General features: G+C 47.8%; 39 protein-coding genes and 1 other RNA gene (1 of these 40 running past the window's edge). 19 read left to right on the forward strand and 21 right to left on the reverse strand.

What is annotated here, in order from left to right; all coding sequences use genetic code 11:
- Nucleotides 1–72: the 3' portion of a UDP-3-O-acyl-N-acetylglucosamine deacetylase gene (gene lpxC / locus NA59_RS01275; RefSeq protein ID WP_044406781.1), read on the forward strand. Its footprint begins 840 nt before the window's first position; 72 of the gene's 912 nt are visible here — the last part of the coding sequence; its start codon lies off the left edge, out of view; it ends in the stop codon at nt 70–72.
- On the opposite strand, the gene NA59_RS01280 is transcribed toward lpxC, so the two are convergent.
- Nucleotides 64–495 (reverse strand): DciA family protein, encoded by a 432-nt coding sequence (locus NA59_RS01280; RefSeq protein ID WP_083944830.1) that lies wholly within the window; start codon nt 493–495, stop codon nt 64–66. The two genes, lpxC and NA59_RS01280, sit on opposite strands and share 9 nt — an antisense overlap.
- A 79-nt stretch (nt 496–574) precedes the next feature.
- Here NA59_RS01280 and secA point away from each other — a divergent pair, with 79 nt between their 5' ends.
- The 3 genes from secA to NA59_RS01295 all read left to right on the forward strand — a co-directional run bounded on the left by secA (nt 575) and on the right by NA59_RS01295 (nt 5646).
- A complete protein-coding gene (gene secA / locus NA59_RS01285) occupies nt 575–3307 on the forward strand; it encodes a preprotein translocase subunit SecA (protein WP_044406787.1) in 2733 nt (910 codons plus the stop codon).
- Between the two features lie 50 nt (nt 3308–3357).
- The gene (gene argJ / locus NA59_RS01290; protein ID WP_044406789.1) at nt 3358–4581 is read left to right on the forward strand and encodes a bifunctional glutamate N-acetyltransferase/amino-acid acetyltransferase ArgJ; all 1224 of its coding nucleotides are present in this window, start codon (nt 3358–3360) and stop codon (nt 4579–4581) included.
- Nucleotides 4582–4680: 99 nt separating this feature from the next.
- Nucleotides 4681–5646, forward strand: a complete 966-nt coding sequence (locus NA59_RS01295; RefSeq protein WP_096777567.1) for a Nudix family hydrolase — start codon at nt 4681–4683, stop codon at nt 5644–5646.
- A 99-nt stretch (nt 5647–5745) separates the two neighbouring features.
- Here NA59_RS01295 and NA59_RS01300 read toward each other — a convergent pair whose 3' ends face one another.
- From NA59_RS01300 to NA59_RS01315, 4 genes are read right to left on the reverse strand one after another with little or no spacing between them, the layout of a single operon-like run.
- Entirely contained in the window at nt 5746–5934 is a 189-nt protein-coding gene (locus NA59_RS01300) for a DUF6722 family protein (protein WP_044406795.1), read from the reverse strand.
- Between the two features lie 4 nt (nt 5935–5938).
- Nucleotides 5939–6583: a dephospho-CoA kinase gene (coaE, locus tag NA59_RS01305; RefSeq protein WP_232504006.1), complete on the reverse strand. Its 645-nt coding sequence runs from the start codon at nt 6581–6583 to the stop codon at nt 5939–5941.
- Nucleotides 6584–6591: 8 nt separating this feature from the next.
- A complete protein-coding gene (locus tag NA59_RS01310; RefSeq protein WP_044406799.1) occupies nt 6592–8043 on the reverse strand; it encodes a GGDEF domain-containing protein in 1452 nt (483 codons plus the stop codon).
- Nucleotides 8040–8927, reverse strand: a complete 888-nt coding sequence (locus NA59_RS01315; protein WP_157792524.1) for an alpha/beta hydrolase — start codon at nt 8925–8927, stop codon at nt 8040–8042. The genes NA59_RS01310 and NA59_RS01315 overlap by 4 nt, the downstream gene beginning before the upstream one ends.
- Before the next feature lie 477 nt (nt 8928–9404).
- Here NA59_RS01315 and NA59_RS01320 point away from each other — a divergent pair, with 477 nt between their 5' ends.
- From NA59_RS01320 to coaD, 3 genes are all read left to right on the forward strand, one after another.
- Nucleotides 9405–10352, forward strand: a complete 948-nt coding sequence (locus tag NA59_RS01320) for an Rpn family recombination-promoting nuclease/putative transposase (protein WP_044406806.1) — start codon at nt 9405–9407, stop codon at nt 10350–10352.
- Nucleotides 10353–10464: 112 nt separating this feature from the next.
- On the forward strand, nt 10465–11100 hold the full coding sequence (gene rsmD / locus NA59_RS01325) for a 16S rRNA (guanine(966)-N(2))-methyltransferase RsmD (RefSeq protein ID WP_044406809.1): 636 nt from the start codon (nt 10465–10467) through the stop codon (nt 11098–11100).
- Between the two features lie 2 nt (nt 11101–11102).
- On the forward strand, nt 11103–11582 hold the full coding sequence (coaD, locus tag NA59_RS01330) for a pantetheine-phosphate adenylyltransferase (protein ID WP_044406811.1): 480 nt from the start codon (nt 11103–11105) through the stop codon (nt 11580–11582).
- Nucleotides 11583–11605: 23 nt separating this feature from the next.
- Here the strand turns inward: coaD and NA59_RS01335 are convergent, their stop codons facing one another.
- From NA59_RS01335 to NA59_RS01350, 4 genes are all read right to left on the reverse strand, one after another.
- Nucleotides 11606–14344, reverse strand: a complete 2739-nt coding sequence (locus tag NA59_RS01335) for a cation-translocating P-type ATPase (RefSeq protein WP_044406814.1) — start codon at nt 14342–14344, stop codon at nt 11606–11608.
- A gap of 8 nt (nt 14345–14352) precedes the next feature.
- Nucleotides 14353–14799, reverse strand: coding sequence for a hypothetical protein (locus tag NA59_RS01340; RefSeq protein ID WP_044406817.1), 447 nt, complete (start codon nt 14797–14799; stop codon nt 14353–14355).
- An 88-nt stretch (nt 14800–14887) separates the two neighbouring features.
- Nucleotides 14888–15706: a bifunctional DNA-formamidopyrimidine glycosylase/DNA-(apurinic or apyrimidinic site) lyase gene (gene mutM, locus NA59_RS01345; RefSeq protein ID WP_044406819.1), complete on the reverse strand. Its 819-nt coding sequence runs from the start codon at nt 15704–15706 to the stop codon at nt 14888–14890.
- A gap of 27 nt (nt 15707–15733) precedes the next feature.
- Nucleotides 15734–16588 (reverse strand): TIGR01777 family oxidoreductase, encoded by an 855-nt coding sequence (locus NA59_RS01350; RefSeq protein WP_044406821.1) that lies wholly within the window; start codon nt 16586–16588, stop codon nt 15734–15736.
- A gap of 74 nt (nt 16589–16662) precedes the next feature.
- Here NA59_RS01350 and folM point away from each other — a divergent pair, with 74 nt between their 5' ends.
- The 8 genes from folM to NA59_RS01385 all read left to right on the forward strand — a co-directional run bounded on the left by folM (nt 16663) and on the right by NA59_RS01385 (nt 22437).
- A complete protein-coding gene (gene folM, locus NA59_RS01355) occupies nt 16663–17364 on the forward strand; it encodes a dihydromonapterin reductase (protein WP_044406823.1) in 702 nt (233 codons plus the stop codon).
- A 472-nt stretch (nt 17365–17836) separates the two neighbouring features.
- Nucleotides 17837–18196, forward strand: a complete 360-nt coding sequence (locus tag NA59_RS01360) for a response regulator (protein WP_044406826.1) — start codon at nt 17837–17839, stop codon at nt 18194–18196.
- Between the two features lie 171 nt (nt 18197–18367).
- Nucleotides 18368–18464, forward strand: an RNA gene (ffs, locus tag NA59_RS14675) — signal recognition particle sRNA small type.
- Between the two features lie 110 nt (nt 18465–18574).
- Entirely contained in the window at nt 18575–20707 is a 2133-nt protein-coding gene (dnaX, locus tag NA59_RS01365) for a DNA polymerase III subunit gamma/tau (protein WP_044406828.1), read from the forward strand.
- A 53-nt stretch (nt 20708–20760) separates the two neighbouring features.
- Nucleotides 20761–21090, forward strand: a complete 330-nt coding sequence (locus NA59_RS01370) for a YbaB/EbfC family nucleoid-associated protein (protein ID WP_044406830.1) — start codon at nt 20761–20763, stop codon at nt 21088–21090.
- Between the two features lie 3 nt (nt 21091–21093).
- Nucleotides 21094–21690 (forward strand): recombination mediator RecR, encoded by a 597-nt coding sequence (gene recR / locus NA59_RS01375; protein ID WP_044406833.1) that lies wholly within the window; start codon nt 21094–21096, stop codon nt 21688–21690.
- Nucleotides 21691–21715: 25 nt separating this feature from the next.
- On the forward strand, nt 21716–22147 hold the full coding sequence (locus NA59_RS01380; RefSeq protein ID WP_044406835.1) for a hypothetical protein: 432 nt from the start codon (nt 21716–21718) through the stop codon (nt 22145–22147).
- Entirely contained in the window at nt 22144–22437 is a 294-nt protein-coding gene (locus NA59_RS01385) for a DUF1840 family protein (protein ID WP_044406838.1), read from the forward strand. The genes NA59_RS01380 and NA59_RS01385 overlap by 4 nt, the downstream gene beginning before the upstream one ends.
- A 150-nt stretch (nt 22438–22587) precedes the next feature.
- On the opposite strand, the gene amt is transcribed toward NA59_RS01385, so the two are convergent.
- The 6 genes from amt to NA59_RS01415 form a co-directional block, all read right to left on the reverse strand.
- Nucleotides 22588–25233, reverse strand: coding sequence for an ammonium transporter (gene amt, locus NA59_RS14115; protein WP_052501372.1), 2646 nt, complete (start codon nt 25231–25233; stop codon nt 22588–22590).
- 351 nt (nt 25234–25584) lie between these two features.
- A complete protein-coding gene (locus tag NA59_RS01395) occupies nt 25585–26331 on the reverse strand; it encodes a c-type cytochrome (RefSeq protein ID WP_052501373.1) in 747 nt (248 codons plus the stop codon).
- 16 nt (nt 26332–26347) lie between these two features.
- On the reverse strand, nt 26348–27655 hold the full coding sequence (locus tag NA59_RS01400) for an NAD(P)/FAD-dependent oxidoreductase (RefSeq protein WP_044406841.1): 1308 nt from the start codon (nt 27653–27655) through the stop codon (nt 26348–26350).
- Nucleotides 27652–28095, reverse strand: coding sequence for a c-type cytochrome (locus NA59_RS14120; RefSeq protein ID WP_052501374.1), 444 nt, complete (start codon nt 28093–28095; stop codon nt 27652–27654). Before NA59_RS14120 ends, NA59_RS01400 begins: the two co-directional genes overlap by 4 nt.
- Nucleotides 28096–28105: 10 nt before the next feature.
- Nucleotides 28106–29344: a hypothetical protein gene (locus tag NA59_RS01410; protein WP_044406845.1), complete on the reverse strand. Its 1239-nt coding sequence runs from the start codon at nt 29342–29344 to the stop codon at nt 28106–28108.
- Nucleotides 29344–30807 carry a c-type cytochrome gene (locus NA59_RS01415; RefSeq protein ID WP_044407110.1) on the reverse strand — a complete coding sequence of 488 codons (1464 nt, stop codon included), beginning with the start codon at nt 30805–30807 and terminating at the stop codon, nt 29344–29346. The genes NA59_RS01410 and NA59_RS01415 overlap by 1 nt, the downstream gene beginning before the upstream one ends.
- Nucleotides 30808–31335: 528 nt before the next feature.
- Between NA59_RS01415 and NA59_RS01420 the strand changes: the two genes are divergently transcribed.
- Nucleotides 31336–31734, forward strand: coding sequence for a DUF4168 domain-containing protein (locus tag NA59_RS01420; protein ID WP_044406848.1), 399 nt, complete (start codon nt 31336–31338; stop codon nt 31732–31734).
- A gap of 79 nt (nt 31735–31813) precedes the next feature.
- A complete protein-coding gene (mpl, locus tag NA59_RS01425; RefSeq protein WP_044406850.1) occupies nt 31814–33223 on the forward strand; it encodes a UDP-N-acetylmuramate:L-alanyl-gamma-D-glutamyl-meso-diaminopimelate ligase in 1410 nt (469 codons plus the stop codon).
- Between the two features lie 373 nt (nt 33224–33596).
- On the opposite strand, the gene NA59_RS01430 is transcribed toward mpl, so the two are convergent.
- Nucleotides 33597–34805: an EAL and HDOD domain-containing protein gene (locus NA59_RS01430; protein ID WP_052501375.1), complete on the reverse strand. Its 1209-nt coding sequence runs from the start codon at nt 34803–34805 to the stop codon at nt 33597–33599.
- 91 nt (nt 34806–34896) lie between these two features.
- The gene (locus tag NA59_RS01435; RefSeq protein WP_052501376.1) at nt 34897–36015 is read right to left on the reverse strand and encodes an HprK-related kinase B; all 1119 of its coding nucleotides are present in this window, start codon (nt 36013–36015) and stop codon (nt 34897–34899) included.
- Between the two features lie 223 nt (nt 36016–36238).
- Between NA59_RS01435 and NA59_RS14990 the strand changes: the two genes are divergently transcribed.
- Nucleotides 36239–36412: a hypothetical protein gene (locus tag NA59_RS14990; protein WP_157792525.1), complete on the forward strand. Its 174-nt coding sequence runs from the start codon at nt 36239–36241 to the stop codon at nt 36410–36412.
- Nucleotides 36413–36579: 167 nt separating this feature from the next.
- On the opposite strand, the gene NA59_RS01440 is transcribed toward NA59_RS14990, so the two are convergent.
- Genes NA59_RS01440 through NA59_RS01455 form a run of 4 tightly spaced genes read right to left on the reverse strand, consistent with a single transcriptional unit; the run spans nt 36580 to nt 40647 of the window.
- Nucleotides 36580–37485, reverse strand: a complete 906-nt coding sequence (locus NA59_RS01440; protein WP_044406852.1) for a GAK system ATP-grasp enzyme — start codon at nt 37483–37485, stop codon at nt 36580–36582.
- A complete protein-coding gene (locus NA59_RS01445) occupies nt 37478–39088 on the reverse strand; it encodes a phosphotransferase (protein ID WP_044406855.1) in 1611 nt (536 codons plus the stop codon). The genes NA59_RS01440 and NA59_RS01445 overlap by 8 nt, the downstream gene beginning before the upstream one ends.
- A gap of 22 nt (nt 39089–39110) precedes the next feature.
- Nucleotides 39111–39434, reverse strand: coding sequence for an amphi-Trp domain-containing protein (locus tag NA59_RS01450; protein ID WP_044406858.1), 324 nt, complete (start codon nt 39432–39434; stop codon nt 39111–39113).
- The gene (locus NA59_RS01455; RefSeq protein WP_157792526.1) at nt 39403–40647 is read right to left on the reverse strand and encodes a metallophosphoesterase family protein; all 1245 of its coding nucleotides are present in this window, start codon (nt 40645–40647) and stop codon (nt 39403–39405) included. The genes NA59_RS01450 and NA59_RS01455 overlap by 32 nt, the downstream gene beginning before the upstream one ends.
- Before the next feature lie 2 nt (nt 40648–40649).
- On the opposite strand from NA59_RS01455, the gene NA59_RS15315 reads away from it, so the two are divergent.
- The coding region (locus NA59_RS15315) for an ATP-binding protein (RefSeq protein ID WP_232504007.1) at nt 40650–41095 on the forward strand (446 nt) is incomplete at its 3' end.

Here is a 41095-nt window from a genome sequence, read left to right on the forward strand (position 1 = left end):
TATGAAGTCGTTACGCTTGATCCCGATCAAACGCCGCCCATCGACTTTAGCAGTAGTAAAGTACTAATCTGAATGATCAAGTGCGCGCCGGCTGAGTTTGGTGAGTGCTTGTGCGAGTTTGTCGGGAAGGTGTTTACTCATCGCTTGCATTTCTTGCGCGCTCTGTAAATCGGGTCGATTGGCTTTTTTCTTGATTTTTTGTTGCTGCTCTTCAAAATCTAACAGCAGTTTAAACTTGACTTGATTGAGATGAAGGTGAGGTAAGTTTTGTTGAAAACAGCCGAGTAGGTTTTGTTCAAAGAACCGCAGTTTACTTGCCCAGGCCTGGTTGTTCACCAAGCAAATTAACGTTTGTTTATCAATACTCACACCCACTAGATGTTGCGCAAGCGGAGGCGGCAATTGCGCTAAAGCTAAATCATGTAAGGCTTGGTAAAGCTCGGCCTGCTGGAAAAGTTTGCCCAGGCCTGGTTGTGCAAGGCTATGTTTCATCATTTGTAGAAGTCGAATCTCGTTTTACTGTGATAGAATAAGCCCAATTTTAACTCAGAAATCCGTTGGATATTGAAAACCTATGTTTAAAACTCTCATTCAAAAAGTGTTTGGTAGCCGCAATCAGCGCATCCTAAAACAATACCATAAACGCATCCCGGCCATTAATAGCTTCGAGTCCAGTTTTGAAGCACTCACCGATGAGCAACTTAAAGCGAAAACCGATGAATTTAAGCAAGCGCTAGCCGCTGGAAAAAAGCTCGATGATATTCTGCCAGAAGCCTTTGCGGTGGTGCGTGAAGCCAGTAAGCGTGTCTTTGGCATGCGCCATTATGATGTGCAGATGATTGGTGGCATGGCGCTAAACGATGGCCGTATTGCTGAAATGCGTACCGGTGAGGGTAAAACCCTTGTGGCGACCTTGGGCGCTTATCTGAATGCGCTGACAGGAAATGGGGTGCATGTCATTACGGTTAACGATTATCTAGCCAAGCGTGATGCCGAGTGGATGGGCAAGTTGTATGGCTTTTTGGGCTTGACGACAGGCGTGATTGTCAGCGGCCAAAGCCATCAAGAAAAACAGTTGGCGTATGCAATGGATATTACTTACGGCACCAACAATGAATTTGGCTTTGATTATCTGCGCGATAATATGGCGATTTACAAAGAAGAAAAAGTCATGCGCGGTCAAGCCTTTGCGATTATTGATGAGGTGGACTCGATCTTGATTGATGAGGCCCGCACGCCGTTAATTATCTCCGGCCCGAATGAAAGCAAAGCGGAAATCTATCAAAAAATAAACCCGATGATTGCGCATTTGGAGCGCGGTGAAGAAGATACAACCGAAAAAACCACCACGGGTGATTACACGGTGGATGAAAAAGCGCGTCAGACCTATTTAACCGAAGAGGGGCATGAGAAAGTTGAAAACATGCTCACTGAAGCGGGCTTGTTAAACGAGGGTGAAAGCCTTTACGATGCGACAAATATTGGTTTGATGATTCACGTTAACGCCGCTTTGCGTGCGAATGTGCTGTTCGAGAAAAACCGCGACTATATCGTTGAAAATGGCGAAGTCGTGATTATCGATGAGCATACCGGCCGTAAGATGCAAGGTCGTCGGTGGGGCGAAGGTTTACATCAGGCGGTTGAGGCGAAAGAAGGTGTGAATATTCAGCACGAAAGCCAAACCTTTGCGTCGATCACCTTCCAAAACTATTTCCGCCAGTACGGCAAGCTATCGGGTATGACCGGTACCGCTGACACCGAAGCCGGTGAATTTATATCGACCTATGGCTTGGAAGTGGTGGTGATTCCACCCAATAAAGTGCCAGCGCGTCAGGATTTAACCGATTTGGTATTCTTGGACTTACAAAGTAAGTTCAATGCAATCGTTGAAGACGTTAAGCAGACGCACGCAACCGGTCAGCCTATTTTGATTGGTACCGCATCGATTGAGATGTCGGAGTTGTTGTCGAATGCATTTACGCAGGGTAAGGTGACCCACGAAGTATTGAACGCTAAACAACACGAGCGTGAAGCCCATATCATTGCCAACGCCGGTATGCCAGGCGCGGTTACGATTGCGACTAACATGGCGGGGCGCGGTACGGATATTGTATTGGGCGGTAATCTTGAAGCTCAAATCGAAGAACTGGGTGAGAATCCAACAGCTGAACAGGTTGAGAAGGTGAAGGCTGATTGGCAAATTCGCCATGACAAGGTATTGGCGTTGGGCGGTCTAAAAGTAATTGGCTCTGAGCGCCATGAGTCGCGTCGTATCGACAATCAGTTGCGTGGTCGTTCCGGTCGTCAAGGTGATCCGGGTATGACGCGTTTTTACCTGTCGTTGGACGACAATTTGATGCGCCGTTTTGCGTCTGAGAAAGTCAAAAACATGATGCGCCGTTTAGGTATGGAAGAAGGCGAAGCGATTGAGCACCCCATGGTCAGCAAGTCGATTGAACGTGCGCAGAAACAAGTAGAACGTTTACATCAAGATGAGCGCGCGAACCTGTTGAAGTTTGATGACATTGCCAACGAGCAGCGTAAAGTGGTGTATCAGCAGCGTAATGAGTTGATGGAAAGTGAAGAAGTGCGTGAAACCATTGAGTTGATGCGTGAAGACGTGGTCAATAGCGTGATTGACAACTATATTATGCCGGGCAGTTTGGACGAGCAATGGCGTATTCCTGAATTGGAAACCGCGTTGCATGAAGAGTTTGGCGTCGAATTGCCGATTCAGCAATGGTTGGAACAAGACAAGTCCTTGTATGAAGAAACCCTGCGCGCGAAGATTTTGCAGGCGGTGATTGATCATTACAATGAAAAAATGAAGGTAGTGGACGAAAAAACCCTCGGACATTTTGAAAAAGAAGTGTTATTGCGTAATATCGATAAGCTTTGGCGTGAGCATTTGGCGGAGATGGATTATCTGCGACGTGGTATACATTTGCGCGGCTTTGCGCAGAAAGACCCTTTTCAAGAATATCGTCGCGAGTCGGCGTTATTGTTCCAAGGCTTTTTGGGCGAAGTGAAGCGCGAAACCGTGAAAATGCTATCCTTAGTGCAGTTACATAGTCAGCAGGATGTAGCGGCGTTTGAGGAACAGCAGAAGCAAGAGGCTCAGCTGGAGCTTCAAGCGATCCATCCTGATGCGGATAAGCCTGCGGCTGAAGAGGGCTCTAGCAGCCAGGCTGATGAGGATTTAAAAGCACAAACCTTCCGTCGTGACGTGCCAAAAGTAGGGCGCAATGATCCTTGTCCTTGTGGCTCAGGTAAAAAGTATAAACAGTGTTGTGGTAAATTAAATTAATCCATTCAGACCTTTGCTTGCAAAGGTCTTTTACATTTTTGAGGTGTGAAATGCCTGTAGGTTTATCAAGCGAGTTGCCTGTTATTCATCCTGTTGCCGGTGCCTATTTAGGTGCGACAGCGGCTAAAATCAAAAAAAACGGTAAAACCGATCTGGTGGTGATTGAGCTTGCGGAAGGCACGGTCACTGCCGCCACCTTTACCACTAATGCCTGTTGCGCGGCGCCGGTGACCTTGGCTAAAGCGCATTTAGCCAAGGCGCAGCCGCGTGCTTTATTGATTAATAGTGGTAATGCGAATGCCGCCACGGGTGAACCAGGCCTGGTGAATGCCACGCAAACCTGTCAGTGGTTGGCGGATGAGCTAGGTTGTCAGTTGGAAGAAGTCTTGCCTTTTTCAACCGGTGTTATTGGTGAGCCGTTGCCGATGGAAAAAATCCAGCGCGGTTTGCCTGATGCCTTGGCTAACCGCAAAATTGATGGCTGGGCACAGGCGATGGCGGGGATTATGACCACGGATATCGTGCCTAAAATGGTGAGTCGCGTGATCTCGATTGACGGCCATGATGTGGTGATTACGGGTATGGCAAAAGGCTCCGGCATGATTCATCCGAATATGGCGACGATGCTGGGTTTTGTGGTCACCGATGCCAAAATCAGTGCGACGCTGTTAGAGGGCTGTTTAAAGCAAGCGGTCAAAAAATCCTTTAACCGTATTACGGTGGACGGCGATACCTCAACCAATGATGCCTGCACCTTAAGCGCGACACAACAGGCGGATATGCCCTTGATAACGGATGCGCAATCGAGTGCCTATCAGCAGTTTGCGCAGGAAATAGAATCGTTGATGACGGAGCTAGCGCATATGATTGTGCGCGATGGTGAGGGCGCGACTAAGTTTATCGCGATTGAAGTCAACGGCGGACAGGATGAAGCGGAGTGTTTAAAAGTCGCGCAAGCGGTGGCGCTTTCGCCCTTAGTCAAAACCGCGATGTTTGCCTCAGATCCTAACTGGGGTCGTATTCTGGCAGCGGTCGGGCGTGCGGGTGTTGATAACTTGGATATCACCAAACTGCAGATTTTCTTGGGCGGTGTGTGCATCGTGCGCAATGGCGGTCGAGCCGCCGATTACACTGAAGACCAAGGGCAGGCGGTGATGAAGTCGGATGAAATTTCAGTACGCATCGAGCTGAATCGCGGCGAGGCCTCAGAAACGGTTTGGACCTGTGATTTTTCGTATGATTATGTCAAGATAAATGCAGAATATCGTTCGTAATCCGTTAATGGAAAAGTGATCAGCAAGGCACGAAATTATGTCGATTTCGTGCCTTTTTCGTTTAGAGAATTTGTTTAGAAAATGTATTTGGAGACATCAATGATTCAGGTTGCCGTAGGCTGTTTGTTGCAGGATAACAAGGTGTTAATTGGGCAGCGATTAGCGCGCCAGTCGTTTGCGGGCCAATGGGAGTTTCCGGGCGGTAAACTTGAAGCGGGTGAAAGCCCTGAGCAGGCATTAATCCGCGAGTTCAGCGAGGAAACCGGATTGCAAACAGCCGATTGGCAGCCTTTGATAAGTTATCCCTGGGTTCATCGCAGTCAAGCCATTCATCGCGGCCAGCGTGATGTAGAGGTGCAGTTACATGTATTTGTTACCACAAGCGCACAGGGCGAACTTCAGGCGCTTGAAGGCCATGCGTTTGAATGGTGCCCATTGAATGCGCTTGATCAACGTCAGATGTTGGTGGCGAATAAGGGGATTGTGCGTGCGTTGCAATTGCCGGATCGTTATTTGATTACCGGTGAATTCCATGACCAACAGGATGCGCTCTCGCGTTTAAAAGCAGCGTTAGCCGAGGGCATAAAGTTGGTGCAGCTTCGCGCTAAGGGTCTGGATAAAGCGGCGTTTATTGAACTAGCGCAGGCGGCCTTACCCCTGTGTCATGGTCATGGAGCAAAATTAATGTTGAATGCGAAAGTAGAATGGTTGGATGCACTGCCGCAAGCGGATGGGTTGCAACTGGCCTCTACGGAAATTATGGGCTTAGTGCAACGTCCGATTGCCAATGACAAGTGGCTGGCGGTATCTTGTCATAATGAATTGGAACTGGCGAAAGCCCTAGAGCTGCAAGCCGATTTTGTGTTGCTGTCGCCCGTCAAGCCCACTCGTTCACATCCGGGGGTGGCGGGAATAGGGTGGCAGGCGTTTAGTACCATGACGCAAGCGATGCCGATACCGGTTTATGCATTAGGCGGTCTTAACGACACAGACCGAGCAGAGGCCAAACAACAGGGCGCACAAGGCATTGCCGCCATTTCAGGCTACTGGCCACAACCGATTTAGCGATTAGACTTTTTGTCTTGGTGTTGTTTCCAAAGCAAAACAACCACAGCAATAGTTGAAACTATTGCTAGCCCGCTAAATAAAACCAATGCTTCCATGTTATTTTTTCTCCAATAATAAGAAACCAAAAAGCGCAATCATGCCACTAGCATAAAAACCAATGGTAATGATTGTCCATTTTGATGCCATGTCAAATTCCAATATAGTCGTTAAAACCACACCCGCAAAAACCAGTTTTGAAATGTCGAGTAGGTAGTCGGCGAGTTTGTTTTTAAAGTTTTGATTCATGATGTTATCTTAGCGTAAGCTGAGTAGAAAGCCAAGCGAGGGCTTTTTGTTCTAGGGCTTCGAGGCTGGTGTTGTTGGTGAGGATCGAGTCGGCGCATTGCTGGCGTTCTTGGCGTGGCGCTTGTTGTTTGATGATCTGTTGGATTTGCGTTAGGCTGCGTTGATCGCGTTGTTGGACGCGCTGGATTTGTTGTTGTTCATCACATTCAATCAGCAGTAGATGGTCAATCTGGTACTCAGGTTGATTAATTTGATTCAACACTGGAATGGCGACAAAAATTAACCGATGATGGGGCTTGAGTTGCTCAATCTGTTGGCGCACGGTTTGGCGCACCAGTGGATGCAATATCGCTTCAATTTGCTGTTTAAGCTCGGGCTGGCTGAAAAAGGCATCGGCGAGTTTTTTGCGATTCAGTGTGCCTTCAGGGGTTAAATATGCCTCGCCTAAAAGTGCTATCATCGCCACCAGGCCTGGTTGCTGTGGTTCGACTAATTGTTTTGCCACTTGGTCGGTATCGATAATCGGATAACCTTGCTTTTCAAATACCTTGCACACGGCAGACTTTCCACAGCCTATACCGCCAGTGATGCCGATAATCATCGGTTTATTCAAGAGTTCACTCATCGGTTCACTCATCGGTTCACTCATGTGTTTATTCATTGATTCTCGCTAAAAATATAAACACGACTGGTTTCTGAGTGCATCGCGCGATAAAGCGCAAAATCGGCTTGTTTAGGCAGTCTTTTCATTGCAAGACTGTCTTGTTTGCCATTCACGTAGCTAATCCCAAGACGAAATAAAACCGCATGTTGTATGCCAATATCACTATATGTTGTCCCTAGCTGTTCAATGATTGTATGCGCTTGTTGTTCTAGTGTTTGCGGGTCAAAGTCGACTAAAATCATGACAAGGGTGTCTGGGCTGATGCGAAATAACGGGGTTGAGCTGTTGTGTTCTTTAAGGCGAGCAACCCACTGCTTAACTAACGCTTCAGTGACTTGAAAGCCATATTGATAAACCATGTCTCGAAAGTTTTCGCAGCTAAGCATGAGGTAGGCAACCGGCTTAGGGGATAAGCTTTGCATTTCAAGGGAGGTTTGCCAATATTGATCTAGTGCACGCTGGTTGCCTATCTTTGTAGTTGGGTCGCTGAGTGAGAGGTGTTCAAGCTGCTGGTTAGATTTTTTAAGTTGATTTTGACTCGCTAACAATGCGTTGTGGTACTCGCCTAATTGGCCTTTGAGTTCTTGGCATTCTTTTAACAGAATCGGCGCTGAGGTATCACTAATCTGTTGGTTAGGGTTTAGCCTGAGATGTTGAAGATATTGCCCTACTTTACTGAGCGGCCTGAGAAAAAAAGTTTGAATGAAACCAAAAACGATGAGTGCGGCCGTGAGGCTGATTAGAGTGAAAATGATGACAAATTGCTCGATTAATTCCCAAAGCTGGTCGCTCACAGGATTGGAGACAGGGCGATAAACCAAGGCTTCACTTATCTCATCAAACCCAATAATGCCGCTACGGTTAAGATAAAGGTTTTTAAAGTCTAAATAGAAGAACTGATTGTGCTGTGCAAGAAGTTGATGGAAGTTAACCGCTAGCGCGACATAGCCAATTATTTCTTCTGGGTTGACGCGTGAGTAAATGGCTTGGTGGCTGACATAGTATTCTTGATTGATAAACGGGGCCAAAATATAGTGGTTAGCCTCTGTTATCTGATCGGGAAGCACGTTGGGGCGAACATGGTTGATGGCAACCAGCTTGGTGCCTTGGCTGTCATATAGCTCTAGCTGGTAGTAGTGGGGTTTAAAGTAGCCGCTTTGTTTAAGGCGCTGTTGGTGCCAATAATAATAGTAACTTGGTTGGTGGAGTTGTTGGTGAATATCATCCCATTTTGTCAGTTGATCCAGCTCAAGGCGGTTTTGTCTAAAGCTGGTTTCTAAGGCTTGTTGTAGTTCATTTTTAGCTTTGATGGTTACTTGCTTTTCGACTTGTTGCTGGATATTTAGCCCTTGATAGTAAAGGCTGGCGTTGGTGATTAACACCAGTGCTAGTCCAACCGAGATAAAGCTGATCAATAGTGTTTTGGCGGCGAAGGATGGTTTCATCGAGCGGCCTCCATCGTTTGCAGAATACGCAGCAGATTATCTTGAAAGGCAGGTTCTTGTTCGCCGGTAAAAAAGTGGTTTGCGCCCTCTATAATGGTTAGTTTTGTACCCGTTTCTTGTAGCTCATCTAGCCATTTTTTGCCTACTTGGCCATAGCGTGTGTCATTCCCTGCCATCAGGGTATGATTAGGCCGATCGAGTTGTTTGAGGGTTTGAATAACGCGTTCGCGGGTGATTTTAAGATAGGATAAATAGCTCTCAGCTGTAGCGAAATAGTCATCCTGACAAAATAGAAAACTATAGTGTTCAGGGCGGATAATCCCTTCGCGGATAAGTTGCTCGGCACGAAGGCGGTCGCTAGTTTTATTGCCTAGCTCCTGTCCAGCGAGATAAAACAAACTGGTAAAGATAAGCCCTTTGATTGATGAGGGCACAGGGTTTGCCGCCAGTGCTTCTAAAATAGTTTGGCTGCCGCTGGAGTGGCCAATTAACACAATCTCTTTATGCCCTTGCTGTTCCAGCCAGCTGATCCAAGCCATCAGTTCCGCGATGTCCTGCTCTAGGGTATGGGTGTGTAAGCTGTTACAACTCAGCGGTTGACTGCGCATTGGAATGTTCATTGTAAGTGTCGGTGATAAGGTGCTATACCCCTCAATATTCAAAAAGTCTTGAAGCGTGGCGACGGTTGGATAGTTGTGGGTGGCGGAAAAGCCATGCAAAATTAACACAACGGGCTTGTTTGCGTTATCACTGGGAACACTGGTGTAGAGTGCTTGACCTATTACCGACGCACCAGGGGCTTGCAATTCAATCGTTTGCGCGTTGCTGAGCGTAAACCACATCGAGAATATAAAAGCAGACAGGATTTGATAGGTTGATTTCATCTCTTTCCCTAAACTTGTTTGAGTTTTGACATCCAATCTTAGCATGAAATAAGCACCTTGGTAGAATAGAGCGTCGATTAGCTCAGGGCAAACGCATCTAAATAATTAAAAAATCATAACAATAGTCATGATTAACCTCGTTCCCACGCTGCTAACGTATGCACACTTCTTTTCTCGTTCCCACGTCGTGCATCACGGCCATTAAGTTAAGGAATAAATGGCTCTGTCACCCTGCGCGAAGTCGCAGGGTCTATAGCCGCCAGCGGCTGGATCCTGCGACTTCGCGCAGGATGAAGGCTCTGGGTAAAAGAAATGGGTCATTGCGAGGCCGAAGGCCGTGGCAATCTCCAGCCGACCGTGCACTGACTCAAGAGATTGCTTCGCTTCGCTCGCCATGATACGGGTTTTCGCAATACCATTAAACCTATCCACTCTGCTATACTAGCAACCTGTAAAAACACTCAGCAGGGCCAGCGCATGAAAGAAAAATACCTCAACCTATTCACCGACTACGGCTTCAAACGCCTGTTTGGCGAAGAAGACTCCAAGGACAACCTGATTGCGTTCCTCAACACCCTGTTACCGCAAAAACACCAAATTCAAGCGCTCAACTTCACCCATAACGAAAAACTCGGCGCCACCCAGCTGGATCGCCGTGCCGTGTTTGATCTCAACTGTACCAGCCCATCCGGTGAACACTTCATCGTTGAAATCCAAAAAGCCAAACAAAAGTTCTTTAAAGACCGCAGTGTTTATTACGCCAGCTTCCCGATTCAACAACAAGCCGAGCGCGGTAACGACTGGGATTTTGAACTCGATGCCGTTTACACCATCGGCATTCTCGATTTTGAATTCGACGAAGACAAATCCGCTGGCAACAAAGATGTGGTGCATACCGTACAGCTCAAAAACCAACACAACCAAGTTTTCTACGACAAATGCATGTTCATTTACCTCACCATGCCCAACTTTACCAAAACCGAAGACGAACTCGAAACCGACCAAGACAAATGGCTATTCCTATTCAAAAACCTGCACAAACTGCACGACGTACCGCGTCGATTGCAACAACAAATCTTCTTACGCATCTTCGAAAAAGCCAGCATCGCCAAATTCACCCCAACTGAGCGCCAAACCTATGAAGCCAGCCTAAAATACTACCGCGACATGAAAAACGTGATTGATACCCATGTTGAAGAAGCCAAAGAAAAAGGGCGAGAGGAAGGGCGTGAAGAAGGGATTGTTATTGGCATCGAAAAAGGTCGTGAAGAAGGTCGTGAAGAAGGCGAAATTAAAAAAGCACTTGAAATCGCCAAAACAATGATAGAACAAGGTTTTGATGATGCAAATATAACCTTGCTAACCAAATTGTCGGCAGAGCAAATCCAGTCTCTACGGCAAAAAAGGGGTGTCGGTGATGAGTAAACAATTACTTGAAGAAGTGCAAGAAGTGATATGAGGTTAAGCATGCCTATTGCTATGACTTTTTTATTATTTAGATGCGTTTACCCAGGTCGATTAGCAAAGCGAAAAATGGATGAATAGAAATACAAAGCAACAGACCAAAACCCAGCAGACTAAAACTCACCAGAAAGCCACCGTCGGTCAAGTGCGGATTATCGGCGGCGACTGGCGTGGACGTAAACTGCCCGTGCGGGTTCAAGCAGGTTTGCGCCCTACATCCGACCGAATACGCGAAACCCTGTTTAACTGGTTGCAGTTTGAGATCGCCGGCGCGCGCTGTTTGGATGCGTTTGCGGGTAGCGGGGCTTTGGGGTTTGAGGCCTTATCGCGCGGTGCGCGTCATGTTGTGTTTGTTGAAAAAAGTAAAGATGTCGCGTGTCAGTTGATTGATAATGGCCAGTGGCTTAAGACTGAAAAGGCGCAGGTTTTTAATGCCGATACCCAGGCCTGGTTAGCGCAAGCGGTTAATGAACTAAATGAACCATTTGATATTGTGTTTATGGATCCGCCGTTTAATCAGGGTTTAGTCGAACCGACACTGGCCAAGTTGCTTGAAAATGATTGGCTCAGCAACCAGGCCTGGTTGGTTATTGAACAGGAAAAAAGTTTGGCATGGAGCTCCTTGCTAACTGAATTTGAATTATATCGCGAAAAAACCACGGCGCAAACGCGAATAGGTTTATGGCGCAGACAAGCTAAAGAAGAGTGAATATGAGTATAACCGCGATTTACCCTGGCACCTTTGATCCCATTACCTGTGGGCATGCGGATTTAATCAAGCGTGCGGCCCAGTTTTATGACCGTTTGATTATTGCCGTTGCGAACAATCGCAATAAAACGCCGTTGTTTAGTTTAGAGGAGCGCATATCGCTAGCGCAAACCGCCTGCATCGATTATCCGAATGTCGAGGTGATTGGTTTTGATTGTCTATTAGTTGAGTTTGTTAAACAGCAGCAGGGGCAAGTAATTTTACGCGGTTTGCGTGCGGTATCGGATTTTGAATATGAGTTTCAATTAGCTTCGATGAATCGTAAATTGGCGCCGAATGTCGAAACCATGTTTATGACACCCGCCGAGCAGTTTAGCTATATTTCATCCAGTCTCGTGCGAGAAATCGCCGCCTTGCACGGCGATATCTCTGAGTTTGTCCATCCTGAAGTGGCCAAAGCATTGCAAGCAAAATTTGCTTGAAATGCTTGGCGTACTTGATGGCATTATAGCCAGCGTAGATTGCTGGCTTTTTTAATGCCTGACAAAATCAGTGTTGGCAGTGCAGAGAGCGCAATCACCATAATTAAATGGTCAAAACCTACTGACGTGGTGCCTAAGACTAACTGACCGTAAGGCCAATAGACCATCGCTATCGACAGTGCACCTGAGCCAGCCACCGCCCATAGTAGGTAGACGTTGCTAAATGGGTTGCGGTCGTATAGGGTGGTGAAGGTTCTAGCATCAAAAATATGGAACAGCTGACCAAAAATCAACGTCATAAAGGCTAGGGTCTGGGCATACTCTAAGCTGAATCCTTGCTCTATCGCATAGTTAAACACCGCATAGGTCAGCGCCCCTAATACCAAACCACGAATAATAATACGGTGGCTTAGATAATTGGCAAAAAAGCTTTCATTGGAGGGGCGCGGCTTGCGCTTCATCACATCACTTTCAGCCCCATCAATACCGAGCGCGAGTGCCGGAATACCGTCACTGACTAGGTTAACCCACAGAATCATCAACGGCGCTAGGGTCAATAACACAACCAGATTTCCGGCTTCATCGAAGGTTGATGAGATCAAGATAAAGGCAAACAATAACGCCGATACTTCACTGACGTTGGCGGTAAGGGCTTGGCGAATAAATTTGCGGATATTGTCGTAAATCCGTCGACCTTCGCGAACAGCCGTCACAATGGTGGCAAAGTTATCGTCTAGCAAAATCAGGTCGGCGGATTCCTTGGCCACGCCTGTGCCACTTAACCCCATGGCGACACCTATATCGGCGGTACGCAGAGCGGGGGCATCGTTTACGCCATCGCCGGTCATCGCCACCACTTCGCCGTGTGCTTGTAAGGCGCGGACAATGCGTAGTTTATGCTCAGGGGTGACGCGGGCGAAAATCCGCACGTCTTTCACTTGGTCAAACAGTTGCTGCTCATCCATGGCATTGAGCGCAGCACCCGTAATAACTGGGGCATCGGCTTGTTTAACAATCCCCATTTGGTAAGCAATCGCCCGTGCGGTTTCAGCGTGGTCGCCGGTAATCATCACCACACTAATGCCCGCGCTGTGGCAATCTTTAACGGCAATGGTCGCCTCCGGGCGGGGCGGGTCAATGATGCCATAGATTCCCATTAGGGTGAGTTCAGTTTCTAGGGCCGTGTCTGGGTTTTCTAAGTCGGCTTCGGTTAGCGGGCGGCAGGCGACAGCGAGGGTACGCAACGCCTGTTGGGCAAAGTTGGCCACGGCGTCATGTGCTTGCTGTTGATGTTTGTCAAACGATTGTTTTTCACCCTGCATCATAATATGGTCGCAGCGGCTCATCACCACATCGGGTGCGCCTTTTACATACAACCAGGCCTGGTTGTGCTGGTCATAGACAATCACACTCATCATTTTGCGCGAGGAGTCAAATGGAAAGCTGTGGGCTATGTCCATGTCATTGAGCAATTTTTCTTTGGTAATGCCCGCTTTTGCGGCGGCAACTACAATCGCTCCTTCGGTGGGTAGTCCATGAATGGTGTAATGGCCGTCTTTTTCAACCAAGCGCGTATCACTGCAGAGTGCGGACATGTTAAGTGTGTCGATCAATTGTGCGTGATTATGGGGGTCGATTTCTTGTTTATCTTGGTTGAAGAAAGGGCCTTTAGGCTCGTAGCCTATGCCATCGACAAAGAAATGATCACCACCGACCCACATCTGTTTAACTTGCATTTTATTTTGCGTTAAGGTGCCGGTTTTGTCCGAGCAAATGACCGAGGTCGAGCCGAGGGTTTCTACCGAGGTTAAATGTTTGGCGAGCGCATTGGAGCGCATCATTTGGTACGCACCCAAGGTAAGTACAATCGTGACGACAGTCGGCAGACCTTCTGGAATCGCGGCGACCGCGAGTGAAATCCCGGTGCTGCTCATGTCAATGAAGGTCATGCCTTGGAAAAAGCCTAAACCAAGAATAAAGGCGACAATCACCAGGGCGGCCCAAATCAAGATATGCGACATGTTTTTGATGCGAAGTTGGAGCGGGGTTAGGCGTTGTTCGGTGCTGGCCATCAGCGCGGCAATATGGCCGACTTCGGTTTTCATGCCGGTACCGGTTACTATCGCGGTACCGTAGCCGTGGGTGACGGCGGTGCTCATAAACGCCATATTGACTTGATCGGCAAGAATGAGGTTTTCATCATCTAGCCTATCGACTTTTTTGCGTACAGGATCGGACTCGCCCGTGAGTGCAGATTCATCGATTTGAAGCTGTACGCTTTCGACCAATCGCGCATCCGCCGGTGTAATGGTGCCGGTTTCAAGTTTAATTAAATCGCCGGGAACCAGTTCTGATGCGGCGATGTTTTGCCATTCGCCATCGCGTTTAACCCAGCATTTCGGGGCCGCCATATCACGCAACGCGTCCATCGAACGTTGCGCTTTGAATTCTTGCACAAAGCTGATGGAGGCGTTGATTATTATAATCGCCATAATCGCAATGGCATCAACGTAATGCTCAATGTAAAACGATAATAGCGCGCCAAAAAACAGAACAATCAATAAGGGGTTTTTAAGTTGTTTTAAAAACAGCAAAATCGGTGAAACGTTTTTTGCTTGGCTAAGTTGGTTGGGGCCGACTTCTAGCAGCCGTTGTTGGGCATCGGGTTGTTTTAAACCATGCTCGGCATCGGTGTTGAGTTGTTGAGCAATCTGCTTGACGTCTTGGGTAAAGACGGGTTTTTGGGTGTCTTGAGTGGACATAATAAGCCTCAGCGGTTACGGGTTTCAAGTTTAAAGGGAATTTGGCTGACTTGGCCATCGGCCTGATGAACGAGTAAGGTCAGTTGCCAATGCATCACTTCATTGGTACAGAAAGCGAGCATGGTTTGACCTTGGTATCGATCCGGGTTGTCTGTGTCGGGCTTTAAGGTCACGCGGTTATAGCCCATATACATATTGATGCCCGAAATATCTAACTCCAGTTTTTCTGCCTCAAGCTGTTCGAGTAACACGTTCACTTGGATGGGTTTAGCAATCGGAATCGGTTGTGGGCTTAGGGTTAAACTGGCGCGCGCATCCGCTTGTTGTGAGCGGCAAGTCTGCTGGTGAAGGTCGCAATCTTCAACTAAAGGCCACACATCCCCCTCTAGTTTTGAATCGCAACCCACCAAGCCAAGCGTTAAAAATAACCCTGCCAATGCCACAAAAAAACGCATACTTAACCCCTAGAAAAATCAATGCTAAAAGCATAAGCCACAACGCCCAAGCCTGCAAGGTTTTTAGTGAAAGTTTTATGTATCTGAGTTAAGCCGGTTGGCAGTGGGGGCAGATGTAGCTGGCGCGTTGGAGGTGGACTTCGCGTTGAATTGGGGTTTGGCAGACTAAGCAGGCCTGGTTGGCGCGATCATAGACATACAGTTTTTGTACAAAATAGCCTGGTTTGCCGCTGGGTGACATAAAATCTTTGAGTGTGGTGCCGCCTTGGTCAATTGCGGCGCTTAAAACCTGTTTGATGATCCTCACTAATCGGTCGCAGTCAGCCTGTGTTAAACGTTTGGCGGGTCGCAACGGATGAATACCCGCCAAAAACAAGGATTCGTTGGCATAAATATTTCCAACACCCACCACATACTGATTATTCATAATGAGGGCTTTAATCGCGGTAGGGCGATGTTTTATCGCCTCGAATAGATTTTCGCCATTAAAGGCATCAGTTAGCGGTTCGGGGGCGAGTTTGGCGAGCAGTGGGTGTTGATGGGGGTCGGTGTTTGTCCATAGCCATGCGCCGAATCGGCGTGGGTCATGATAACGTAGGCACACGCCATTGTTAAACACCAAATCAATATGGTCATGCTTTTCGAGTGGTGTATCCTTGCTTAAAATGCGTAGATGTCCAGACATGCCAAGATGGATAATGATGTGTCCGGCTTGGGTTTCAATTAACAGGTATTTCGCCCGCCGAGACACGGATTTTACCACCAGGCCAGGTGGTAAATGACAGAGTTCAGCGGCGACAGGCCAGCGCAGTTTTGGGTTGCGCACAACACAGGCTTCAATCGTTTGCCCGCAAATGTGGTGTTCAATGCCGCGCTTGGTGGTTTCGACTTCTGGTAGTTCAGGCATGGCTTGTAAAACCTTCGTATCTCGTGCTCAAGAAAAAATATGGGTTAACGCCGATTCCGCATCCGGATATTGAAACACAAAGCCGCTGTCTTGCAAGCGTTTTGGCAGCACACAACTGCTATGGGTCAACACCTGCGCGCCTTCGCCAAACAGTAGCTTAAGCATAAATTCGGGCATCGGCAAGCCATACGGACGATGTAGCGTTTTCGCCAGCACACGAGCAAAGTCTTTTTGTTTTAACGGTTGGGGTGCGCTGACATTGAGCGCCCCGGTTGTTTCTGGATGCGTGAGTGCCCATTTAAATACCGCGATTAAATCATCGATATGCACCCAGCTAAAGCACTGCTCACCACTAGCGACAGGGCCACCAAGTCCCAGTTTAAAGGCAGGCAACATTTTAGCTAATGCGCCGCCGTCCTTGCCAAGCACCACGCCAAAGCGCAAAATTAACGGCGCAGGGGTGAGTTGTTGGCTGGCTTGTTCCCAAGCTTGACCCAATTGGCCTAAAAACCCCGGATCAATCTTGGTGCAGCTTTCATCCACTGGCTCACCGCAGGGGGTTTGTGGGTAAATACCAATCGCCGATACCGCAATTACTTGCTGGGGTGGCGTGTCGAGTTGCGCTAAGGCTTGTGCGAGCAGTGCAGTGGTGTCGATGCGGCTGGTGTAGAGTTGTTTTTTATAGGCTTGATTCCAGCGTTGACCAATGTTCGCCCCACTCATTTGCACCACGACCTGTTGGTTATGGAGCAGTTTGGTTAAGCTATCAAGGCTGTTAAAGGCGCGGCGCCCTGCTTGGGTCACCTGATGGCCGTCTTGGCGTAACGCGTTGGCAAGGTGTTTACCGACAAACCCTGTGCCGCCTAAGAGTAGAATGTTCATGTTGCGCTCCTGTTTTGTGTTACATTAATCACAAAATATTTCTACAACTATTGTACAAGATTTAATGGTGTGTCATGCAATTAAAAAATGCGATCTTAATTAGCGGCGCGGGACAGCGCATAGGCTATTATTTAGCCAAGCAATTTTTGACCCAAACCGATTACCCTGTGATTTTTAGCTACCGCACCGAGCGTGCCGGTGTGGCGGAGCTGGTTCGCTTGGGCGGTGTGGCGATTCAAGCCGATTTTAATCAACCTGATGCCATTGATAGCTTTATCACCGAAGTGAAAGCAAGGGTCGGCCGTTTACGTGCGCTGATTCACAATGCGTCGGTTTGGTTGGATGACAGCGCGCCGGCCAGTTTTGAACAGCAAATGCGCTTGCATGTTGAATTGCCCTATCGGCTCAACCAGGCCTTGTGTGAGCTGTTGCAGGCGAACGAATCAGCCGATATTATCTCTATTAGCGATGCGAAAGTGGCGCGTGGTAGCGCGCACCAAATTGCCTACCTCGCCTCCAAAGCCGCGCTGCAAAACATGACAAAATCTTTTGCGCTAGCCTATGCACCTAGGGTAAAGGTCAATGATATCGCGCCCGCCCTGATTATGTTTAATGAGGGCGACACTGAAAGTTATCGCCAGCAACGCTTGCAACAAAACCTGATACCGATTGAACCCGGCCCAGAGGTTATCTGGCAAACCATAAACTATATTATGCAAAACACTTATTTAACCGGGCAGGTAATAAGGCTAGACGGTGGGCAGAGCTTGGTATGATGTAACCCGGCTTTTGTCGCTTCGACCGGTTGAGTCCGGCAGGCTCCTCGTCTTCACGCTGGGCAGTGATAGCCATTTCTGTAAAAAAATACTTGCTAAATCATTTGCACAAAGTCTTATTATTTCTTTACAATACGTATTTCGTGTTTAATTATCCATTCAAAAATGAATGAAAATTTTAAGTTATTGCTTTAAAAAAATAATATTTGACCAGGGTTTTTTGACTAAGACTTAAAGGTCGTAAAGTTTTTTTGGCGATAAAAGGTATTTGGATGGGTTGGCCTAGGAGCCTGTCGGACTAAACCGGTCGAAGCGAAAAAAAGTCTGGTTTGAGTCAGTTTTTGTTCAATTTCGAGGAGAATAGCGAGCTATTTGACGAGAAAGTGGGCAAAAAATGGCCAAATCCAGTTTTTTTGCAGCCGATTGGCTTTAGTCCGACAGGCTCCTAGTGAAGGCAAAGGGGTAGGTTCTGGTGAAAAAGATTTTGAGTGTCGATGATTCGATGGTAGTGAGGAAAATGGTCAAAATTTCGCTTGCAGAGCAATATGAGTTGCACGAGGCTAAAGACGGTGCAGAAGGCTTTGAGTTGGCTAAGCAGCATCAGTTTGACTTGGTGATTACTGATATTAATATGCCTGTGATGGATGGTATTGAAATGATTGGGCATTTGCGTCAGATGCCGAATTATCAAAAAACGCCTATTTTGTGTATTACCACCGAATCATCAGCGGCTACCAAAGAGCGCGGTAAAGCGGTTGGCGCAAATGGTTGGATTGTTAAACCCTTCACGCCTGAGACCTTAAGAAATATTGTTTTACGATTTACGGCATAGCACGCAGCGCAAGCATTTGGAGCGTCCGTTTGTTGGCAAAACCAATACAAATCAAATTGTGGCGGGTTTGCGTTGCTACATGATAATATAGAGCGAATAACCCATCAGCGAAAGCTAGACAAAAGCTGGTGTTCTGTTACAATGCGCATCTGTTTTATATTATGGTAGCGTTATTCGTCCCCTCGCGACGCTAAGTTAGGAACCCCGCCAGGTCCGGAAGGAAGCAACGGTACTTTCTGATGCGTGCGCCGAGGTAAGGCGGGTTGCGCTGCCACCCTCTAATTTCTGCTTTAATTTCCTGTTATATTTTCTATTCATCGCAATCTAAGTTAAAATCTCAGCTTTAATTTGTCTGTGTTCAAGATTAGGGAAACGCCTGTGAGTTATACCGTTCTGGCCCGTAAGTGGCGACCGAAAAATTTCAGCGAGCTAGTAGGGCAAACCCATGTCATGCAAGCCCTATCCAATGCGTTGGATTCACAGCGTTTACATCATGCCTATTTGTTTACCGGTACCCGCGGTGTCGGCAAAACCACGATTGCGCGTATTTTCGCCAAGGCGCTTAATTGTGAGCAGGGCATTAGCGCGACACCTTGCGGCGTCTGTTCGGTGTGTCAGTCGATTAACGAGGGGCGCTTTGTTGATTTGATTGAGATTGACGCCGCCTCGCGCACCAAAGTTGAAGATACCCGTGAAATTTTGGACAATGTGCAATACGCGCCGACCCAAGGGCGCTACAAGGTGTATTTGATTGACGAAGTGCACATGCTGTCTAAAAGTAGTTTTAACGCCTTGCTCAAAACGCTTGAAGAACCACCTGAACACGTCAAATTTTTATTAGCCACTACCGACCCGCATAAACTGCCGATAACGGTTTTGTCGCGTTGTTTACAGTTTAATCTGTTGCGTCTTACGACGGTGCAAATCCAACAGCATCTTGCTCATATTTTAGGGCAAGAGCAAATCGAGTCTGAACCCGCCGCACTCGCCTTGATTGCGAAAAGCGCCGATGGTTCTGCACGCGACGCGCTGAGTTTGATGGATCAGGCGATTGCCTATTGCGGTGGCGCGGTCAAGTTTGAGGCGGTGCAGTCAATGTTAGGCTTGGTCGATCAAGGTATCGTACAGGCGATTTTATTGGCCTTGGTGGACGATTCCGCTGATCAAATCAAGCAGATTTTGCAAACCCTTTCCAGTCTGGGTGTTGATTACAGTGCCTTGTTAAATCAGTTATTAGAAACCCTGCATCAGATTACCCAAAGCCAGATTTTGGGCGAGGTATTGGATGAAGGCGGTTTGCCTGCCGAGGTGTTGGGCGACTTAGCTGAACGCCTAAGCGCCGATCAAGTGCAGCTCTATTATCAAATTGGTTTATTAGCCCGTCAGGATATCAGTTTAGCCCCCGATATTCGTATCGGGTTTGAAATGACCCTATTGCGTATGTTGGCGTTTAAACCTGTTGAGTTTAACGGCACAAAATCGGCAAATAGCCAACCAGGCCTGGTTGAAAAACAGCCTGAAAACAGCGGCTCACCATCCGTGGCGGCGTTGTTAAAGCAGGCGCAATCCAAGTTGGCAACACCGCCCATGCCAGCAAGGGTGTCCTCGCCACAGCCGCAACCGCACCTACAGGCACCGTCAAACCATGCGCCAGTCAACCAACCGCCTGCAAACCCGCTGCCTGAGAATCAACAGTCCATTAATCAGCCGTCCATTAGTCAACCTTCGCCCGCTGCGACCAAGCCGATGGCGGATTTGAGTTTGTTTCCTGAGCTTGAAGCCCGTGTTGCTGGGGCGCAGACAACCAAAGCCGAATCAGGACTCGCGCCAGTACCCGCACCTGCTCAAATCCACGCACCTGCTCAAACCCTGGCACCTGCTCGAGTCCACGCACCGATAGAAGATTCCACTCAGACAGTCAACGCACCGGCCGCAGTGCCAGAGAAAATTGCCGCTCCCTCAGCGGCGTGGGTGTCTCCACCGAGTCAGCCTGCTGATATGACACCTCCATGGCAAGTAGAGGCACTGCCAGAACAAACGCAACAGCAAATAGCCGCCATGATGCCGCCAGAGGCGTCAGTACAGTCAGCTGAGCCAGCTCAGTCTGAACAACTAACAGGTCAGCCGCAACCGATTGAAACTTGGTGTCAAATTATTGACAAGGTTAAGCCAGAGGGCATGGCATTAGAATTGGCGCGTCGCTCGATTTTAATGGCTTATAATAACCAGGCCTGGTGGCTGAGTGTATCACCCGCGCATCAGATGGCAAAAAGCGAGATTGCGATGACACGCTTGTTAGAGGCCGCGCAAGCCCAGTGGGGTGCTGGCTTTCAGATACATTATGTTGATGATTATCAAGGTGCGTTTTATACCCCAGATGACTTTGAAAAAGATCAACAACATCAGCATCAGCAGCAGGCGGTGGAGGCTATTAAGCAAGACCCCAATACCGCGCATATCGAAACTATTTTGAATATGCAGTTACTCGAAAAAACGATACAACCGATTTAAGAGTTTATTACTTAACAATTTATTTTAATCTTTAGAAAACAAAGGAAAGCACTATGTTTGGTGGCAAAGCAGGAATTGGTAATTTAATGAAGCAAGCGCAAGAAATGCAAAAAAACATGGAACGCGCGCAGGCCGAGATTGCACAAATGGAAGTCGAAGGTGAAGCTGGTGGGGGCATGGTGAAGGTGCAGATGACCGGCAAGCACGAACTCGTGCGTGTGACGATTGATGACAGCCTGATGGACGATAAAGAAATGCTAGAAGACTTGTTTGCGGCGGCGGTGAACAGCGCAGTACGTAAAGTGGAAAATACGACTCAAGAAAAAATGGGCGGCTTAACCCAGGGAATGAACTTGCCTGGTGGAATGAAGTTTCCGTTTTAATTTATGTCATCGCCTTTAATAGCCCAGTTGATCGATGCCTTACGCATCCTGCCTGGCGTTGGGCCTAAATCGGCGCAGCGCATGGCCTATGCGATTTTAGAGCGTCAGCGTGAAGGCGGCAAGCATTTAGCTTGGGCCTTGTCGGAGGCCATTGAGAAGGTTGGGCATTGTCAGTCTTGTCGAACACTCAGCGAAGCACCCATTTGTAAAATCTGTGCATCGCCAAAGCGAGATGCCGGCCTACTGTGTGTCGTTGAAACGCCAGCGGATGTCTTGTCGATTGAGCAGGCCGGTATTTATCAAGGTACCTACTTTGTGTTGATGGGGCATTTGTCGCCGATTGATGGTATTGGGCCGGCACAATTAGGTCTAGATTTGCTGAACACCAAGTTACAACAGCCGGATTTGAGCGAGCTCATATTAGCCACCAATCAAACGGTTGAAGGTGAAGCCACCGCGCATTACATTCAGCAGATGGCTTTAAAGCAGGGTGTTAAAGTCACGCGTTTAGCGCAAGGCTTGCCGATGGGCGGTGAACTGGAGTACACCGACAGTGCGACACTTTCTCATGCGTTCAAAGGGCGTCGTCAAGTCGATTAGGCTAACCCAATAGAAGGAATATACGATGATTAAACAACGCTGGTTTTGGTTAATGTTGCTGATTTTACCGCTAACAGGCTGTTTTGAAAGCAAGCCTTCGGATTTGGCGGTCGAGGTGATGGCTAAGCGTTATTGGCAAGACCAATTGCAAATGCAATCCTTGTTTCCACTGCAGGATGCCAAAATGATGAGCGCACACAAGGAAGGGCCTGATGTGTATATTGCACAGGTACGTTTTCGGGTCAAAGCGGGATTGAGTGAGGCGGATTTATTAGAGCGCTTAAAGCAGGCCGATGCGCAGGGACAAAAAACCTTGCTTGATCAGCCGGCCGTGCTGGAGGTGGTAAAAAATATTCCGTCCAATTTTTATCAAGGTCAAGACATTGAATTTATCAAACGCTTAGCGTTTCGTAATGGTGATCGAGGCTGGTTATTAGAAAGGGAAATAGCGTTATGATCCGTTTTAAAACGCCACACCATGCCGATGTCGTGATGCATGATGCGATAGCCGAAAAGCTGATTAAACAAATGGGCGCCTCGGGCGCGATACCCAGCGCGTTAGATCCCGATATGATTGTTGAGGCGATGGAAAAGCTAAATCAAGTGTTGAGCCAACCTTCGGCTCAGTCCACGCCACAAGAACAGGCGGTAAGTCTATCGCACCGCGCGGCGCCACTGATGGCGCTATTGAAGAGCGCATTAGACACCAACGAAACCGTGATGTGGCAAAAAACCAATAGTGTCTAGGTTATTAGCCTGGGCAAATGCATCTAAGAGGCCAAGAAATCACATGTCATTGCGAGGCCGAAGGCGGTGGCAATCTCTGGCAGGCTATGCGCGACCTTGAGAGATTGCCGCGTCGTGTCGCTCCTCGCAATGACCGTTTTTTTTCTTATCCTAATGGCAGTGACGCACGCCGAGTTGCTTTTGTTTGTCGAAGAAGCCCATCAAACTATAGAGCTGGCTCACTTGATGGTGCATCGACTCGGTAGCGGTTTTGGCGGTTTCAGCGACCTGCGCGGTTTTTTGTGTCATGTCATCAATCACGCCTAGGTTGCTGACCACTTCGCCCACGTTATGCGTTTGGGTTTTCGCCGCCTGCGCCACCTGTTTAATCAACTGGGCGACTTGGCCAATGGACAGTGTCATGCTGTTGAGCTTATCGCCCGTTTGACTGACTTGGTTTACGCCTTCGCTAATCTGGGCAACAGTGTGCTCAATTAAATGGCGAATATTTTTTGCCGCCTCTGCCGAGCGCTGCGCCAGCGTCCGCACTTCACCGGCAACCACCGCAAAACCGCGCCCCATTTCGCCTGCACGGGCGGCTTCAACCGCGGCATTGAGCGCTAGCAAGTTGGTTTGAAACGCAATGCCTTCAATCGTGCCAATAATGTCTTGAATATCGTGGCTGGAGGCTTGGATCTGGTTAATCGTCTGAATAGTGGCTTGCATACTCGTTTGGCTGGTCGCACTAAGTTGATTAACGTCTGAAACCAGTGCATCGGCGTTCGCGGCGTGCTCGGTGGTGAGTTGCACTTCATTAGCGATATAGTTCATCGACGAGCGAGTTTGTTGCAAGCTCGCGGCCTGGTGCGCTGACATATCACTCAGCGTTTGACTGCCTTCTGATACCTCGCTGGATGCCACGCTGACCTCATTCGCAATTTGTAGCAAGCCCTGAATCACTTGCATGAGGTGTGAAGAGCTGTGCTCTAAAGCGGTTTGCAGTGAAGCCAATTGTCCCGCATATTCGCCTTGTAGTTTTTGGCTAAAGTCACCCTTAGCCTGGGCTTGCATCACATGATTTAACTCACTGACCGCCATGCTAATATGATCCATTGATTGATTGACATGCTGTTGTACATCAAACAACTCGCCTTCTAGTTCGGCTTGAATGCGTTGACTGAAGTCGCCTTGTGCCATTGCTTTCATTACCTGATTTATATCGGCCATCGTTGCGCTCAGACGCGACATGGCTAGATCAACCGTATCACGTAACTGGCCTTGCACCTGGTCATTCATCCTCACGGAGAAATCGCCTTGGTAAAGCCCTTGCATCACTTTTTCCAGTGATTGGCTGGTGACATCAATACTGCCTACCGATTGATTAACGGCATGTTTAATCGTGGCGAGATCACCGCGCAGATCAATCTCAATGCGCTGGCTAAAATCGCCCCTAGCCACTTGAGACAACACGCGATTAACCTCGCCAATCGATTGGTCAACGGCGCTAGTGAGTTCATTAAAGGCTTGCGCTAACTCGCCTTCATCGGAACCGAGTTCAACCTCTAATCGCTTATCGAATTTGCCGGACTTGGCCATGTCTTTCATCGCAACCATCACATCATAGACACCCGATGACGCGCCATGTTCATAGCGGTTTAAGCCCATCCTTTCGCCTTCAGGGGGAACCCGTAACCAATTAAGCTGTTTGAGTATCCAGAACATCACCAAGCCTAAACCAAAGCCCCAGATGAATACCGTGATGATGCCGGTCAATTGAATCCATAACTGTGCCATCATGCTGCCTGCAGGTAGGGCCTCAACAGGCGCAAAAAAGACCAGCGCCAGCGTACCCCAAGCCCCCGCGACACCATGACTCGCGACCACGTTAATCGGATCGTCGAGCTTCCATTTGAGCATCAGGTGCTCAAATCCATAAGCAATCAGACCGGCGCTAATACCAATCATAATCGCACCACCAGGGTTCATAATGTCAGCGCTAGCGGTGATGCCAACCAAGCCTGCAATCACCCCCGTCAGTAGCTTTTCAACCATGAGGTGTCCGTTGATGATTAGTGTAGCGAGTAACACCGCCCCGGCCGCAAAAGAGGCCGACAGCAGGGTGTTGATAATGACCTTGGGCAGGTCACTACTCACTTCGAGCAACGAGCCGCCGTTAAAACCAAACCAGCCAAACCATAAAATCATCACACCCAGCACCGCCAGCACCAGATTGTGGCCTTGTAAGTGATTGGCGGTGCCGTCCTTGTTGAATTTGCCGATACGCGCACCGAGAATAATAATCCCAGCCAGACCCACCCATGCACCTAAAGAGTGCACAACCGTCGAGCCTGCAAAGTCTAGCATGCCCATGTTGGCGAGCCAGCCATCATCATTCCAGATCCAGTGACCTGAAATCGGGTAAATCAGCATTACCGTGACCAAGGACACCACCGCATAAGCCATAAACTTCATACGCTCAGCGACGGCACCCGAGATAATGGTGGCGGCGGTGGCGGCGAAGGTGGCTTGGAACACAAACATCGCATAGTCCATCGGCGTGAGTTCACCCAGCAAAAAGAAGCCGCTGCTGCCAAACCAGCCCATCGAGCTAGCGCCAAACATTAAACCAAACCCCAGCGCCCAAAAGGCGATGACGGAAACAACAAAGTCCATCATGTTTTTTAACGCGACATTAATCGTGTTTTTAGCGCGGGTTTTCCCAGATTCTATCGCTGTAAAACCCGCCTGCATAAACAGCACCATGCCAGCGGCAATTATAATCCAGAGTAAATTAATACTGTTTTGTAGTTCGTCCATTTTGATATCCTCGAAAATAAATCATTAATGAAGAGAAAAACAAGATTAGCGCCCTATTAATTTTCTTGAATTAAAACAATGGGTAAGAAGTTTTTAAATAGGTTAAGTTCGCTTTAATCTATTTATTTCTAATTGGTTGCACTGTATTGGTGCAAATTGTGCGCTTTGCTAACTGAGACGGGTTGGGATGAGTGCAAATAAAGTAAACCCCGCCGAAGCGGGGACCTGAGGAGCAGGATTTGGAGTGTTGTTTTGGTTAAACCGACACAACCGTGAGCATGCTGAGTAGCCAAATTAAGGCAATTGAGCCGAAGGTGAGGATAATGCCCCAGATAATCGCTTTGATTCCGTTCATTTGGCACCTCCTTGATAACCCAGTCCAGCGTAATAGTCGGCGAGCGCTTGAATTTCCGCGTCGGTCAATTCATAGGCAAATTGCGCCATGCCTTCGTGAATATCATTGTCACGTTTTTTATCGCGATATGCCTTCATGGTGCGCACAAAATACTCGCTGGTTTGGCCGGCTAATGCCGGCGTAATCTTATTGCCTTCGCCATGTGCACCATGGCAGGAGGCGCAGGCAATAATCATGCGGTCCACTTCACCCCGACGCACCATGCGATCAATCTTTAGCTCAAGGGTTGGCGCTTGCACGCGAATCGGCAGGGTTTGCTCGGCGTAATATACCGCTAAGTCGGCCATATCTTGGTTTGACATCGGTAGAGTGGCGGCTTGCATCAGTTTGGCTTTGCCATCGCCTTCGTGACGTAACCCCGATTGATAGTCGAGCAGGGTTTTGTAGGTGTATTCTTGCGTTTGACCTGCTAGGCTTGGCGCATTGCGAGAAGGGGCGATGCCCGCTTCGCCATGACAGGTCATACACAAGCCATCGCGGTGTAATTGCGCGCCGCGAATCGCATCGCCTTCTGGCATGGTCTTGACGGTTTGATTCCAGGTTATTTGCGTCCAGGCTTCGGCTGGCGTGGCGTAATCAGCCGCCACAGTCACACTGCTAACACTGGCCAAGCCGATTACGCAGCCGGTCACCAGGCCTGGTAATAGGCTTTTCAAACGAAAGTTTTTATTCATAAGTTTCATTACGTTCTCCTTGGCCTTAGTGAAAGATTTCTTTACGGAAAGTACGTTGCCAGTTCATCGCCAAGTTGGCGCGAATCTTACGCTCGTAAGGATTATCCGTCACCGCAGAGGTACGTTGTTGCACCAGGTAGGTGTCGCCAGCAAAGCGGTGGGTATCGGCAATTGTCATGCCATAGTCTTCCGAAATAATCGCCACACAGTTATTGGCGATAAACGGCGTGCCCGGTTCACGGCCTTCGATATCGGCGATTATTGACTCGACCACCACCTTGGCTTGGTTGCTGGCAATCATGCCGGTTTTTGACATGGGCGCGTTGACCATATCGCCAATCACATAAACATTCGGATCCACCAAGGATTTAAAGGTTTTGGCTTCAAAATCCACCCAGCGTTGACCTTGCGCCAGACCTGAGTCGATTGCAAACTTTGATGCTTTGTGGGGCGGAATAATATTGATTACATCCGCTTTGACTTTTTCACCGCTGGCCGTAATCAGGGTTTTATTCGCCGCATCCAGTTTAACGACTCGCCCGCCATCACGTTCGGCCACCCAGCTAATGGTTTCATTGTCGCCGCCAAAACCATAGCGTTCCGTCCAATAATGCTCATAATGGTCTTGGAAGGTATAGCTATTTTTAGAATCCAAGATTAGCATTTTAGCCGTCGGATTGACCTTGGCTAAATGATCAGCAATCATTGACATACGCTCATAGGGCGCCGGTGGGCAGCGATAGGCGCCATCGGGTGATGACATGACTAACAGCCCGCCTTGTGGCATGGCATTGATCTGGTCTTTAAGCTTGGCGGTTTGGGCACCGGCTTTCCAAGCATGGGGTAAATCACCTGCCGCATGCGCCGCGCTATAGCCCTCAATCGCGTCATAGATAAAGTCCGGTCCGGTGGACACCACTAGCTTGTCATAGCCGACTTTTTCACCTGAAGCTAAACGCAATTGGCGTTTGTCATAATCAATCATGACCGCTTTATCTTGAATCACATTCACGCCATAACGTGTTTTCATGGTGTCGTAATTGAATGTTAGGTTTTCTAGGGTTTCGTGACCGCTAAATACCTCATTACTGCCAGGGCAGAAGGTGTATTCAGGATTCGGTTCAACCAAAGTAATACGCACATCCTTGTTGGCGATGCGTAAATACTTCGCAGTGGCTGCGCCACCAATGCCGCCGCCAACGATCACGATATGCGCTGATTGTTTTGACCAGGCCTGGTGGCTAAAACCAAACAAACCGGTGCTAGCCACCGCAGCCGCGCCAAAGCGTTTAATTAAATCTCTGCGAGAGAGTTGTGCATTTAACTGACTCATTGTGCACCTCCGATTTGTTTGATGGTTCCATCCGAGTTTAAAAAGACCGAGTTGCTTGTGTCTGCATCTGGCCATTGTTCAGCCGGTAGGGCGGCAAAGTAATCCGCCATCGCCTCGATTTCGGCATCGGTATAGACATAGGCGACATCGTGCATCACGATGGTTGGAAAGTCGCCTTGACGAAAGGCTTTCATTAAGTCAATAAAATGCTGACGATCCATGCCCGCAAGCGGCGGCATGCCTTCGTTGAACTCAGCCCCTAGTGTGCCGTGGCAGGCGGCACAGCTATCGCCGAGCATCTTGCCGCTTGGCATGGGGAACTGGGCATTGATTTCATTGACTTGTGCATCGGTCAGCTTGGCGTCAGCCGCGATGACCAGGCCTGGTAGTGTCAGGCAGGCGACCAGCGCGCTTTGTAATAGTTGATTTTTAATCTTCATCTTCGACTCCTTATTGCATCCAAACCCAGAAACCCAGCACAAAGAAATGCAGCATCCAGAGTGAAATAATCCAAATCGCAATCGTACCAGCACGATCCACTGCGGCGCTCGGCACATACACGCCTTTGCTTTGCCCCACTTTCCAAGCGATGGTTAAGAAATAGCCTAATACCGCACCGCCAACGACCGCAAAGGTACCAAAGAACAGCAGGGTGGAATACCAGTCAATGATTACTTTATAGTCGAAAAAGTTATAACCAAAGAAGCCATTGAGGATGTCATAACGCAGTACCTCACGACCAATTGATGGCAATAACACCGCGATAAACGCCATCGCCAAAACCATATAGTTGCAAATGGATTTAGGATCATTTAGGCGCAGGTGTGACCATACCGCTAAACCAATAAAGCCAAGCGCAGGCAAAATGCTCCAAATCGAACCCGCAAAGTTTTCTGCGGTTTCGGGTAAGGTTAACATCCAACCTAGATACGGAATCAACACCAATAATGAACCGACTTTAAGCCACTTCTTACCTAGCTCTGCCGCCCAGTCTAAATAGGCATGGTCTGCATCTTCACGCACGGCTTTAAAGCGACGGTAAGCCACCAGCATCGCCCCAGCGACCGGAATTGCGGTCAGAATAAAGAAAGCAAAACGCCAAGGGCTATTTGCATGTAACTGTGAACCGCTCGTATCGATCATGCCATTAGGGGAATACCAGCTCTGCCATAACTCAGGGTGCAACATTTGCGATGTGAGGCTGTGCATAATCCAACCGGCCACTAAGAAAATCGCCAGGCTCGCAATAATCGACCAGCGCGCTTTCGGCTTATCCGCACCCTGACCAAACTTGCCATTGCGGAAGTAGTAGTAATACATCAACCAGTAGGCCATGATCATAATCACAATAAAGGCTATTACCCAGCGCGCAGAAAGCACGTTTGCCGTGTACCACTGCGGGTCATAGACCACCTGCACAAATAGCAGCGGTGCGACGCCGATAACAATCGCCACCGATACCGACACCTTGGCGATTTCGAGCATAGAACTGGCGAGACGCTGCCAGTAAGGATTGTTGCTAAAGGCACCGTAAGCGGTAATCGCGCCGGTACCTAACATCAATTGCACAAAGAAAATATGCATCGCAAAGGTCAGCACACCCAGTGCGATAAATACAATCGGGTAGAAGGGCACGCCTGCGGGATTGCGCAGCGCGTACATCATTTCAGTTAATTGCACGGTTTCCATTATTGAATCTCCTCTGCAGATGATTTCATGCTGATCACCAGGCCTGGTTGTTTGACCAATTGCACTTTTTCAGCCTCACGGTTAGCGATTTCTTCGCTGATTGCGAGGTTAGTGGCGTCCAAACCGTCATTATTGATTTTGGTCAAATAAGCCGCAATCGCTTGCACTTCCGATTCCAACATCGGCATTTTCGGCATATAGGCGATATTGCCCGGTACCAGTGCGCCACGGATATAACGCGCCATCACCTCTTGCGTGACTTGATCTGGGAAATAGCGGTGTAACGGACGGATACCGCTTTCGCTGACCGAGTGACAGTTGGCACAATAGGTCATGGTGATAAATTCACCCGCCTGAATTTGATTGCCGTTATGGGCTTCACGCAAATGCTCAGGGGTGAAGGGATGGGCTTTTAAAATCCCAACCTTTTCAATCAACGGCAGTTGCGATTGGATATCCATCCCCGGTACATCACGACCAATAATCTGGTTGGAATAGACATACTGTCCCGCTACCCAAGGTTTACGCATTGACTCACGCGCGGTTTCTTCCGGCCAAAGTCCGGCGACCAAAATGACGATCGCCATGGTGCCCGCAAAGCCACTGACCAGGAACTTAGGCTGCACCATAGTCAAAATGAAGTAACCTATGGTTAAACCTAAGACAATCGCGATACTCGGGCCAAAATAATCCGGTAAACGGTTTTCCATTACCAATAGGGCATAATCCGGCACTGAGTTTAGATAAAGCTGGAACATCGCCGCGCCTAGCAGGGTGGCGATAATCCCTAACCAGCCGAGTTTGCGGGTCATTTCTTTTTTAAACGCGGCATCTTTAATACCCGCGACAATAATGCCCCCGACCACAGCGGTCATGGTCAACATAAACATCGCACGCATCGCGAGCTGGATAAAGGTATTGTCACCATAGAAACCAAGCAGATAACCGCCTTCGTCAAACCAAGCTTCTTTACCCGGCACCATCATAAACGACAGAATACCGACGATAATCACCATGGTCGCAAAAGAGGCGATACCAAAAATCACCGAGATTTTCATATGGGTTTTCTTATCGACCTTGCCGACCAGATAAACAATCATATAAATCCCGATCACCTCGATCACAAAGAAAACCCACTCGGTCGCCCATTTCCAAACGAAGGAGTGGATTAATGCCCCAATCCCGTTCGGGCTGGCAACGGTGGTGGAATACCAAATTCCCACGCCCGTTAGCGAGCCGGCGACATAGGTAAACACCAAAAGAAAAAGACCGTACTTTTTAACAAAGTCGAGATAATCATCACGATCATCCTTCCAAGCACGGTAAGACAGATAAGCAAATAACAGCGCCGCACCCACCGAGGTGTGGGAAGCAAGCACGTGGAAGGTGGCGATAAAGCCAACCACCCAGCCAGAACCCACCGCGGGTTCGTACCAGGTCGGAAACAGACTAATCAGTTCCATAGTAAAGTCCTCATTGAAGAGTGGATTAAAATATTCAATACCCATATTAATAAAATTTCGCCTTAACCCGGATATTTCATAAATTCGCGTGATGATCGCGCAGGATATTGGTTTTCCAGTGCTTTTTTCGAAGGAGCGCTGTAGTTATTCATACAGCCGACTGAGAAAAAAGTGCTGGGGAATCAATAGACCAGCGAGGGCGCGTGAACTTTATGAAATATCCGGGTTAAGACTATGACGAAAGTCTTGAGATTTTTAATAGGGGGTTTCGCTGGGTGTCATTGTATATAAAATAAAATGATAGGGGTATTTGAATAATTAATGACACTGAGAAGGGAAATTTAATCACCCATAGAGAATCAATGGTCATTAACTAAATATGTGAACTTTGTGTAGTTTAGTTAGGTTGTTTGACTCAAAGAAGTTATTTATGTTTGAATGTAGTTAAGCCTTAACGTGTTGAATTGGTAATGAGCCAATCTTGAGCCGTTTATCGCTTATTATTTTTTATGATCATCAAGGAGCATTATGTTTTCTAAAATACTTCCAATTATTGCGTTCAGTTCACTTGTTTTTTCTGGCGCGGTGTCTGCACAACCCAGCTCAAATCTAAACGCCCCCATTTCTTCTCAAACGCAAGTGAATACCCCGACAGATCTGCAAGTTGAACAATTTGTGTCTTCGGTTTTAAAAATCGAAGAAATTAAGGTCGGATTGCAGGCTTTTTTGGCGGAAAAACCTCAAGAGGAGGTAACGAATGCGCTGATTGAACAAGTTAATCAAGAATTTATGGTGCAAGCAACGGAAACGATTGAGAAAAGTGGATTATCAGTTGATCAATATAGCTCTATGATCGCGTTATTAGAACAAGATCAGCATTTTTTAGCACGTGTTGAACAAAAGGTTGAAGAACTGAGTGCAAACTAGTTAACCCTATTGCTCGACCAGGCTTGGTTGGGTACAGTATTTGCTTTAAAATCCCTAAGATTAACTTAGGGATTTTTTTATGCATATTCATATTCTAGGTATCGCCGGCACTTTTATGGGGGGGGTCGCGCAACTCGCTAAAGCGAAAGGCCATCAGGTTAGCGGCTCCGATAAGGCGATTTATCCGCCCATGAGCACCCAGCTTGAGCAGGCCGGCATTGCGGTGATGGCCGATGACGACTTGAGTTTTCTGCAAAATCCACCCGATCAAGTGGTCATTGGTAATGCGATGCGTCGTGGTCAGGTTTGCGTCGAAGCGACCTTAAATGCACAGCAGGTTTATACCTCCGGGCCCCAGTGGTTGGCTGAAAATGTGTTGCATGATCGCTGGGTGATTGCGGTGGCGGGCACCCATGGCAAAACCACAACAAGCTCAATGGTGGCGTGGATTTTAGACTACGCTGGATTGAACCCAGGGTTTTTGATTGGTGGGGTACCGGAAAACTTTGGCGTTTCAGCACGATTAGGCGATACGCCGTTTTTTGTAGTGGAAGCGGATGAATACGACACGGCGTTTTTTGATAAGCGCTCTAAGTTTGTTCATTATCACCCGCGTACGCTGGTGATGAATAACCTCGAGTTTGATCATGCCGATATTTTCCCTGATCTTGCTGCGATTCAAACGCAATTTCATCACCTGGTGCGCACGGTTCCCGGCAATGGCTTAATTATTTATCCTCCACGGGAACAGGCGCTTGATGAGGTGTTAGCACGCGGTTGTTGGACGCCGACCCAAACAGGCGGGCTTGAGCAGGCCGACTGGCAAGCGATGCTGCATAGCGACGATGGTTCGGCGTTTAGTGTGTCGTTTCAGGGGCAGGTGATTGGGCAAGTGGCTTGGACGATGACGGGCTTGCATAATGTGCAAAATGCCTTGAGTGCGATAGCCGCTTCGGTACACGCCGGTGTGCCGCCAGTGGAAGCGGTGAGTGCACTGAATGGGTTTAAAGGCGTGCGTCGTCGTATGAGCAAGGTGGGCGAAGCAAAAGGCGTGACGGTTTATGATGATTTTGCACATCATCCTACCGCGATAGGTTTAACCTTACAGGGATTAAAAAATCAGTTAAAAAATAAGCTGCAAAACCAGCAAAACACCACCAGGCCTGGTGGTCAAACAGCGCGTTTAATCGCTGTGTTTGAGCCGCGTTCGAACACGATGCGTTTGGGGGTGCATAAAGCCAGTTTACCCGCCGCATTTGTCGATGCCGATGCGGTCTATGCCTATATTGATCCTGCATGGAACTGGGTGTTGCCGACTGACGCCTTTAGCCAAACACTAACGGTCGCAAACAGTTACGAGACTTTATTAGATACGCTAATAGATCAACTTCGTGCGGGTGATCACGTCGTGATGATGTCCAACGGCAGCTTTGGTGGCTTGCACCAGCGCTTGCTTAGGGCGCTAAGCGAATCTGTCACGCTGGTTTAGTTTTCAATGAGGTAAAATACCCGCCGTCATTGCGAGGAGCGTAGCGACGCGGCAATCTCTTGCAGACTGCGCACGCCCTTGGGAGATTGCCACGGCCTTCGGCCTCGCAATGACGCGTGGTTTTTGGTGTATCAATTCGCAAATATTAGGCCGTCATAGCGAGGAGCGTAGCGACGCGGCAATCTCTTGCAGACTGCGCACGCCCTTGAGAGATTGCCACGGCCTTCGGCCTCGCAATGACGCGTGGTTTTTGGTGTATCAATTCGCAAATATTAGGCCGTCATTGCGAGGAGCGTAGCGACGCGGCAATCTCTTGCAGACTGCGCACGCCCTTGAGAGATTGCCACGGCCTGTGGCCTCGGAATGACGCGTGTTAACTTTTGAATACTTCTTGCGCAAATTGCATGGCTTCGAGGTAGCTGTGCGATAGCTCGGTAGGACATAGGCTGTCGGGTAACCTAAAATCTGTTTTACCGCGCTCAAATCCTTTGACAGCTTCAAGGGTAAACTTCAAATTGTTGGGTTGATCACCGATCAAGGCATTAGCAATTTGAGGGTCGAGTTTGAGTTGATTTAGCAGGGCTGTCAGCGGCGTATCCATGACGGCATCCAGTGTTGAGAATAAGCCAACGGTAAAATAAATGTCCGCTTTAAAATCCCCTATTTTTACACCGACAATTTCGCAGAATTTGGCGCGCGTGAGCGCCATGCGAAATAGCTCAATCGGTTTATCATCTAAGCCTGATAAGGCCAGCATACTGGTCCAACTTTGTAGGCGTGTTAAACCAAATCGTACCACGCCATCATGGATCGAATTAATGGGTACGGTTGAGTTAACGTTTTCGGCTAAAAACTTGAGTAGCTTTTGACTAAGGCTGACATCTCTGGAAATAATTTCACTCAGGTGTCGCATATCTATATCAGGGTCATAGACGCTGGCAAGGAGTTGAATAATGGTGAGCTTATTGGAGGGAAGGCGTTGGCCTTTGATGATTTTGGGGCGTGCAAAAAAATAGCCTTGAAAATAATCAAAGCCAATTTTTTTACAGAACTCATATTGCTCGCGTAGCTCCACTTTTTCAGCCAGCAAGCGCACGCCCTTGGCTTTTAAGCGTTTGGTATGCTCGGCTAATTTTTTAGGACCGACCTCTAAAATGTCTACTTTAATCAAATCGGCATAGGCTTCAAGCTGCTCTAGCTGTGGATTAAATACATAGTCATCCAGCGCGATCGTATAGCCTAATTTTCGTAATTCTTTGATAGCACGTAACAGGGGAGGTGTGACTTCGACATCTTCTAATACTTCAATCACGATTTGGTTAGGCGGAAAAAAAGGTTGGTTTTCACGCAACAATAAGCCTTCGGTGAAGTTAATAAAAACCTTGTTGTTCCCGGCAATGTCCTTTAAGCCAATATCACCAAACGCATGCAACATGACTTGGGCTGAGGCGCTATCGCCTGAAACCATATTGGCATAATTACTTTCATGATTGGTACGAAACAAAAGCTCATAGGCGTAAAGGGATAGGTCTTGCTTAAAAATAGGCTGGCGGCCAATATAAATGTCAATCATCGAAGCCATTGTTGTTGCTCTCTGGTTCAGTTCTTGACATTATAAACGCAAAATACCTTGAGTGCATACTTCTTGTAAAAAGTAAGTAGATAAAAAGGAATTAAATGTTCAGTGTGTTATTCATTATGGCCTCTTTCGCCAGATTAAAGTCGAGTTTGCCGGTGATTTCAAATACCGATGTTTGGGCTAATAGCGTTTGATAGGCAAGTGGATCGGGGGTTTGGCCGTTTGTTTGGAAGGTTTGATCGCGATGTTGATAAAACACACCGGCGGATTTCATGACCCCCGCTAACAGCTCAGGGCGCTGCGCTAAGTTAACGCGCGCTATCCTGGTGGGTTCGGTGCTATTGACCTGCCAGTTGAGTAGGTAAAGCTGATCTAAGCGAGCGCTGGGTTGGTAGTTTACCCCTTTGTAAAGCTGGCAAACTGGGGCGTCATATTTTTCCTCAAGCGCGCGCAACTCGGCTTCAGCGAGCGCAAGGTAGGGTTGATGATCGTCAATCAAGCGGTGAAGCTTCGGGTTATGAATAATGGTGCCTGGGTTGATGCGCGGTTGCTTGGGGATGCCACGCATCATTACTTGCTGCTGATTTGCCTGGATTAAAATGCGGTCATTACTGATAAAAGCCTGTGCATCTTCAAGTAATTTAAGCATCAGGGTCGACTTGCCGCCGCCCGATACGCCGGCAATCGCAATGCCGCGTTGGTCGTTTAATTGGAGCGCGGCACAATGGCCTAACAGCCAATCTTGATTTTGCCAGTGGTTCAAGTATTGGCTCAAGATAAAGTTGATGACTTGATTCGGGTGCTGGTTAAGCGCACCCAAGCAGGCAAGTCTCTGGGCACTTTGCCATAGAACCAGACCGGTTTTGATTTTATGTACCAAGCGTTGCGGCTGTCCTGTGTCATTGGTGAAATCATAGACCGCTTCTTTACGCCCTGTTTTGCCAGGTTCACGCTGCCAATCACTAAACGGCAGATGGTAAATAGCGTCAAGTTCTGTAGCTTGTTCTATTTCAATCGCCGTTATGCTCGGTACACCTAGCGGTGGTGTGTGATGAAACTCTGCCAAACCCGCAAAGTATTCGGCTAAATAATTAAGCAGCGGTGCGGAATTGGACTCTACAAACAGCGACCAATGATCAATAGTCACGACCAGGCCTGGTTGCATGGAAGCCTTCTGGCAAAGCGCGTTTAATGTTTGAATAATAGCTGTCATATTATGGGGTCTTATGTTAACCCGGATACTTCATAAAGTTCACGCGCCCTCGCTTGTCTATTGATTCCCCAGTACTTTTTTTCTCAGTCAGCTGTATGAATAACTACAGCGCTCCTTCAAAAAAAGCACTGGAAAACCAATATCCTGCGCGATCATCACGTGAATTTATGAAACATCCGGGTTATAATTAAATTAATTTATTTTTGGTTATGGAGTCTACACTATGTCGGCAATAAGTTTTGATACATTAGAGACCCAGTTGGCCACTAAAGCCGATGTGGTTAAGATTGATAAAGACATCGCCAAACTGGACAAGGAAATAACCTTGGTCAAGTGGGTAGCCTTTGCAACATTTGCCATAGTGGCTATCCCTCAATTAAAACATTTATTTGCCTAATCTAGGAGCCTGTCGGACTAAAGCCAATCGGCTACAAAAAAGCTGGATTTGGCCATTTTTTGCCCACTTCCTCGTCAAATAGCTAGCTATTCTCCTCGGAATTGAACAAAAACTGACTCAATCGAAGAAAGCGAAGCTAAACCAGACTTTTTTTCGCTTCGACCGGTTTAGTCCGACAGGCTCCTAGACGAAACCTTGTTAATCACATAGTCGGCGTATTTGTCGGCTATATTGATGCCTAGCCCTTCTTTTGCGCCCTTAAATCCGCCAAACGCCGAGACTTCAAAACAGACGGGGCCATCATGGGTTTCGGCGATATCGACGGTGGTAAAGTCAAGCTTGAATAAGGCTTGCGCCTTAGCCGCCATGGCAATAATTTCATCAGACGGATAGGCGGCGGCATATTTTCCACCATTGGCAATGGTGGTGTTCCAGCTGGTGTTGCCCGACACCCGTGCATAAGCCCCTTGATATTCACCGCCCAAAAACATTAGGCCGAGATCTTGACCGGGTAGCGCCAGCTTTTTCTGGATATAGTAAAAGCCGTGCAGCTGGTGATACTGATCTAGTTGGCTGCGCAGTTTTTTGTCAGATTGTTTGGCATTCAGCACTTCCATTCCCTTGGCTTTGGTTGAGAACAGGGGTTTGAGAATCGCTTCGCCAAATTGTTTGATCGCGTCTAGGGCGGCATCTTGGTGTTCTGTAATCACGGTGGGGGGCATGGGGATGCCGGCTTGTGCGAGGGTGACGGTGCAGGCCATCCGATCTACTAATCGAATAATCGATTCGGGTGGTGAAAAAATTTGGCATTGACAGGATTCTACAAACCGTAAAATCTCAAGTCGGTCTAAGATGGCGGGACTGTAGGTTTGTGATACTTTTTTAATAATAATCGCATCAAGTTCGCACAGATTAAACCCTTGATACATCACTTTTTTGTCTGCAAGATTGGCCACTACTTTTTCAATGTCAATCACTAGGCGAAAACCTGTGCGTTGTTCTAAAGCGTCGGCGAGTACTTCGGTTGACCACTTGCCTTCAATGCCTACAACACCTATTTTTAAATCAGTCACGGAAGAGTTCCTTTGGAATTCGATAGTCAGATAAACCCTGAGGATTGTGCGCTAATTGGACAATGTTTTCAAGTAAAAACCGCCCGCGAAACTGCATGGATTTAGCATGGGTTTGATCGAGCACAAATCGGGTAGAGGTTAAAAAAGAGCGTGCTAGACCGAGTGCCAAGCGTAGATGGAAATCGGTATCGCCTATTTGTCGGGCATAGTCCGCACCAAAATCATAAATGCGCTCCATGCTCAGTGAGATTTGTTTGCGCACGTCTGGGTCAAAGTTCATTAACCGATAATGCGATACCATTAACACGGATAAGTCTTGTACATAATCCAAATAGTCAGAACGGTGTAAGTCGATAAAGTTAATGGTGTTGTTTTGGCTGTCAAACAAAATATTGTCAAGGTTAAAGTCACCATGAATATACACGGCGGCTGGCACCACCAGGTCTGCCTCGATTTGACTAGCCTGTTTAATCAGGGTTTCCAGCCGCTCTTGTTTTAACTCACCGACCTGGTTGCGGCTCACTTCAAATTCGGGGTGTACCTGATAAACATCGGGCAGCCGTTTTTTTAGCTGTTGCATAAAGCTGGCGGCGACCGGGCTATCGATTTGAGTGTCCTGCCAAACCTTGGGCAGCAGCGTGAACAGCGTATCAAGTGCCTGCTGGGTTTTATCCTGCTGATGTTTGACGAGTAAGCTGTCTAGCGTGTCGCCTTCTAAATATTCATACAACAGCGCGGCCTTGTCCCCTGAACGATGGTAGGAGTAGAGCTTGGGGGCAATGCCGGGGTATTTCTTCTGCCAGCGTTCAATGCCTTGTTTTTCTTCTTTGAGCTTGATTTGGTCGCCCTGTTTAAATACCGCGATAATTTTATCTTCGTCATCGTCTTGGTTTTTCACCCCTGAAATCAGACAGCCTGATTTGGTTTCACCCAGCGAGTGAATGCTCAAGTCATCGGTGTTGAGCTCAAGATGGGTGAGGGTGGCTTCGAGTGAGCGATAGCGTTGTATTTCAATCGGTTGGCCGATTTTCTCAGACACAATCGCCTCGCCAATATGCAGCAGCGCCTCACCAAGCTTGTTGAGATCGTGCAGAAGAAAACTGGCTTGTAATAAATCCTCGTTACGCTGGTTTTTATTGGATAATTTGGCCAGCTTGCGGCGTATTTTGTCCAGGTTTTGGTCAAGCTGAACCTTGCTTCTACAGAGCTTCAGGGCGCGGTCTAAGCGCGTGCTGTTTAAGGCCGGTTCAATCGTATCTAAGTCTTCAAGCAACAGGGTGAAGGTTTCAAAAATACGCTTGCGCTGAATCCAGCTAAATTGTTTAAGTTGACGACTATGAAATACAAAATCATCTAGGCTGTGTGAAAAGGCACGCAGGCTATAACTTAGGTGGTTTAGGCTATAAAATTTCTCGGTAGCGACCTGTTGCAAACGATTAAGTAGCTGCACATGATAATTATCAATATAGTCACGGCGTTTTAAGCTGCTAGAGGCATAACGCAACTCGCCTGTTTGCAAAAAACGCTCAACCAAGCGTAATTGTTTACGAATTTCGAGAATTAAAAACCCAAGCGCGTCAGGTTGTGGGGGCGTAAGTGGCATAGTGATTGTCGGTTCTTAATGTTTATGCAGTTTTATGTTTAGGCTGTTTTTTGAGCTGTTTTTTCGACTTGCCCGCTTTCATCTTTAAGCTGGATTCGTCATCGGTTTTACCTTCTTGTTCCGCTGTCCAAGCTAGCGTAATGCGGATTTCTTGATGGTTCTTAGCTTGCTTGGCTTTAATCTTAAGCCGTGCTAAGCCTTGGGGTGTTAGGGTAACATCGTCTTCTTCATTGGTGAGTTGAAGATGGCCTTTCGCAAAGCCCTCCGATATCACCGCTAAATAATTGATAATGGCATCTTTGTCTTGTAAAGATTCATGCTCGAAGGTATGTGTTGTTTTGGCCATGATAGTCAATCCAGTTATAAGGTTGAAATAGCTTAAGGTGCGCATGATCGCTGCTTTGTGCGCTGACGCTCCCGTCCTGGTGAAAGATTGTAACGCTCCAGCCGGGTGATTGCATATTATCTTTTGCACGACAGTGACAATTGAGCTGGGTATCGCATTCAAAGTTCAGCAGCCCATTTCTCACCAATAACTGCTGTCCATTGAGGTGATGGCGATGACCATTGACCAGAGCAAAAATATGCTTAGCCTTTAATTGTTGAGCACCCTTTGCGCTGAAGGGCCAGTCATAGGCGCGATACTTGGTACGAAATGCATTGCCCAGCGCACCATAGTAAATGTCAAATAATTGCGCTTGATGGAGTTTTTGCTGAAAAACTAAATTAATCTGCGCTAGCTGTCCTTGATGAATCAGGTTAGCCAAGGTGTCATCAATCCCAGCATGACTAAATAAATAGCTACCCTCGATGTGCAATAATTTTAGTTTACGAAAGAATGGGTAAAACTCACCATCAGGCTTAATAAACAAGTCATGTGCCCAGCTAATAGCATGATCAAGCTGCTGGCAATGATCAAACCGTTTAAGCCAAGCCTTCTTCATGCTGCGTTGTTTAAGATCTAACTGTTGAATTTCTCTACTAATCAGTTGTTTAGGTAGTTTAGTTTTAGCGGATGTTTTAAACGACTTGCGCCAGTATTCATCAACAAAATAGGCCTTATGCACAGGGTTGGGGTGCTCGCCTTTTTCTTGATAAATCTCAGCTAACAGGCTGATGGCTTTTTTCCCCATTCGGGCAAAAAAATGACCTTGGAGCGGGTCGTGGATTTTCTTGAGCGCTAATAACCCTGCCAGAAAACGAATGTCATGGTTGCCAGCTAGCAACACGGTATCCGGTTTGAGTTTGATGAGGTGATTAATCATCCTCAGAAGTGCCAAGGTGCTTGGGCCTTTATCAAAACAGTCGCCACCAATAATAATGCGCGTTTTGCTACCCTGCGCTGTCAGCTGTAAATTTAATTCTTGGCTTGCTTGGCTGACTAACTGAGCTTGCTTGAGAGAGCGCAAAAATGCCGGTGCATCGGCATGCAGGTCACAAAAAAAGGCCGTATCTTGATTCAGTGCCTGCCAATGTTGATAGGGCAGGTGAGGCATCACCGCCGGTTGCCATGGCGCATATCGTTGGCTCTGGGTATCGCAGGGGTTGTAATGTGCCATTAATGAACATCTCATTCCAATTTGATTGTGGTAGGATGTTACGTGAGAAATATGACAACGCGATGACGTATAATAAGGTTTTAGAACACCTCGTTAAAAATGCGATTAAGTTTACTAAAGAAGCCTGTGTTGAGCTGAAAATCGAAGCTAGCCCTGATCACCCGTTTGATAATTGGAAGAGTGAAACGGCTTGGGTTCGATTTAGTGTGATCGATCAAGGTATTGGTATAGCAGAAGCGGATAGAGCGGCTATTTTTGAGCCATTTAACCAGGTTGATAACTCAGATGGTCGTGCATTTGGTGGGGTGGGTATTGGTTTGTCGATAGTCAACGCGTTTCTTACTATGATGGGGGTTGAGTTGGAGATCGAAAGTGAGCTAGGCAAGGGTAGCCAGTTTAGCTTTGTATTGCCACTTCAACGTGACCCGATGAATGATGCACCGCCTTA

Source organism: Thiomicrospira microaerophila, assembly GCF_000934765.1.
GTDB lineage: Bacteria > Pseudomonadota > Gammaproteobacteria > Thiomicrospirales > Thiomicrospiraceae > Thiomicrospira > Thiomicrospira microaerophila.

What these genes read in the sequence shown, in the direction of transcription:
- NA59_RS01400 (WP_044406841.1), bottom strand. Translation starts at nt 27,655, where the DNA reads ATGAGTCAGTTAAATGCACAACTCTCTCGCAGAGATTTAATTAAACGC.
- NA59_RS01310 (WP_044406799.1), bottom strand. Translation starts at nt 8,043, where the DNA reads ATGAAACCATCCTTCGCCGCCAAAACACTATTGATCAGCTTTATCTCG.
- NA59_RS01385 (WP_044406838.1), top strand. Translation starts at nt 22,144, where the DNA reads ATGATCCGTTTTAAAACGCCACACCATGCCGATGTCGTGATGCATGAT.
- NA59_RS01320 (WP_044406806.1), top strand. Translation starts at nt 9,405, where the DNA reads ATGAAAGAAAAATACCTCAACCTATTCACCGACTACGGCTTCAAACGC.
- rsmD (WP_044406809.1), top strand. Translation starts at nt 10,465, where the DNA reads ATGAATAGAAATACAAAGCAACAGACCAAAACCCAGCAGACTAAAACT.
- NA59_RS01280 (WP_083944830.1), bottom strand. Translation starts at nt 495, where the DNA reads ATGATGAAACATAGCCTTGCACAACCAGGCCTGGGCAAACTTTTCCAG.
- NA59_RS01455 (WP_157792526.1), bottom strand. Translation starts at nt 40,647, where the DNA reads ATGGCACATTACAACCCCTGCGATACCCAGAGCCAACGATATGCGCCA.
- NA59_RS01315 (WP_157792524.1), bottom strand. Translation starts at nt 8,927, where the DNA reads ATGAAATCAACCTATCAAATCCTGTCTGCTTTTATATTCTCGATGTGG.
- coaE (WP_232504006.1), bottom strand. Translation starts at nt 6,583, where the DNA reads ATGAGTGAACCGATGAGTGAACCGATGAGTGAACTCTTGAATAAACCG.
- NA59_RS01370 (WP_044406830.1), top strand. Translation starts at nt 20,761, where the DNA reads ATGTTTGGTGGCAAAGCAGGAATTGGTAATTTAATGAAGCAAGCGCAA.
- NA59_RS01395 (WP_052501373.1), bottom strand. Translation starts at nt 26,331, where the DNA reads ATGAAACTTATGAATAAAAACTTTCGTTTGAAAAGCCTATTACCAGGC.
- amt (WP_052501372.1), bottom strand. Translation starts at nt 25,233, where the DNA reads ATGGACGAACTACAAAACAGTATTAATTTACTCTGGATTATAATTGCC.
- coaD (WP_044406811.1), top strand. Translation starts at nt 11,103, where the DNA reads ATGAGTATAACCGCGATTTACCCTGGCACCTTTGATCCCATTACCTGT.
- NA59_RS01340 (WP_044406817.1), bottom strand. Translation starts at nt 14,799, where the DNA reads ATGCGTTTTTTTGTGGCATTGGCAGGGTTATTTTTAACGCTTGGCTTG.
- NA59_RS01415 (WP_044407110.1), bottom strand. Translation starts at nt 30,807, where the DNA reads ATGGAACTGATTAGTCTGTTTCCGACCTGGTACGAACCCGCGGTGGGT.
- NA59_RS01420 (WP_044406848.1), top strand. Translation starts at nt 31,336, where the DNA reads ATGTTTTCTAAAATACTTCCAATTATTGCGTTCAGTTCACTTGTTTTT.
- mutM (WP_044406819.1), bottom strand. Translation starts at nt 15,706, where the DNA reads ATGCCTGAACTACCAGAAGTCGAAACCACCAAGCGCGGCATTGAACAC.
- NA59_RS01335 (WP_044406814.1), bottom strand. Translation starts at nt 14,344, where the DNA reads ATGTCCACTCAAGACACCCAAAAACCCGTCTTTACCCAAGACGTCAAG.
- NA59_RS14120 (WP_052501374.1), bottom strand. Translation starts at nt 28,095, where the DNA reads ATGAAGATTAAAAATCAACTATTACAAAGCGCGCTGGTCGCCTGCCTG.
- argJ (WP_044406789.1), top strand. Translation starts at nt 3,358, where the DNA reads ATGCCTGTAGGTTTATCAAGCGAGTTGCCTGTTATTCATCCTGTTGCC.
- NA59_RS01350 (WP_044406821.1), bottom strand. Translation starts at nt 16,588, where the DNA reads ATGAACATTCTACTCTTAGGCGGCACAGGGTTTGTCGGTAAACACCTT.
- NA59_RS01300 (WP_044406795.1), bottom strand. Translation starts at nt 5,934, where the DNA reads ATGAATCAAAACTTTAAAAACAAACTCGCCGACTACCTACTCGACATT.
- NA59_RS01430 (WP_052501375.1), bottom strand. Translation starts at nt 34,805, where the DNA reads ATGGCTTCGATGATTGACATTTATATTGGCCGCCAGCCTATTTTTAAG.
- NA59_RS01445 (WP_044406855.1), bottom strand. Translation starts at nt 39,088, where the DNA reads ATGCCACTTACGCCCCCACAACCTGACGCGCTTGGGTTTTTAATTCTC.
- NA59_RS01435 (WP_052501376.1), bottom strand. Translation starts at nt 36,015, where the DNA reads ATGACAGCTATTATTCAAACATTAAACGCGCTTTGCCAGAAGGCTTCC.
- NA59_RS14990 (WP_157792525.1), top strand. Translation starts at nt 36,239, where the DNA reads ATGTCGGCAATAAGTTTTGATACATTAGAGACCCAGTTGGCCACTAAA.
- NA59_RS01410 (WP_044406845.1), bottom strand. Translation starts at nt 29,344, where the DNA reads ATGGAAACCGTGCAATTAACTGAAATGATGTACGCGCTGCGCAATCCC.
- NA59_RS01380 (WP_044406835.1), top strand. Translation starts at nt 21,716, where the DNA reads ATGATTAAACAACGCTGGTTTTGGTTAATGTTGCTGATTTTACCGCTA.
- secA (WP_044406787.1), top strand. Translation starts at nt 575, where the DNA reads ATGTTTAAAACTCTCATTCAAAAAGTGTTTGGTAGCCGCAATCAGCGC.
- NA59_RS01295 (WP_096777567.1), top strand. Translation starts at nt 4,681, where the DNA reads ATGATTCAGGTTGCCGTAGGCTGTTTGTTGCAGGATAACAAGGTGTTA.
- mpl (WP_044406850.1), top strand. Translation starts at nt 31,814, where the DNA reads ATGCATATTCATATTCTAGGTATCGCCGGCACTTTTATGGGGGGGGTC.
- NA59_RS01450 (WP_044406858.1), bottom strand. Translation starts at nt 39,434, where the DNA reads ATGGCCAAAACAACACATACCTTCGAGCATGAATCTTTACAAGACAAA.
- folM (WP_044406823.1), top strand. Translation starts at nt 16,663, where the DNA reads ATGCAATTAAAAAATGCGATCTTAATTAGCGGCGCGGGACAGCGCATA.
- recR (WP_044406833.1), top strand. Translation starts at nt 21,094, where the DNA reads ATGTCATCGCCTTTAATAGCCCAGTTGATCGATGCCTTACGCATCCTG.